51 protein-coding genes and 1 pseudogene (2 of these 52 only partly in view) are annotated in these 57,671 nt (G+C 45.7%); 37 read left to right on the plus strand and 15 right to left on the minus strand.

The annotated features are described in order from the left end of the window. Positions 1 to 268, plus strand: the 3' portion of a protein-coding gene (gene mgtE / locus CCZ37_RS01455) for a magnesium transporter (protein ID WP_017043361.1). It extends 1,109 nt beyond the left edge of the window; 268 of the gene's 1,377 nt are visible here — the last part of the coding sequence; its start codon lies beyond the left edge, outside the window; its stop codon occupies positions 266 to 268. A 114-nt stretch (positions 269 to 382) separates the two neighbouring features. Here the strand turns inward: mgtE and CCZ37_RS01460 are convergent, their stop codons facing one another. The 4 genes from CCZ37_RS01460 to CCZ37_RS01475 form a co-directional block, all read right to left on the minus strand. Next, the gene (locus CCZ37_RS01460) at positions 383 to 2,143 is read right to left on the minus strand and encodes a PglL family O-oligosaccharyltransferase (RefSeq protein WP_208613923.1); all 1,761 of its coding nucleotides are present in this window, start codon (positions 2,141 to 2,143) and stop codon (positions 383 to 385) included. Positions 2,144 to 2,210: 67 nt separating this feature from the next. Continuing rightward, entirely contained in the window at positions 2,211 to 5,033 is a 2,823-nt protein-coding gene (gene uvrA / locus CCZ37_RS01465) for an excinuclease ABC subunit UvrA (RefSeq protein ID WP_010320580.1), read from the minus strand. A 232-nt stretch (positions 5,034 to 5,265) separates the two neighbouring features. Further along, positions 5,266 to 6,135 carry a UTP--glucose-1-phosphate uridylyltransferase GalU gene (gene galU / locus CCZ37_RS01470; protein WP_010320581.1) on the minus strand — a complete coding sequence of 290 codons (870 nt, stop codon included), beginning with the start codon at positions 6,133 to 6,135 and terminating at the stop codon, positions 5,266 to 5,268. A 117-nt stretch (positions 6,136 to 6,252) separates the two neighbouring features. Then, a complete protein-coding gene (locus tag CCZ37_RS01475) occupies positions 6,253 to 6,900 on the minus strand; it encodes a LuxR C-terminal-related transcriptional regulator (protein ID WP_167372363.1) in 648 nt (215 codons plus the stop codon). A gap of 285 nt (positions 6,901 to 7,185) precedes the next feature. Between CCZ37_RS01475 and CCZ37_RS01480 the strand changes: the two genes are divergently transcribed. The 26 genes from CCZ37_RS01480 (at position 7,186) to tldD (ending at position 37,576) form a co-directional block, all read left to right on the plus strand. Then, positions 7,186 to 7,734: a single-stranded DNA-binding protein gene (locus CCZ37_RS01480; RefSeq protein WP_094499568.1), complete on the plus strand. Its 549-nt coding sequence runs from the start codon at positions 7,186 to 7,188 to the stop codon at positions 7,732 to 7,734. 153 nt (positions 7,735 to 7,887) lie between these two features. Further along, positions 7,888 to 9,876: an RNase E specificity factor CsrD gene (gene csrD, locus CCZ37_RS01485; RefSeq protein ID WP_167372364.1), complete on the plus strand. Its 1,989-nt coding sequence runs from the start codon at positions 7,888 to 7,890 to the stop codon at positions 9,874 to 9,876. A 12-nt stretch (positions 9,877 to 9,888) separates the two neighbouring features. Continuing rightward, positions 9,889 to 11,331, plus strand: coding sequence for an MSHA biogenesis protein MshI (locus CCZ37_RS01490; RefSeq protein ID WP_094499570.1), 1,443 nt, complete (start codon positions 9,889 to 9,891; stop codon positions 11,329 to 11,331). Then, complete coding sequence (gspM, locus tag CCZ37_RS01495; protein ID WP_094499571.1) at positions 11,328 to 11,972, plus strand: type II secretion system protein GspM; 645 nt, start codon at positions 11,328 to 11,330, stop codon at positions 11,970 to 11,972. The genes CCZ37_RS01490 and gspM overlap by 4 nt, the downstream gene beginning before the upstream one ends. After that, positions 11,962 to 12,288 carry an MSHA biogenesis protein MshK gene (locus CCZ37_RS01500; RefSeq protein ID WP_033197482.1) on the plus strand — a complete coding sequence of 109 codons (327 nt, stop codon included), beginning with the start codon at positions 11,962 to 11,964 and terminating at the stop codon, positions 12,286 to 12,288. Before gspM ends, CCZ37_RS01500 begins: the two co-directional genes overlap by 11 nt. Positions 12,289 to 12,302: 14 nt before the next feature. After that, entirely contained in the window at positions 12,303 to 13,931 is a 1,629-nt protein-coding gene (mshL, locus tag CCZ37_RS01505) for a pilus (MSHA type) biogenesis protein MshL (protein ID WP_094499572.1), read from the plus strand. 5 nt (positions 13,932 to 13,936) lie between these two features. Then, positions 13,937 to 14,782: an ExeA family protein gene (locus CCZ37_RS01510; RefSeq protein ID WP_167372365.1), complete on the plus strand. Its 846-nt coding sequence runs from the start codon at positions 13,937 to 13,939 to the stop codon at positions 14,780 to 14,782. Next, complete coding sequence (locus tag CCZ37_RS01515; protein WP_094499574.1) at positions 14,779 to 15,999, plus strand: tetratricopeptide repeat protein; 1,221 nt, start codon at positions 14,779 to 14,781, stop codon at positions 15,997 to 15,999. The genes CCZ37_RS01510 and CCZ37_RS01515 overlap by 4 nt, the downstream gene beginning before the upstream one ends. Continuing rightward, complete coding sequence (gene mshE / locus CCZ37_RS01520) at positions 15,989 to 17,713, plus strand: MSHA fimbrial ATPase MshE (protein WP_010320590.1); 1,725 nt, start codon at positions 15,989 to 15,991, stop codon at positions 17,711 to 17,713. The genes CCZ37_RS01515 and mshE overlap by 11 nt, the downstream gene beginning before the upstream one ends. Positions 17,714 to 17,725: 12 nt before the next feature. Next, positions 17,726 to 18,943, plus strand: coding sequence for a type II secretion system F family protein (locus CCZ37_RS01525; protein ID WP_094499575.1), 1,218 nt, complete (start codon positions 17,726 to 17,728; stop codon positions 18,941 to 18,943). Between the two features lie 18 nt (positions 18,944 to 18,961). Next, positions 18,962 to 19,423: an MSHA biogenesis protein MshF gene (locus tag CCZ37_RS01530; RefSeq protein ID WP_094499576.1), complete on the plus strand. Its 462-nt coding sequence runs from the start codon at positions 18,962 to 18,964 to the stop codon at positions 19,421 to 19,423. Between the two features lie 94 nt (positions 19,424 to 19,517). Then, positions 19,518 to 20,093 carry a prepilin-type N-terminal cleavage/methylation domain-containing protein gene (locus CCZ37_RS01535; protein WP_094499577.1) on the plus strand — a complete coding sequence of 192 codons (576 nt, stop codon included), beginning with the start codon at positions 19,518 to 19,520 and terminating at the stop codon, positions 20,091 to 20,093. Between the two features lie 37 nt (positions 20,094 to 20,130). Then, complete coding sequence (locus tag CCZ37_RS01540; protein WP_094499578.1) at positions 20,131 to 20,568, plus strand: prepilin-type N-terminal cleavage/methylation domain-containing protein; 438 nt, start codon at positions 20,131 to 20,133, stop codon at positions 20,566 to 20,568. Between the two features lie 139 nt (positions 20,569 to 20,707). Further along, on the plus strand, positions 20,708 to 21,205 hold the full coding sequence (locus CCZ37_RS01545) for a prepilin-type N-terminal cleavage/methylation domain-containing protein (RefSeq protein ID WP_047688145.1): 498 nt from the start codon (positions 20,708 to 20,710) through the stop codon (positions 21,203 to 21,205). After that, positions 21,195 to 21,752 carry a type II secretion system protein gene (locus CCZ37_RS01550; RefSeq protein WP_208613924.1) on the plus strand — a complete coding sequence of 186 codons (558 nt, stop codon included), beginning with the start codon at positions 21,195 to 21,197 and terminating at the stop codon, positions 21,750 to 21,752. The genes CCZ37_RS01545 and CCZ37_RS01550 overlap by 11 nt, the downstream gene beginning before the upstream one ends. Continuing rightward, positions 21,752 to 22,522 (plus strand): PilW family protein, encoded by a 771-nt coding sequence (locus CCZ37_RS01555; RefSeq protein WP_094499580.1) that lies wholly within the window; start codon positions 21,752 to 21,754, stop codon positions 22,520 to 22,522. The genes CCZ37_RS01550 and CCZ37_RS01555 overlap by 1 nt, the downstream gene beginning before the upstream one ends. Continuing rightward, positions 22,494 to 22,955 (plus strand): MSHA biogenesis protein MshP, encoded by a 462-nt coding sequence (locus tag CCZ37_RS01560; RefSeq protein WP_094499581.1) that lies wholly within the window; start codon positions 22,494 to 22,496, stop codon positions 22,953 to 22,955. Before CCZ37_RS01555 ends, CCZ37_RS01560 begins: the two co-directional genes overlap by 29 nt. Then, positions 22,948 to 26,709 carry a DUF6701 domain-containing protein gene (locus CCZ37_RS01565; protein ID WP_094499582.1) on the plus strand — a complete coding sequence of 1,254 codons (3,762 nt, stop codon included), beginning with the start codon at positions 22,948 to 22,950 and terminating at the stop codon, positions 26,707 to 26,709. The genes CCZ37_RS01560 and CCZ37_RS01565 overlap by 8 nt, the downstream gene beginning before the upstream one ends. A 170-nt stretch (positions 26,710 to 26,879) precedes the next feature. Next, positions 26,880 to 27,923, plus strand: a complete 1,044-nt coding sequence (locus CCZ37_RS01570; protein ID WP_013857874.1) for a rod shape-determining protein — start codon at positions 26,880 to 26,882, stop codon at positions 27,921 to 27,923. A gap of 51 nt (positions 27,924 to 27,974) precedes the next feature. Next, complete coding sequence (mreC, locus tag CCZ37_RS01575; RefSeq protein ID WP_094499583.1) at positions 27,975 to 28,862, plus strand: rod shape-determining protein MreC; 888 nt, start codon at positions 27,975 to 27,977, stop codon at positions 28,860 to 28,862. Next, a complete protein-coding gene (gene mreD / locus CCZ37_RS01580; protein WP_064624296.1) occupies positions 28,852 to 29,340 on the plus strand; it encodes a rod shape-determining protein MreD in 489 nt (162 codons plus the stop codon). Before mreC ends, mreD begins: the two co-directional genes overlap by 11 nt. Next, positions 29,337 to 29,903, plus strand: a complete 567-nt coding sequence (locus CCZ37_RS01585; RefSeq protein ID WP_094499584.1) for a Maf family protein — start codon at positions 29,337 to 29,339, stop codon at positions 29,901 to 29,903. The genes mreD and CCZ37_RS01585 overlap by 4 nt, the downstream gene beginning before the upstream one ends. A 22-nt stretch (positions 29,904 to 29,925) precedes the next feature. After that, a complete protein-coding gene (gene rng / locus CCZ37_RS01590; protein WP_010320604.1) occupies positions 29,926 to 31,395 on the plus strand; it encodes a ribonuclease G in 1,470 nt (489 codons plus the stop codon). Between the two features lie 10 nt (positions 31,396 to 31,405). Further along, positions 31,406 to 35,290 (plus strand): YhdP family protein, encoded by a 3,885-nt coding sequence (locus tag CCZ37_RS01595; RefSeq protein ID WP_094499585.1) that lies wholly within the window; start codon positions 31,406 to 31,408, stop codon positions 35,288 to 35,290. 10 nt (positions 35,291 to 35,300) lie between these two features. Then, positions 35,301 to 36,134: a carbon-nitrogen hydrolase family protein gene (locus tag CCZ37_RS01600; RefSeq protein WP_094499586.1), complete on the plus strand. Its 834-nt coding sequence runs from the start codon at positions 35,301 to 35,303 to the stop codon at positions 36,132 to 36,134. Continuing rightward, complete coding sequence (tldD, locus tag CCZ37_RS01605) at positions 36,131 to 37,576, plus strand: metalloprotease TldD (RefSeq protein ID WP_010320607.1); 1,446 nt, start codon at positions 36,131 to 36,133, stop codon at positions 37,574 to 37,576. Before CCZ37_RS01600 ends, tldD begins: the two co-directional genes overlap by 4 nt. Positions 37,577 to 37,693: 117 nt before the next feature. Here tldD and arcA read toward each other — a convergent pair whose 3' ends face one another. Next, positions 37,694 to 38,914: an arginine deiminase gene (gene arcA / locus CCZ37_RS01610; RefSeq protein WP_094499587.1), complete on the minus strand. Its 1,221-nt coding sequence runs from the start codon at positions 38,912 to 38,914 to the stop codon at positions 37,694 to 37,696. A gap of 691 nt (positions 38,915 to 39,605) precedes the next feature. On the opposite strand from arcA, the gene rraB reads away from it, so the two are divergent. After that, positions 39,606 to 40,031, plus strand: coding sequence for a ribonuclease E inhibitor RraB (gene rraB, locus CCZ37_RS01615; RefSeq protein WP_017046663.1), 426 nt, complete (start codon positions 39,606 to 39,608; stop codon positions 40,029 to 40,031). A gap of 165 nt (positions 40,032 to 40,196) precedes the next feature. Continuing rightward, positions 40,197 to 41,000 carry a glycosyl hydrolase 2 galactose-binding domain-containing protein gene (locus CCZ37_RS01620; protein ID WP_094499588.1) on the plus strand — a complete coding sequence of 268 codons (804 nt, stop codon included), beginning with the start codon at positions 40,197 to 40,199 and terminating at the stop codon, positions 40,998 to 41,000. Between the two features lie 11 nt (positions 41,001 to 41,011). Here the strand turns inward: CCZ37_RS01620 and CCZ37_RS01625 are convergent, their stop codons facing one another. From CCZ37_RS01625 to argR, 5 genes and pseudogenes are all read right to left on the minus strand, one after another. Continuing rightward, positions 41,012 to 41,404, minus strand: a complete 393-nt coding sequence (locus CCZ37_RS01625; protein WP_010320611.1) for a DUF2061 domain-containing protein — start codon at positions 41,402 to 41,404, stop codon at positions 41,012 to 41,014. Between the two features lie 167 nt (positions 41,405 to 41,571). Beyond that, positions 41,572 to 42,009 (minus strand): universal stress protein, encoded by a 438-nt coding sequence (locus CCZ37_RS01630; RefSeq protein WP_010320612.1) that lies wholly within the window; start codon positions 42,007 to 42,009, stop codon positions 41,572 to 41,574. Positions 42,010 to 42,080: 71 nt separating this feature from the next. Then, positions 42,081 to 44,666, minus strand: a pseudogene (locus CCZ37_RS01635) (TRAP transporter permease). Positions 44,667 to 44,963: 297 nt separating this feature from the next. Continuing rightward, positions 44,964 to 45,932 carry a TAXI family TRAP transporter solute-binding subunit gene (locus CCZ37_RS01645; protein WP_094499589.1) on the minus strand — a complete coding sequence of 323 codons (969 nt, stop codon included), beginning with the start codon at positions 45,930 to 45,932 and terminating at the stop codon, positions 44,964 to 44,966. Between the two features lie 466 nt (positions 45,933 to 46,398). After that, on the minus strand, positions 46,399 to 46,872 hold the full coding sequence (gene argR, locus CCZ37_RS01650; RefSeq protein ID WP_010320616.1) for a transcriptional regulator ArgR: 474 nt from the start codon (positions 46,870 to 46,872) through the stop codon (positions 46,399 to 46,401). Positions 46,873 to 47,197: 325 nt separating this feature from the next. Here argR and mdh point away from each other — a divergent pair, with 325 nt between their 5' ends. Further along, the gene (mdh, locus tag CCZ37_RS01655; RefSeq protein WP_094499590.1) at positions 47,198 to 48,133 is read left to right on the plus strand and encodes a malate dehydrogenase; all 936 of its coding nucleotides are present in this window, start codon (positions 47,198 to 47,200) and stop codon (positions 48,131 to 48,133) included. A 293-nt stretch (positions 48,134 to 48,426) separates the two neighbouring features. Continuing rightward, on the plus strand, positions 48,427 to 49,833 hold the full coding sequence (locus tag CCZ37_RS01660) for a basic amino acid/polyamine antiporter (protein WP_010320618.1): 1,407 nt from the start codon (positions 48,427 to 48,429) through the stop codon (positions 49,831 to 49,833). A gap of 97 nt (positions 49,834 to 49,930) precedes the next feature. Here CCZ37_RS01660 and ispB read toward each other — a convergent pair whose 3' ends face one another. Continuing rightward, positions 49,931 to 50,902: an octaprenyl diphosphate synthase gene (gene ispB, locus CCZ37_RS01665; protein ID WP_094499591.1), complete on the minus strand. Its 972-nt coding sequence runs from the start codon at positions 50,900 to 50,902 to the stop codon at positions 49,931 to 49,933. A gap of 272 nt (positions 50,903 to 51,174) precedes the next feature. On the opposite strand from ispB, the gene rplU reads away from it, so the two are divergent. From rplU to folA, 6 genes are all read left to right on the plus strand, one after another. Then, positions 51,175 to 51,486, plus strand: a complete 312-nt coding sequence (gene rplU, locus CCZ37_RS01675; RefSeq protein WP_010320620.1) for a 50S ribosomal protein L21 — start codon at positions 51,175 to 51,177, stop codon at positions 51,484 to 51,486. 21 nt (positions 51,487 to 51,507) lie between these two features. Next, positions 51,508 to 51,765 carry a 50S ribosomal protein L27 gene (gene rpmA / locus CCZ37_RS01680; protein WP_010320621.1) on the plus strand — a complete coding sequence of 86 codons (258 nt, stop codon included), beginning with the start codon at positions 51,508 to 51,510 and terminating at the stop codon, positions 51,763 to 51,765. A 221-nt stretch (positions 51,766 to 51,986) separates the two neighbouring features. Beyond that, positions 51,987 to 53,159 (plus strand): Obg family GTPase CgtA, encoded by a 1,173-nt coding sequence (gene cgtA, locus CCZ37_RS01685; RefSeq protein WP_010320622.1) that lies wholly within the window; start codon positions 51,987 to 51,989, stop codon positions 53,157 to 53,159. Positions 53,160 to 53,292: 133 nt separating this feature from the next. Beyond that, positions 53,293 to 54,054 carry a threonine/serine exporter family protein gene (locus CCZ37_RS01690; RefSeq protein WP_094499592.1) on the plus strand — a complete coding sequence of 254 codons (762 nt, stop codon included), beginning with the start codon at positions 53,293 to 53,295 and terminating at the stop codon, positions 54,052 to 54,054. Continuing rightward, a complete protein-coding gene (locus CCZ37_RS01695) occupies positions 54,042 to 54,530 on the plus strand; it encodes a threonine/serine exporter family protein (RefSeq protein WP_029627276.1) in 489 nt (162 codons plus the stop codon). Before CCZ37_RS01690 ends, CCZ37_RS01695 begins: the two co-directional genes overlap by 13 nt. A 43-nt stretch (positions 54,531 to 54,573) precedes the next feature. Then, on the plus strand, positions 54,574 to 55,056 hold the full coding sequence (gene folA, locus CCZ37_RS01700; protein WP_094499593.1) for a type 3 dihydrofolate reductase: 483 nt from the start codon (positions 54,574 to 54,576) through the stop codon (positions 55,054 to 55,056). A 46-nt stretch (positions 55,057 to 55,102) separates the two neighbouring features. On the opposite strand, the gene apaH is transcribed toward folA, so the two are convergent. The 4 genes in view from apaH to pdxA are tightly spaced (at most 60 nt apart) and all read right to left on the minus strand, a layout consistent with a single transcriptional unit that may run on beyond the window. Continuing rightward, positions 55,103 to 55,918, minus strand: coding sequence for a bis(5'-nucleosyl)-tetraphosphatase (symmetrical) ApaH (gene apaH, locus CCZ37_RS01705; RefSeq protein WP_094499594.1), 816 nt, complete (start codon positions 55,916 to 55,918; stop codon positions 55,103 to 55,105). Positions 55,919 to 55,928: 10 nt separating this feature from the next. After that, the gene (apaG, locus tag CCZ37_RS01710) at positions 55,929 to 56,309 is read right to left on the minus strand and encodes a Co2+/Mg2+ efflux protein ApaG (protein WP_094499595.1); all 381 of its coding nucleotides are present in this window, start codon (positions 56,307 to 56,309) and stop codon (positions 55,929 to 55,931) included. 60 nt (positions 56,310 to 56,369) lie between these two features. Continuing rightward, a complete protein-coding gene (rsmA, locus tag CCZ37_RS01715; protein WP_013857835.1) occupies positions 56,370 to 57,176 on the minus strand; it encodes a 16S rRNA (adenine(1518)-N(6)/adenine(1519)-N(6))-dimethyltransferase RsmA in 807 nt (268 codons plus the stop codon). 13 nt (positions 57,177 to 57,189) lie between these two features. Further along, positions 57,190 to 57,671 carry the final stretch of a 4-hydroxythreonine-4-phosphate dehydrogenase PdxA gene (pdxA, locus tag CCZ37_RS01720; RefSeq protein ID WP_094499596.1) on the minus strand. Its footprint extends 511 nt past the window's final position, so 482 of the gene's 993 nt are visible here — the last part of the coding sequence; its start codon lies beyond the right edge, outside the window; it ends in the stop codon at positions 57,190 to 57,192.

Raw genomic sequence — 57,671 nt, forward strand, 5'->3', positions numbered from 1 at the left:
ATTAGGGGCAACAATGGCTATCGCTGTCTCTTTATTGGGTTTTTGGCGAGGCGGTAGTGATATTGCTTTTGTTGTTGCGGTAACGATGCAAATTGTGGTGATTATTGGTTGTATCGTCGGAATGTTACTCCCATTCATTCTGAATAAGTTTAAGCTCGATCCTGCGTCAGCCAGTGCTCCGTTGATCACGACCATTGCTGATTCTATCGGGGTGATCATCTATTTCAGCGTTGCTACCATGGTGTTGGATTTTCCACCAGTGACGTAAGCCACCCATCCTGCCGTGAGATCTACTGGTTGGAGTGTGAAATAAGCCCAACGGTCAAAAGCTTTCTCTATTTTTGGGAAAGCTTTTTTTATGAATAAGGCTCATATGCTCGATTTAATTGGCAGACGAACGATCAGCCGAACTGGCTGGCGGGCTATACTGCACCTCACTGAAATCCATATTGGGGAACAAAAATGCGGCTTCGGAGCGAATTTGCTCGGCGCGGCTTTCGTCACCAATACCTTGGTAAGCCAAGATCAGATTATTGTAAAAAGCAGGACGCGGTTTATGTTTTATGATGGCCAATGACCAGTCGATGTACGGCGTAATCAATTTAGGATCTTGATTATACAGGCCAATGTTGAGGTAAGTGCTGTAGACATCCCAATCAAAGCGGTCTTGCCAAACTACGGGATTTGTCACCTTTTTCAGGATATCTGGATTCTTGGGTTGAGATTTTTCAAATTGGGTAAGCACATAGTTACTGTGCAGAGCACTGAGCATATAAAAGCTCGTTAAGATCGGTAGTACTAAACTCAACACTCGAAACAGGGATTTACTGATCATGCTAAAAGGAATTGAACGGTATTTAGCCACTCGCTGATCAACCCAAAAAAGAAGAATGATGAAGGTTACCCAGTGAATAGCCGAATGGTAAAACGGATATTCGAGCTGGCTATGTAACACGATAGGGATGAAAAGGGCGAACATCGCAAGCCTAGTCCCTTTCTTGGCCGAATACATCCGCATGAGCACGAAAAGCATAGCCAGTGCGATCCCCAACACAGGTAACAAACCGCCTTCCACTGCCCAGAATAGTAACTCATTATGAGGATGATCCATCGACGCCAACCCCGGTTGGTAGCTAGGGTTTAATTGGTGTTGCCTTGCGGTATAAAGCAAATATTCAGATTCAAACCTGCCATAGCCATAACCCGTGAAGGGTTTTTCTATGACCATATCGATGGTTTGAGGAAAGGTATAACGGCGAGGGCTCTCTAAATCAGCCTTATTCTCTAGAAAATCGCCCGTGCCTTGGGAATAGACAGCGACAAACCCTAAAGCAATACCCAATAGCGTCGCAGCGCTCCATCCCCAAAATCGTTTAGGCGTTGAAAATTTAGACAAGTAAGGCAGAACAAAAAGTGTTCCGAGTATCGCGCCAATCCAACCAGTGCGCGAGGCTAATATCACCAGCAACGGTGCACTGAGCAGTGGAGTGACATAAAGTAGGCTCACTTCGCTGAGATGCTGATTGTATTTCTTCGGTTGACGAGCCAGTAAATAGCCAGATATAACCAGCCCTGTCGCGAGAAAGCTCGCCATCACATTCGGTTGCTGAAAAATGCCGTAAGGGCGGTTGATAAGGGAGTCGTAGCCAAAAATATTCTCGGGTGAAAGCAAAAAGTATTGATACAGACCAAATAGGGCTTCAATCAATGCCGCGAGTACGATAAACCAGAGCAATCGCTGCTTATGTTTGTTGCTAAAACGAAATTGTTGCAGCAGTACAAAAAAAAGCAGCCCAGTCCATAACCCGAGCATTCGACTCAGCGATGCGTCAATTTGAGCATTCGTGTAAAGCAGCGGAACCGTCATGATGGTACAACTGATAAAAAGACCGATGGTCAGTTTGGAATAGCGTAACCTACGGTTAGATGCGAGTTGATACAGACCTAATGAGAGCGTAAAACTAAGGGCAAGCCAAGTGGTTGGATTAAAAGATAAAGCTAGACCTGAGCCGCCAGGGTTAGGCATAAAAAAATGCATTGCCAGTAAATAGAGAATGCCAATCGAAAGCAAAAAGGGTTTGTTTAAGGGGATGGCGGGTGTTTGTGCTTCAAGTTGTGTGCCGCTTAGATGCAATGTTGCCATAGGTCTCGCGTTCCAATTAAAAGAAACCAGCAACCAGTTGCTGGTTTCTCTACTTTACCGTTTTTTTCTATTTCAACATAGGCTTAAGAAAGCGTGCGGTGTGTGAACCTTCGATCTGCGCCACATCTTCGGGCGTTCCTTGAGCAATAATTTCGCCGCCGCCTTGTCCACCTTCTGGCCCTAGGTCGATCACCCAGTCTGCGGTTTTGATCACATCTAAGTTGTGTTCAATTACCACCACGGTATTGCCGTGGTCGCGCAAGCGATGCAGTACGGTCAAGAGCTGTTGGATGTCATGGAAGTGTAAGCCTGTCGTTGGCTCATCCAAAATGTACAAGGTTTTCCCTGTATCGCGTTTTGATAGTTCACGAGCCAGTTTGACGCGTTGAGCTTCGCCCCCTGACAAAGTCGTCGCCGCTTGTCCGAGGCGTATGTAGGATAAACCCACGTCAATCAAGGTCTTGAGTTTGCGAGCGATCATCGGTACGGGCTCAAAAAAAGCGTAAGCATCTTCGACGGTCATCTCCAACACTTCATCAATCGCTTTGCCTTTGTAGCGGACTTCCAATGTTTCACGATTATAGCGTTTACCCTTACACACATCGCATGGCACGTAAACATCGGGTAAAAAGTGCATCTCAACCTTAATCACACCATCACCTTGGCATGCTTCGCAGCGTCCACCACGTACGTTAAAGCTAAAACGACCCGGTTTATAGCCCCGAGAGCGAGACTCTTGAGTGCCCGAGAATAGCTCACGGATCGGTGTGAAAATGCCCGTATAGGTGGCCGGGTTTGAGCGGGGAGTTCGGCCTATCGGGCTCTGGTCAATGTCGATGACCTTATCAAAATGCTCTAACCCTTTGATTTTTTGATATGGAGCAGGCGTTGCTGTGGTGGCTCCATTTAAGGCCGTATGAGCAATTTTAAAAAAGGTATCATTAATTAAGGTTGATTTACCGGAGCCTGAAACCCCTGTTACGCAGCTAAATAAGCCAACAGGAATCGATAAATCAACCGTCTTGAGGTTGTTACCCGACGCACCGATAAGCTCCACCGTTTTCTTGGGATCTCTTGGGGTACGCACGGTAGGAATCGCAATTTTTTTCGCGCCGCTCAGGTACTGTCCTGTGAGCGAATTAGGGTTGGAAATTATGTCATTCACATTCCCTTCTGCGACGACCTGCCCACCATGCACACCAGCGCCGGGGCCAATATCAATTACATGATCGGCCATACGAATGGCGTCTTCGTCATGCTCTACAACCAATACCGTGTTGCCTAGATCGCGCAAATGCGTGAGCGTTTTTAATAGCCGTTCGTTATCACGCTGGTGGAGCCCAATCGATGGCTCATCTAAGACGTACATTACCCCAACGAGTCCAGCGCCAATTTGGCTCGCTAAGCGAATCCGTTGTGCTTCCCCTCCTGACAGGGTTTCAGCACTCCGAGAAAGGTTGAGATAATTCAACCCAACGTTGACGAGGAAATGCAAACGGTCATTGATCTCTTTCATTACTTTTTCAGCAATTTGTGCTCGTTGGCCTTCTAAATCAAGAGATTGGAAAAATTGCAAGGCATCGGCAATGCTCAGTTCCACCACTTCCGGTAGCGCGGTATCATTGATAAATACGTTGCGAGCTTCGATGCGTAAACGGGTGCCATTACAACAGGTACAAGGTTTGGTCGAGATGTATTTCACCAAATCTTCACGGACTGAGTTAGATTCCGTATCGCGATAACGCCTTTCAAGTGTATTGAGAATGCCTTCAAACGGATGGCGTTTAACCCGAATATCACCACGATCATTAATGTAGTTAAACTCAATCTCAGTTTTCCCCGAGCCTTTCAAGATGATTTCCTGAACCTTTTTGGGCAGTTTGTTAAATGGGGTATGTAAATCAAAATCATAATGCGCAGCGAGTGATGTGAGCATTTGGAAGTAGTAGTAATTTTTCTGATCCCAGCCACGAATCGCTCCTTGCGCAAGGCTGAGTTGGCTATCTTGGATAACGCGTTCAGGGTCAAAATATTGTTGTACGCCTAAACCATCACAGGTGTGGCATGCGCCCGCTGGGTTATTAAATGAGAACAGCCGAGGCTCTAACTCCTGCATGCTGTAGCCACAGTGTGGACAAGCAAAATTGGCTGAGAATACAATCTGTTCGCCTTCACCATCCATGTCAGTAACCACAGCAATACCGCCTGACAACTCGAGTGCTGTCTCAAAGGATTCGGCTAGGCGTTGCTGTAGGTCAGGACGAACTTTGAAGCGATCAACCACCACTTCAATGGTGTGCTTTTTGTGCAGTTCAAGGGTTGGTGGATCAGTCAGATCGCACGTTTCACCATCAATACGGGCGCGGATAAAACCTTGCGCGGCCAAGTTTTCCAGCGTTTTAACGTGTTCACCTTTGCGCTCTTTCACAATCGGTGCAAGCAGCATCAGTTTTGAACCTTCAGCTAATTCCAACACCTTATCAACCATTTGGCTGATGGTTTGAGCGCGAAGTGGAACTTTGTGCTCAGGACAGCGCGGCTCACCGACTCGCGCATAAAGCAGGCGCAAATAGTCATAAACTTCGGTAATGGTGCCAACCGTAGAACGAGGGTTATGCGAGGTTGATTTTTGTTCAATAGAGATAGCTGGTGAAAGACCTTCAATATGGTCAACATCCGGTTTTTCCATCAAAGATAAAAATTGGCGTGCATAGGCAGAGAGCGACTCAACATAGCGGCGTTGGCCCTCTGCGTAGAGTGTATCAAAGGCGAGAGATGACTTCCCCGAGCCTGATAGCCCTGTAATCACTGTTAATTTATCGCGTGGAATGGTCAGGTTGATATTTTTCAGGTTGTGGGTTCGAGCGCCCCTAACTTCAATTTTGTCCATCATCTAGGCTCTATGTAACACAAGTTAGGCAAGTATTGCATAGTGTGAGTTTTGTGCAAATAGACACTGGATAAAAAAACAGTAAATAAAAACCACGGAACTTGCCGTGGTTTTTATTGGGGAGGCGCTAGGTTACTGACGCACTAGGTTACTGACGCACTAGGTTACTGACGCACTAGGTTACTAACGCACTAGGTTACTAACGCACTAGGTGACTAACGCATTAGCTTACTTAAGCTTTATGAGTCGAATGTTTATCCAACGCGACTTTTTGTTCGTTCTTTTTGTACATGTTTTCAAAGCAGTAGTTAGTGGCTTCGATATAGCCTTCTACGCTACCGCAGTCAAAGCGTTGGCCTTTGAATTTATACGCCAATACACAGCCTGATTGCGCTTGTTTGAGTAGCGCATCGGTAATTTGAATTTCGCCACCTTTGCCCGGCTCTGTTTGCTCAATCAGATCAAAAATATCTGGGGTTAAAATGTAGCGACCAATGATGGCTAAATTGCTTGGTGCGGTGCCTGGTTCTGGTTTTTCAACCATGTCATCCACTCGGAACAGATCGTCTTTGATCATTTCACCGGAAATAACACCGTATTTATGTGTTTCCTTTTCAGGCACTTCTTGAACGGCAACAATAGAACAGCGGAACTGTTTATAGAGAGCGACCATTTGTGCCAAAACGCCTTTTTCTTGATTGACACATAAGTCATCGGCCAGCACCACCGCAAAAGGTTCATCGCCGACTAACTCTCGACCCGTTAAAATCGCATGGCCTAAACCTTTCATTTCACGTTGACGAATGTAGGTGAAGTTGGCGGTATCAATGATTTCGCGAATATCAACCAGCAGCTCTTCTTTGTTGGTGCCACTAATTTGATGCTCTAGCTCATAGTTTTTATCGAAGTGATCCATGATCGAGTGTTTTCCACGCCCAGTCACAATACACATCCCGGTCATTCCAGCTTGAATCGCCTCTTCAACACCATATTCGATCAAAGGTTTATTGACGACTGGCATCATCTCTTTGGGCATTGATTTTGTCGCTGGAAGAAAACGTGTACCGTAGCCAGCGGCTGGGAATAGGCATTTTTTGATCATGCTATAACCTTATTTTTATTTGAATTGTTAATTGATGGCGCAACCTTATCATGCTTTATGAAACGCTATCACCACTAAAGCGGCGAACTCAGTTAAATTCTGCGTGAAAGCACATAATTAAGACAGAATATTTTGATTGGCCCATGCAATCGCTTGGACCCTATTTTTGACCGATAGCTTTTTGAATATTTGGTAGAGATGTGATTTGACCGTGAATTCACTGATGAATAAATCTTCCGACATTTGGTTATTCGATGCGCCAGTTTGTAAGCAGCGGAGGATCTGTATTTCGCGGGCGGTTAAGTCTGTAATCACTTGAGCAGTATGGGATTCAAACGCGTAGCGATAGTAGTGCAGTAACTGGCTTACAGCGTGTCTGGGTAGCCAATTTTGTCCGTTAATGATTTCACCAAGCCCAAATGCAATTTTATCTAGGGTGTCATTTTTATAAAATAGCCCCTTTAAATGGCCAAAGGTTAATAAGTCATTCGTGGTTAATCTTTGCAACACATTGATAAGGATCGTTTCATGATGCTGACTGCTTAATGGGCAGTTTCCCAAGCGTTGCTGCAGTAGCGCATAATCGGCATGGTCAATCATCAATATTTTGTGTTTATCTGGACAATACGTTTGGCGCAGGATTTCAGGCTCAATTTTTGGAATGGGCAGTCCAAGCCGAACGGTTAAATGGTCAATATAAGGGTGTTCTTGCTCTTTATCTAAGCAAAGAAAGTAAATGGTGCGGGTATAGTTTGCTTTTCTCATGGTCACTTCCTGTTGACGAGAATGTTAGACAACGGCCTAGAAAATGACGGAAATTAGGTTATAAAGCCAACGAGATAAATAAAATTGCGCTTAGTTTCATATAGTAAGGTAACTGAGTGTTTTGTCATCCTTAAATTAGAGGTGGCGGTTCTAAAAAATAGGAAATTGAACAAGATTGTGAGATGAATTTTGACAACTATTTCTGTGAAGATTTGTGCCTCGCATAAAGCGTGGTATCCTAGTCAGCTATTTAAAGAACACTCATGATGGAAGACGGAGCAAAACATGGCAAGCCGTGGAGTAAATAAAGTTATTTTAGTGGGTAACCTAGGTAACGACCCAGAAATTCGTTATATGCCTGGTGGCGCTGCTGTGGCAAATATCACCATTGCAACGTCAGACTCATGGCGTGATAAAGCAACTGGCGAACAACGCGAAAAAACCGAATGGCACCGTGTTGCGCTGTTTGGCAAATTAGCTGAAGTGGCTGGTGAATACTTGCGTAAAGGTTCACAAGTATACATTGAAGGTCAGCTACAAACTCGTAAGTGGCAAGATCAAAGTGGACAAGATCGTTATACCACCGAAGTTGTCGTACAAGGCTTTAATGGTGTGATGCAAATGTTGGGTGGCCGTGCTCAAGGTGGTGCTCCAGCGCAAGGTGGAATGCCGCAACCACAACAGCAACAAGGTGGCGGATGGGGGCAACCTCAGCAGCCTGCGATGCAAAAGCAACCACAGCAACCACAGCAACAGCAGCAGTCAGCTCCTCAACAGGCTCAACCTCAGTATAATGAGCCACCAATGGATTTTGATGACGACATCCCGTTTTAGCAAAAGAATGCTGAAAAAAGCCGCGAAAACCGCGGCTTTTTTATATAGTTATCACTATTAGTAGCATTTAGTAGCATTTTTAGTAGCATTTTCTTATTTGTCAGCACAGCTTAGTGATCGACAAAATTTACGTTGAAAAGGAATTCAGCATTCATGCGGTATACACCAACACTGAAACTGAGTACTCGGTTAGTGGCTTTTGTTACGCTCATCGTAACCAGTGCAATGTTCATTTTGTTTGTTGGTGGAACTTTGTCTTTTCAACGGCTTGGACAAGAATATCTCAATCACTACCTAGCAGGAATTGTGGAGGTGGTCGATAAAGAAATAGAAGATCCTGATGCTGCTTACTCATTGCAACGTTGGATGCCAAAAATGTTGCAAGCCAGTAGCATTGTTGAAATGCAGCTCTCTTCACCCGCTGGCGTCATTTACCGTTTTAAAGATACCTCATCCAAAGTCGACCCCGCCCGTTTGTACCATATCGATATTATCCTTGAACGTAATCCTGACTACATCATTAGTTTTGAAGCCATTCCTCCCTATCTCAGTTATAACTATTCGTTTGGCGCTATGTGGTCCATCACATTAGCCGTTGGTTTGATCGTGTTTTGTTTGATTCGTGGAGTAAAGTGGCTTAAAGAGCAATTGCTGGGATCTGAATTGTTGGAGGAGCGAGGGCGAATGATTCTCGCCGGTCGAGTTGAGCAATATGCCAAAGGTGATCACCGCGAGTGGCCTTATACGGCGAGTGAGGCGCTCGATGTCCTGATTGATGAGCTACAAGATGCTCGTCAAGAGCGCAGCCGCTTTGATACTTTCATCCGGACCCAAACCTTCTTAGATAAATTGACGGGTACGGCCAACCGTGTCCTTTTCGATAGCAAATTGGAATCAGCCTTGTTAGAAAATGGCGCGCGTGGTGGCGTTTTGCTAGTGCGTATCGATGATTGGGATTCTCTGTGCGAAGAAAATGATAAAAAAGCGGCTGATGATCTCGTCGTGGAAGTCGGTGAGAACATCTCCAACGTCATACAGCGTTACCCAGATGTGATTTTATCGCGTTATTACGATACCGATTTTGCCATTTTTGTGCCACATCAAGGGGTGAAAGAGGTTGCTTCTATTGCCACACAATGCTTGAAGCTTTTAGCGCGCATATCGCCTCCTGAGCCGCTCGATAAAGAAAACTGGTGCCATATAGGTATCAGTATGTACAGCGAAGGCGAGCGGCGTGGCCGAGTGTTGGATGAGGCAGAAACGGCACTAAAAAGTGCTCAGTTACAGCGAGTGAATACATGGAGCCGCTTTAAAAAGAGTACTTTTTTCCAAGAGGAGCGGGGCAGTGTGCGTTGGCGAACTTTGTTTGATCAGGTGCTGACGCCTGAGAAAATAATTTTATTCCGTCAACCTTGCTATTTGCTTGAAAAGACGAATGATTTAGTATGGTTGCATGATGAGTTGTTTGCGCGTATTGATGATCCAGAACAAGGTGTTATAAAAACCTCTCGCTTTCATTCTGCCTTAGAAACGGTTGGTTATGAAATGGTGATGGATCGAGCCGTATTGCTTAAAGTCGTTCGTTTGCTTAAAAGCTCTGAAGTTAAGGCCAATGTGTCAGTGAACTTGCATGTGATTCCATTCGCCGATAAGCAGTATTTTAAGTGGTTCCGGCATGAATTGCTGCAACTGACCTCGAGTAGTAGATCGCAGCTCTCCTTTGAGTTTCCTGAAGGTCGGTTAGTACAGCATCTCGATTATATGCGCCCCGTTATTAAGATGATCTCCGGACTTGGTGCTAAGGTAGTAGTAGGGCAAGCAGGAAGAACCATTGTCAGCACTCACTATATCAAAGACCTTAAGATTGATTTCCTGAAATTGCACCGCAGCTTGATGAAGAAAATCGATCAACGGCATGAGAATCAACTGTTTGTTCGTAGCATGCTTGGTGCTTGTGGCGGTACTCAGACTCAAGTTATCGCGGTCGGTGTCGAAACAGAGCAAGAGTGGCAAACGCTAAAAAACCTAGGCATTCATGGTGGGCAAGGCCGACTGTTTGAAGAAGAACAGCCTTTGTTACCTGAGAAAATAATTAGCCCTAGCGTGACCTTAGGGCGAAGAAATCGTTGGCGTAAAAAATAAAAGCGAACCTATATGAATCTTCAGTCACTGATTGATAAATTAAAACCATCTAAAGCGACGTTGCGGCAATTGTTCGTTGTCGTAAGACCTGATGCGCTCTATTTCTCGGCTCTTGATGATGCGGTTTTGCCGACAGAGCTCCCGCTGAATGGAGAGACCTGGCAGCAAGTACTTTTTCATGCACTTGAGCCACTCAATATTAAAGGCACCATGGTTAACCTCGTCCTACATGCTCATTTTTATCAGACTTATCAAATAGAAAAACCGCAGTTACCCAAACAAGAGTGGTCAGTCGCTCTACCATTTTTATTGAAAGATCTGGTGACAGAGAAAATTACCGATATCATCGCTGATGCTTTCCCATTACCTACTGATAATAAAATTCAAGCTTATGTGGTTTCAAAACGTACGGTATTAGAAGTAGCTTCGCAGTTGAGTTCTATGGGGTTTCTGTTAGGCAAAGTGATTCCCGAAGATGAAGTATGGGCGAGAAGTGCTGGTGAGCTTGAGCATTTTTTGCTGCTACAGCGCAGTAAAAACAGCAGCTTTAAGTTTGACGCATTTGTGGACCGAAAATGCTGTTTTCAACGCACAATGAGAGGGGTTGTCTCTCCCATTACTGGCGTCGCGAGCTCGATTTTACAGCTCGATGGTCTAGCATTAGAACTGCAACGTTCGATTGATTACCTTTCCTCGCAGCTTAAAAGTGCCTCATTACATCAGCTAAAAGTGCTATGTGATGAAGAAGATCAGCAAGAGTTGGTCGATGCATTAAATGAGCGCCTAAGTGTCAAAGTTTCCTTGCTTGATGAGCGGTTACCGAGTTCGGCACATCTGCTGGTGGAGCAAGTGACTCGCATTGACGATTCAATGCTCAATTTATACCCGGCCCATCTGAAGCCGAAGAAAGAGTACTTTTCACTATCCATGGTTTGTGCGGTTTGGAGTGCTGTTGCTTTAGTGATGCTATTCACTTATGCCGGTTATCAATGGCGAAATAGTGAATTAAAACTGCAATTGCAAACCGAACAAGCGCAAAATAAAGCCCTTGCTGCTGAATTAGAAACGACCAAACAGAAAGTAGAGAAACACAAACCATCGCCTGAAAAAATCGCAGCGATTGAGCGTTTAAAAGATCAAATTAAGGCCAAACAAGCCACATTGGATTCAATTAATGAGTTTGACCAATCACAACAGGTCGGTTACTCCGGGGTGATGCGATCGCTAGCCACACTGAGCCGAGATGATATTTCCTTAACGACTATTACCATCCATCATGAGCAGCTCGATTTGCAAGGCTTGGCCAGAGAGGCGAAAGATATTCCAAACTGGTTAAGTCAGTTTAAAAGCGAACTTAACCTAGTGGGACGTAGTTTTGAAAAGTTAAAAATTGCGCGTAATGAGCAAGGCATTCTCATCTTTGAGCTCAAAACCAAAGCGGAGGATAGCCAATGAATTGGCAGAGCATCAGCAACAAATTCTTAGCCATCAGTTCGCGTGAAAAAATGTTGATCGCCTTGTGCGGTTTAGTAGTGATTGCGCTGCTCCTGTTTAGCTTGTTACTCGAACCTGCGATGAAATCGGTGGCGGCTAATCAGTTGCAGCTTCAGTCTGTTGAGCAGATAAACCAGCGCATGCAAGGTGAAATTCTGTTATTGACTGCTAAGCTTAATAAAGACCCGAATCAAGAGATTAACCTAGAATTTAAACAATTAATGGAACAGAGCCAAGCGCTCTCGCTTGAACTATCCGCCTTGGTTGATTCACTGATTACTCCTGCGAAGATGGCGCAATTGCTTGAAAGCGTTTTGGCAACCAGTCCGGATCTCACTTTGGTCTCCATGGAATCATTAGCAGCAGAGCCGATTGCAAATAACAATCAAGCTTCTGAATATTCAGGTTATTATGTTCATCCTGTGAGATTGGAGTTCACTGGTAATTACTTCGCAATATTGAATTATTTGGCCAACTTAGAAAGTTTACCGATGAAGTATTATTGGCGTCATTTCCAATACAAGGTAGAAAACTACCCTCAAGCCAGAGTCATTATGGAAGTGTACACATTAGGCATTAGACAGGAGTTTATTGGTGGTTAGATCCGTTTTTTCACTGCTGTTGATGTGTGTTGTATGCAGTAGTTGGGCAGCGCAAGATCCTACCGCGCCATTAGGTTGGGTAAGTGAGAGTGCATCACCTGCCAATAAGACAGAGAGCTACCCGTTACCAAGGTTGCAAAGTATTGTATGCCAACAAAACATACCTTGTGTGGCAGTACTTAACGATCAAGTCGTTGGCATCGGAGAGTCACTATTTGGCTACACAGTAGAAGCCATTGAACCACAGCAAGTGACTCTTTCTCGCAGAGGAAAAACGTGGAATTTAGGCCTCTTTTCTCTGGACATCAAGCAGTAAGGTATAGAAATCGTATGCGTAAAATCGTATTAGGCATAGTCATCGCATCATTAATGGGCTGTTCTATGGGGCATCGCGATCCAGTTGAGATGAAACAGTCTTTGAATCAGGCGATTAATGAAGCTAACAGCCGAAACCTAGCCGTGCTACCAGCGTCCGTAGAAGCGGACTTGATGCCTGAAATAGAGGGAATCACTACGCGTAGTCAAGAAACGGTCAAACGCTTTCGTATCCAAGCTGATAATGTGGATGCAAGGGTATTTTTTGCCAGTTTAGTGAAAGGAACTGAATTTAGTGCCGCCATCCACCCTGAAGTTACTGGAAATGTAACGGTAAATCTAACCGACGTGACTTTGGATGATGTATTGGCCGTCGTGCGCGACATGTATGGCTATGAAATTATCAAAAAGGGTAAAGTGATTCAGGTTTACCCGTCAGGCCTGCGTACGGTGACTATCCCGGTTGATTATCTACAACTTAAACGTACGGGCCGTTCTTTAACTTCCATCACCACCGGTACGATCACTAATACCGATACCGGTTCTAGTTCCTCGAGTAGTTCTAGCTCAAATTCTAGTTCTAATTCCAATTCGAGTAACTCATCCAGTAATTCTAAAGGTGGAACGGAAATTGAAACCACCAGTGAAAGTGATTTTTGGCCACAACTTGAAAATGCGGTAGCACATTTGATTGGTTCGGGTAGAGGGCAAGGCGTTGTTGTCACTCCACAAGCGAGCGTAATCACTGTGCGAGCCTACCCTGATGAAATACGTGAAGTGCGAGAGTTTCTAGGCATTTCCCAACAGCGTTTGCAGCGACAAGTGATCCTTGAGGCGAAAATTTTAGAAGTCACCTTGAGTGATGGCTACCAGCAAGGGATCAATTGGTCAAATATGTCGTTTGGCAATGGTGACGTCGTGATTAATAAGGTCGGTAGTGCCGCTTCGTTATTGCCGGGGATGGATGCGATTGGCACTCTGCTGCAAGGCCAAACCAATGTCACTATTTCAGATGGCAGTTTTGAAGCCGTGCTCAATTTCATGGGCACTCAGGGTGATTTAAATGTCCTGTCCAGCCCAAGAGTGACCGCGGCTAACAACCAAAAAGCAGTGATCAAAGTCGGTACCGATGAATATTACGTCACCGATGTGACAGGTGTAGTCGGAAATGGCGAGAACTCTAATGTCGCACCAGATGTTCAACTCACGCCATTTTTCTCGGGTATCTCGCTTGACGTGACGCCACAAATTGATGATCAAGGCAATGTGCTATTGCACGTGCACCCTGCTGTGATTGAGGTTGCAGAACAGAATAAACAGATTGACTATGGCGATACAAAGATCATTTTACCATTAGCGCGCAGTACCATCCGCGAATCAGACTCGGTGATCCGCGCGCAAGATGGTGACGTGGTGGTAATTGGCGGATTAATGAAATCCCACACCACTAACCGAGTCTCTAAAGTTCCCTTTTTGGGCGATTTACCTGGCTTGGGGCATCTGTTTCGTAACACCTCTGAGCTGACTGAGAAAACTGAATTAGTGATTTTGCTTAAGCCAACGGTTGTGGGTGTTAATACGTGGCAAAAAGAGCTCGAACGCTCGCGTGAACTACTACAGGAGTGGTTCCCAGACGAAGAATAAACATCATGTATCTTGAACACTTTGGTTTTGAACAACTGCCTTTTCATCTCACGCCTAATACGTCGCTGTTTTTAGGCTTAGCGCCACATTATGAGGCGATTCAGACCGTGAGTGCCGCCATTGATTTAGGCGAAGGGGTGATCAAGATAACCGGAGAAGTCGGAACAGGAAAAACCATGGTGTGCCGCATGTTGATCAATCATTTACATGATCATATGGCACTGATTTACTTACCCAACCCAGCGCTTAATGGTCGAGAACTTAGGCAAGCTGTTGCCAGCGAACTAGGCCTTAGTAAGCAAGATGATGCGGATATTGTTGATCGTATTCAGCAGCAATTGATAGTGCTAAAGCAGCAGGGGAAACGAGTAGTCGCCATTGTTGATGAAGCACAAGCGTTACCAGACGATGCATTAGAAGTGCTGCGTTTATTCGGCAATTTAGAAACAGAATATACAAAGTTGCTGCAACTGGTGTTGATCGGCCAACCAGAGCTCGACGAGCGCTTAGCGCAGCGCCATCTGCGTCAATTTCGCCAACGAATTACTTTTAGCGCTTATCTACGGCCGCTCTCTTTAGATGAAACAGTTGCTTATATCGAGAGCCGCTTGAGCAAAGCTGGAGGCGATGCACAACTATTTAATCTTGAACAGAAAAAAGTGTTGTGGCGAGCCAGTCATGGTATCCCTCGTTTGATTAACCAAGTGTGTCACAAAGCCCTGTTATTGGCTTTTACGCAAAATCGCAGCACGATTCTCAATCATCATCTATTTACAGCGATTCACGATACCTTTGATACCTGTAAACCTAAGTTTAAACGCCCTTTCATATGGGGATGGAGTCAATCATGAGTGCGATAAACGATGCACTATCAAAACTGGCACAAGCGCAAAGCCAGTCGGTGGTGAACTTGCAACCAGCGCAAGTTGCCAAAGTAAAACGCAGCCGCGCTTGGTTGTGGATGGTAGCCGGGTTTGCTGCCAGCTTAGCGGTCGGTGGATGGGCGGTGTCACAGCAGCAAGCTATGGTTAATCAAGCTGCGGTTGACCAAGCTGCGGTTGATCAAACGATGGTTAACCAAACTGCGGTTAACCAGACTGCGGTTAACCAAACTATGGCCAGCCAAACAGGGCCCAATCAAACTATGGTCAGCCAAACAGTAGTCAGTCAAACACTGGCCAATCAAGCGATAGTGAATGAACCTGAGAGCCTGTTGCTAGAGGTTGATGAGCGAAGCTCTTCGCCTGCGCTTGTTTCCCCAACCACCAAAATTGTCACGGAGCATCGCCCTGTTTATCAAACGGCTGCCGTTCCTGTGGCCAAAAAAACGGCAAGTTCAGCGACGCCCATAGTGACGGTTAAACGAGATTCTGCCTTAGCCAATCAACAGCCGCTGCGTTCTAACCGTGCGGTTGCGCTCGGTGCTGAAAGTGGCCAAGAAATCTCAAGTGTTTTAATTGAACAAGTGGATTTGACGCCAGAGCAATTGGCTGGAAAAGCAATGCGGCGCGCCGATAAAGCAGTGGACAGCAATGAGCTCAAAGAAGCGCTGGATGCCTACAGTGAAGTGCTACGCTTTACTCCAGATAATGAACTCGCCCGTCAAAAATTATCCGCGCTCTATTACGGTAAAGGTGATGCACGCAAAGCTTTTGAGATTTTACAAAGCGGTATCAAGCTCAATCATAACGGAGAAAGCTTGCGGATCGCGTTAGCCAAATTACTGATTAAAGAGAAGCAGAGTGAAGCGGCATTAACCCCTTTAGTTCATTTACCTGACAGTGCCTCGATTGACTACCTATCACTGAGAGCTGCATTGGCACAAAAAGCCAAGCAAGATGCAATGGCACTGGAAAGTTATCAACGCTTAGTCAAGCTTGATGCCGATAACGCACGCTGGTGGTTGGGGCTTGCGATAGCACAAGAGCGTAATATGGATTTTCAGGCGGCAAAATATACCTACCAACAAGCGCTTGCGAAAGTTGGCCTTTCGAGTCAGTCGCAACTGTTTATTCGTGATCGCCTAGTCGTACTAAGCAGTTTAGAGGAGAGTGCGAGTGCAAATTAAGCTACGAAAACGCTTAGGTGATCTGCTGGTTGAAGAAGGGATCATCACTGAAAATCAAGTGGAACAAGCGCTCGCTGCGCAAAAACGCAGTGGACGTAAACTAGGTGACACGCTGATCGAACTCGGCTTTTTGTCAGAGCAGCAGATGCTGAGCTTCTTATCACAGCAACTTTCGCTGCCGCTGATCGATCTCAGCCGAGCCAATGTCGATATTGATGCAGTGCAGATCCTCCCGGAGGTACATGCACGCCGTTTACGCGCCTTAATCATTGGCAAAAATGGCGACACGCTGCGCATCGCAATGAGTGATCCGGCGGATCTGTTTGCTCAAGAATCTCTGCTCACTCAATTACCCCAATACAGTTTTGAATTTGTTATTGCTCCAGAAAAACAATTGGTTGAAGGGTTTGATCGTTACTATCGCCGCACCAAAGAGATTGCGTCTTTTGCCGAGCAGCTACAACTGGAACACCAAGGCAATACCGCTTTTGATTTCGATATCGGTGATGATGATAGCGATGAAGTGACCGTTGTTAAGCTCATCAACTCTCTATTTGAAGATGCGATTCAGGTTGGGGCGTCTGATATTCATATCGAACCTGATGCTAACGTATTGCGTTTGCGCCAGCGGATTGATGGGGTATTACACGAAACCCTACTCAATGAAACCAACATCGCTTCGGCTTTAGTGCTGCGTTTAAAATTGATGGCCAATCTCGATATCTCTGAAAAACGCCTCCCACAAGATGGCCGTTTTAATATCCGAGCCAAAGGCCAATCGGTCGATATTCGTATGTCGACCATGCCAGTACAGTACGGTGAGTCGGTGGTGATGCGTTTGCTCAACCAATCATCCGGGGTTCGTAAACTGGAAGAGTCAGGTATTCCTACCGATATTTTACGGCGTTTGCGCCACCAGCTTAAGCGCCCTCACGGCATGATCTTAGTCACTGGTCCAACAGGCTCAGGGAAAACGACGACGCTGTACGGCGCGTTATCAGAGCTCAATGTTCCCGGTAAAAAAATCATTACCGCCGAAGATCCGGTTGAATATCGATTGCCACGCATCAGCCAAGTGCAGATCAACCCTAAAATTAACCTTGATTTCTCAACTGTGCTGAGAACCTTTTTGCGTCAAGACCCGGACATTATTCTAGTCGGCGAGATGCGTGACCAAGAAACGGTTGAAATTGGTTTGCGCGCGGCCTTAACCGGCCACTTAGTGTTGAGCACCTTACACACCAATGATGCTGTTGATAGCGCCTTGCGCATGATGGACATGGGCGCGCCGGGTTATTTAGTGGCCAGCGCTGTGCGGGCGGTGGTTGCCCAACGTTTAGTGCGTAAAGTTTGCCCCGATTGCAAAGCAGCGGATGAGGTTGATGAAGCGCGAAAACAGTGGCTGACGGTGCGTTTCCCTAATCAAATTGAAGCGTCTTTTACGCGTGGGCGTGGTTGCCAACACTGCAATTTGACGGGGTACCGTGGACGAATTGGGGTTTTTGAAATGCTCGAGCTTGAACATGAGATGATGGATGCGCTACGCGCCAACGATGCGGTTAGTTTTGCGCAAGCCGCTCGTCAGTCGAAGCAGTACAAACCGCTGCTAGCTTCGGCGATGGAGTTGGCGCTACAAGGGGTTGTCAGCTTAGATGAAGTGATGAGCTTAGGTGAAGGTGATTCATCCGGCATCATTCAAGCCATCTATTTATAGTTAAGGTTAATCATGCCAACGTATCGTTATCAGGGTCGAAATTTAGACGGTAGCAAAACCTCGGGGCAGGTTGATGCGCCGACGGAAGAGCTCGCGGCAGAAGCGTTATTTAACAAGGGCGTTATTCCGACCTTAATTTCGTCAGACCAAGGGGCTGATTTCTCGATTGATTGGAAATCGCTGTTTACCCCAACGGTGCCACTTGAGGTGCTGGTAATCTTCTGTCGTCAGCTTTACAGCTTGACCAAAGCGGGTGTGCCACTGCTGCGTTCGATGAAAGGACTTATCCAAAATTGTGCTAATAAACAGCTTAAAGAAGCATTGGAAGCGGTCAGTAATGAGCTAACCAACGGGCGCAGTTTATCGAGCTCAATGCAGATGTACCCTAAAGTCTTTAGCCCGTTGTTTGTGTCGATGATCCACGTCGGTGAGAACACAGGGCGGCTTGATGAAGCCTTACTGCAATTGTCTCATTACTACGAGCAAGAAGTCGAAACTCGTAAACGGATCAAAACGGCGATGCGTTATCCGAGCTTTGTCATCAGTTTTATTTTAGTGGCAATGTTTGTACTTAACGTCAAAGTGATCCCACAATTTACTAGCATGTTTAGCCGCTTCGGTGTTGATTTACCGCTGCCAACTCGCATTTTAATGGGTATGTCAGATTTCTTTGTCAACTACTGGCCAGTGATGATAGCAATATTGGTCGGCGGTTTGTTTGCTTTCAGAGCTTGGTTTAGCACAGCCGCAGGGCGTCAAAAATGGGATAAGTTTCGCTTACGCATGCCGATTGTCGGCGGCATAGTGAACCGAGCGCAATTGGCGCGTTTTTCTCGAACATTTGCCTTGATGCTGAAAGCGGGGGTGCCGTTAAACCAATCGATAGCATTATCTGCCGAAGCGTTGGATAACAAATTTCTAGAATCGCGCTTGCTAGAGATGAAAGCAGCCATTGAAGCGGGAACAAGCGTATCCACCACCGCGGTAAACGCCAATATTTTTACTCCATTAGTTATTCAGATGATTTCGGTGGGGGAAGAGACAGGGCGCATTGATGAGTTGCTACTTGAAGTCGCGGACTTCTATGATAGAGAGGTGGATTACGATCTCAAAACCCTCACCGCGCGCATAGAGCCGATTTTATTGGTGATTGTCGCTGCGATGGTGTTGGTGCTGGCACTTGGCATCTTTTTGCCAATGTGGGGAATGCTCGACGCGATCAAAGGATAAAAGGATAAAGGTTGTCAGATGAAAACGGCGATAGAGCGTTCTCAGTTCGCAATTTGGGGGTTGATTGTCTTTGTTCTTTTGATGGCTTTGCTATCAGCATGGAAGTCGATAGAAAAAGAAGCCAATCAAACCGCATTAGCGATGGCGAGCAGTAAAATCGTAGAAAGTGCCAATTTTTATAAGCAAGATTGGTTATTAAAGGGGCGGCCCTCAACTTTAATCGCGAATGGTCGATTACTCAATATGAGTGCAACAGGCTGGGTATTACCATTGGCTGCGAATGAATCAAGTATAAATTGTCGTTATTGGTTAAGCCTGCTATACCCAGATGAACAACTGCTTGAGAGCAAAGTGATTTCAATTGAATCGGCCCATCAAGCGAACCTGTATCAATGTCGCTATGTTTACAGCCAAAAACAGGTGATAACCATTGAGCTTTTAAGGGATAAGTTTACAGTAAGCGTCGATTTTTCAGCATGAGTTTTCGACATAAGCAGTGAAATGGGCACTCGCTCGTAGCGATGCGAGAACAAATGCGTATAATACACGGTAATAACAAAGAGATAGGTAGAGCATGGATAACAAACAAACGGGCTTTTCCTTAGTTGAATTAGTCGTAGTGATTGTGGTTGTCGGCTTATTAGCCGTTGCAGCGCTACCCCGCTTTCTAGATGTCACCGATGAAGCGAAAAAAGCCAGCATCGAAGGGGTTGCCGGTGGTTTTGCTACAGGTGTTCTATCGGCGCGTGCTCAGTGGGAAGCTCAGGCAAGAACCTCTGTGACTTTGGGCTCGGAAAAACAAAACACCGTCAACTATGATGGTGTCAATTTCTGGCTGACTCGCTCTACAGCTAGCAGCGGGGCCACGACAGGTTTTAGGGACGGTTATCCGTTGGCGCTCAATACCGATAATACCAGTTATCCAGCGGCGATTACGGATCAGTCATGTATTGATTTAATGGATAATTTGCTGCAAAACCCACCAAAAGTTGACACAGTCGCTAATGCAGCCAATAACGCTAATGTAAAATATTCAGCACAAGCCGATGACGGTCAAGCCACTTGCACTTATGTGCAAAAAGAGGGCGGAACCGCGCACCAGTTTGTGTATGAGATAAAAACTGGTCGTGTGACCGTCACTTTGCAGTAAGTCTGCGCATTGATTAAAACATAGAGAGAAAGTAACTATGAAAAGACAAAACGGTTTCACCCTAATCGAACTTGTGGTTGTGATTGTCATTCTCGGCATTCTCGCCGTCACCGCCGCACCACGTTTTTTGAATTTTCAGGGAGATGCACGTAAAGCTTCCTTGCAGGGTTTAAAAGGTGCAATTGATGGGGCCGCGGGTATTGTTTATGGTAAAGCAGCATTGGCAGGTCTGGAAAAATCGGCTTCGGGAGCTGTAGATAATGTTCAGATTATTCATGGTTATCCTAAAGCTAGCAGTGATGGAATTGGTAATGCAGTAGTTGGTCTTAATTCAGACTGGAACGTAGCTACCAGTGGCGCCACTTCAATTACATATGGTTTTAAATCAAACACAAGTACAACATGTGCTGTTACTTATAATCAAGCTACTAGCAGTGCGGTGTATTCTACAGCAGTGACTGATGATGGCTGCTAATACTAAAGGCCAGCGTTGCTGGCCTTTACTTTATCTATAACGAGAGTTATTTCTCATCCACAAAAGTCAGTAAAACTTAAGCCCACTACGGGAATTTCTTATATACTTTAAGCACTTGTTTTTTCGCTAGAGGTATAAAATGCAGCAACATTTGGCAGCGCGGCGTGGTTTTACGTTGATCGAACTGGTCGTGGTGATTGTGCTGCTGGGCATTGTTGCTGTGTACGCAGCAAGCCGTTATACCGGTATCTCCTCCTTTTCAAGCGTGACTACACAAAGCGAAGTGTTGGCCTCACTGCGTTTGACCCAAAACCGCGCCATGCAGCGCACCGACCTCTGTAATCGCTGGTTGGTCAGCAATAATCAAGCGCAGCAAGTATCTCCTTCCGTTTCTGCTGGTGCTTGCACCACTTCACTACCAAGTACGCTTGCAGACAGCAGTTTTGTCGATGCTGCGGCGAACGATATCACCCTGACGTTAACCAATAATGATGGTAGCCATTTTTTAGATTTTGATAGTTTAGGTCGCGCCGCGCAGTGCTTAACCGCAAACTGCACCGTTACCTTAAATAATCTGCAATCGGGTGAATCTCGCCAAGTGTGCATCAATAGCGAGGGGTACATTTATGCGTGTTAACGCGCCGCGCGGGTTTACTCTCATTGAGATGATCATCGTTATCACGGTAACGGCAATAGCCATGACAGGCATCACGGCCGCGCTTTATCCTCGCTCGCAACAAAGCGCTGAACAGGTGCTAGCAGTAAAAGCCGCCGAGTTAGGCCGCGCGGTTATGGATGAAGTGATGGGCCGAGCCTTTGACCAAAACTCCGGCCCTAATGGTGGATTGCCTGAGTGTTTACTTAGCGGAGCTGTAGAGGAAATGTGCACTGCCCACGACGATCTGGGTAAGGATGGCGAAGCGAGCATTAACCAATACAACGATGTCGATGATTTTATCACGGCTCAGCCAAGGCCAATTGAAGATGTGCTCGGCACACTGTTAGATACGAGCAGTTATCGAGGTTTTACTGTGACGATTGCGGCGTTTTATGAGCAGGACAGTGGTGGGCAACTCAGCGGAGTGAACGCTAATCAACGGACTCACTATAAGCGGGTTTCTGTGGTGATCATTGACCCGAAGGGTAATCGCTACCCATTTGCGGCGATTAAGGGCAATTTCTGATGCGTGGTTTTACCCTGATTGAAATGGTGATTACGATTATTCTGTTGTCGGTAGTCGGGTTATTTTTAGGCTCTGTGATCCGCCAAAGTATGGGTATTTATGTTGATACCACCGCCCGCGAAGCTTTGATCCAACAAGGGCGCTTTGTTACTGAGCGGCTGAGCCGAGAACTGCGTGAAGCGGTGCCAAACAGCGTGTTGGTGGAAAATGGTTGCATTGAGTTTTTGCCGATCACTGACAGCGCGATCTACAGCGAGCTGCCAACCGTGCAATCGCCTTCGGCTGCGGTGCGTTTACTGCCGATCGACAAAAAGGTACTCAATGGCGATCGTCTGGTCGTGTTTCCAACCAACGCCGCTTCGCTACGCCAAACGCCAAGTGCAAGCGGGCAAACAGCGCAAGTAAACGCAGATGTTGATTTTACGCCACCCAACGACGCGATCATGGTTGATGTAGCCTTGACACAACCGACTGGGTTTGTAATTCAATCGCCAGCTAAGCGAGTCTATTTTTATCGCACGCCAGTGGCTTTTTGTTATCAGAACAGTCGTATTTATCGTTACGTGGATTACGCGCTTAATCGCAGTGCGCTCAGCCCTGAGCAGCTTGGCACTCCAGTATTGATGGCTGAAAACATTAGCCAAGCCAACTTTCACGTCACGCAGCCAGAGCTACAACGCAACGGCTTAGTGAAAATTGAACTGACATTTTCCGACCGCGGCGAGGAGGTAAAGTTTGACCATGATGCGCTTATCTACAACACGCCGTAAACAGCAAGGCAGCGGCTTAGTATTGGTCATCTTTATCATTGTGGTGGTCGGCTTTGTTGCATCGGTCGCTAACCGTAATCAACAGCGCAATAGCCAGCAGTTGGTTTCGATGGTGTTAGGGACAAGAGCTGAAATGGCGGCGCGATCGGCAGCTAACATTGCTATTAGTCGCTACTACCAAAATGACGCCAATAGTAGCTGTCGCGGGGTTGAGCAAAATGTTCAGCTTGTTCCACCGGATTACACACCGGTAACAAGGAACTTCGTTTTTCAAGGCGATGGGTTGGACCAATGTAGCGTGACGCTTAGCTGCCTATTTATTGGTAAAGTGGATGATGCTGGCGCTGTCTATCAACTGACTTCAACCGGGCGTTGTCAGGCTGGCGATTGGACGTTGCAGCGAGTCATCGAAGTGGGGGTGAAAAGTGAATAGATCGTTAGTTAAAACGCTCGTGGGGTGTTTGGTACTGCTGCCTGCTTGCGCTTGGTCGTTTCAGAATATCGATCAAACCATTTATTTCCCGAGCGTAGCTCAAGGGCATGGTAGTTGTAGCTTTGCACCAAATCCTCAGTTTATTCAAAACGATAGTGCAAGAATTAGCGGGACGAATGATTCGATTGTCGATTTCTGTTCCATCAATTCCACGTCAGAACGTATCAATGCACGCTGTGATAATAATCTTTGTCAGGTTTCTGGTAATACCGTCCCCTCACTGACACTTAGCGGTATTAATCAATTCAAACCTTCCTCGAATACGAGTACGCAAATTAACGGATGTCAGAGCGGGCAGAGTTTACAAGTCACGCAATCCAATCATGGGCGTATCGAGTTATATCAGGCCTGTACTTTAACTTTTAGCAATCAGACCGAATATAAAGTGAAATCACTCACTGCGGGAGGTGGAGCTACGGTTGTTCTTCCTTCGGCGGATTATTGGATTGAGTCTCTAGAATTAAACCAAGGTAGTCAGATAATTGTTGATGGCGACGTACGTCTTTTTATCCAAAATAGTTCCGACTGGACTGGTGCTCAGATTAATGTGTCTGGTTCAGGAAGCTTGACGATTGTTGGTTATAACAACATAACGCTGAATGAAGCAAATCAAGTGAATGCCTATCTTTATGTCGGTGGCACCTTGACGCTCCATAAAACATCGATAGTCAATGGCCGTACGACAAGCCGTCGATTAATGATGGAGGGGAATACTCAGATCAATCAAAATGAGCAGCAAGGCTATGCTTGTTTTGAGGATGATTTTAACCGCTCCTCGCTTGGTCAGAATTGGATCCCTTATACTAGTACTGGTAGCTTTACGCCGAGTTTGATCAGTAATCGCTTACGTTTAACTGAGGATCGAAATAACCAAGCAACCGCAGTGACTTACCAACGAATTTTCCCAGCGGCTGGCAATTTAGTTACTGTTGAGTTTGATTACTATGCGTGGGCTAATTTAACTGGTAATGGTGCTGATGGGGTGTCGGTTATTTTTTCGGATGCCGAGATTATTCCCAGAACAGGTGGTTTTGGCGGCTCTTTAGGGTATGCACCCACCACAAGTTCCAATCCAATTAAGCCGGGTTTTGCTGGAGGTTGGCTTGGGGTTGGTTTGGATGAATGGGGAAATTATTCCAACCCAACAGAGGGGAGAATCGGGGGGCCTGGTTTTCGTCGCCAAGCCGTTGCTATTCGAGGCTCTGAAGCCGCAAGTTACCGCTATCTAGTAGGAACTGCCGCTAATTTGAACCCCAAGCTGGATGTACGTCGTACTTGTCAATGGTGGGGCTGTTCTTTCCCGGGGCCAGGTCCTGGGCATCGCTATTTCATCACCATCGATTCACGAAATAATAACGCGGTTTATGTTCGTGTGGATCGTCTGGTGAATGGCAATATGCAGACAGTTATCGATTGGTTTAATGTGTTATCGAATCCTAATCAAGGTGCGACACCCGAAGAGTTCTTACTTTCTCTTGCAGGCTCAACGGGTGGATCAGTTAATAACCATGAGATTGAAAACTTTAAGGTTTGTGCCTTGAAGTCTCGTGACGTCGGGGAGCAGGTTGATCATTTTCGTTTTACTTTACCATCGTCAGATGGGCTAACTTGTAACGCCGCTGATGTACAAATACAAGCTTGTGCAAATAGCAGTTGTAGTGAGCTTTACCTGCAGCCGGTCACCGCGACTTTACTACCGAATTCATTACCTTCTGCGAGCGGTGGATGGCAAGGTGGCTCCCAAGTTAATATGACGAATGGTATTGCCAACCTGAAGCTTCGTAAAAATAGCGCAGGAAATGTAACTGTGGGGCTTCAGAGCTCAGTACCTAGTGCGAAACCTTTTTCGACCAATCTTTGTCGATATGGTAGTGGTGGATATTCTGCCCAAAATTGTACACTCAATTTCGTTGACAGTGGTTTCATTTTGGATGTACCCAATTCCTACGCCAATCAATCGGTAACTGGGACCATTAAAGCGGTACGAAAAGATAACGCTTCACAACTGTGTTTGCCTAGTTTTCAAAATGTACAAAAACCCGTTTCCTTTTGGAGTGATTACTTGAGCCCTAATGGGGGGCAAGGTTTTAGCGCTTTATCGGTTGGTGTGAATAGTGTGGCGGTAGGGCAGTCATCCAATACTGCGACGCCAGTGGTGCTCAATTTCAACCAAAACGGTGAGGCGAGCATTAACGTCTCCTATCGTGAGGCTGGTCGCCTTGCTTTGAATGCTCGTTTAACGGGAAGTGGTGATGAGCAGGATTTGCTTTTAGAAGGGCAAGGCATTTTTACCCGAGTTCCTCGTGCTTTAGTGCTTAGCGCCAATCACTCTTATAACTTAGCTCATCCAGATGGAAAGTGCTCTGCTGCTGACTTAAGCTGTTTGGTTTTTGCAAGGGCTGGGGAAGGATTTAATCTTAATATCAAAGCGGTGGCGGCTGAGCCCAATGAAGATAATGATTTTACCAATAATTTGAGTTTAACTAATTACCAACAGCAATCAATAACTCTGGATCATGTACTGAGAGAGCCAGCGAGTGGTTCTGCTGGTTCTATTGGTACACTAAATTACGATCATGAGCTGGGAGAGGTGACAACCGTTCAACAGAGTGTGACTGAAGTCGGGGTGTTTGATTTTTTATTAGCCTCGCCCACATCCTACCTTGGCTTAGATTTAACTGCGGCTAATTTGCCGATCTCGGTCGCCTCAACGGGGTATATTGGCCGCTTTACTCCCTATTATTTACACCTAGAGGGTAATACCCCTAGTTTTTCTCAAGCATGTAGTACTTTCACTTATTTAGGGCAGGCAATGAAATTTGATCGGTTACCTGAAATTTCGGTAGCAGGACGATTTTATGATGAATTGGGTACTAATGGCGAAGGTGAGACGGAGAATTATAAGATTGGTAGCTGGTGGCGATACAGTAATCCTTGGCTCTATCGAAATTTTTCAGCGCAAAGTTCAGGTTTTAATATCACTGATACACAAACACCGGGATTATTAAACCCGCAAGAGGGATTTGCTTGGCCGGGAAGTGTGGTGATTGATGCAAGTAACTTTATTGCTCGGCTTGAAAATGCTCAAATTCGCTATGACAAGCCTTACGCTCCGGTAGAGCCTATCGCTGAGGGAGTGATTTTACACCTCTCAATTGATGATACGAAAGATTTAGACGATGTGTGTTATCAAACCAGCGCTGGTTCGGGGTGTATTGGCTATCATTTTCCATCTTCAGAGAGTCAGAATCAGCGCTGGGGAAAACTGGTGATCCACGACACTTATGGCCCAGAAACGAGTGGCTTAAGTCAAGCGGTTACCAGTGAATACTTCACCTCAAATAGCTTTGTTTTAAATAAAGCTGACAGTTGTACCAGTCTCCCCACAATTGATGATTTTGTTTTCAATTCCTCTGATTTTACTGTGCTGAAAAATGGCACACCGATACCGCCAGAAGTAAAAGTGACATTGGCTGGTGATTTAAGTTCTGGAGAGAGCAGTGTGGATTATACTCCGCCAGGTTCGGCGAATACTGGTGTTGTCGTGAACAGCTACAATCTTTCAACTTTGTTACCTTGGTTACGTGTTGATGCTGATTCTAATGATAGCTTTGAAGACAGTATCTCAGGCCGAGTACAATTTGGATTGTACCGAGGCAGCGACCGGGTAATCTGGTGGCGTGAAAAAAATTAACCGGATAATTCACACAAATTCATGGAGATTTTTCTACCTAAGTTAGGAATCTGTTAGAAATTGCGTGTTTCAGTCCATGTTTATGCGTCAACGCCTTGCTGTGATCGCAAGGCATTGGTACATTTAGTGCAATTTTCTATCTTCTAATTCTTGCAGGACGAGCGAAGAATATGTTCAAAAAACTGCGTGGCATGTTTTCCAACGATCTATCGATCGATTTAGGTACCGCCAATACTCTTATATACGTTAAAGGACAAGGTATTGTCCTCGACGAGCCTTCCGTTGTTGCTATTCGCCAAGATAAAGGTCGTGGTGGAAAAAGCGTTGCTGCTGTCGGTCATGCCGCTAAGCAGATGCTTGGTCGTACGCCGGGGAATATTTCTGCAATTCGTCCGATGAAAGACGGCGTGATTGCGGATTTCTACGTGACCGAAAAAATGTTGCAACACTTCATTAAGCAGGTGCATGACAACAGTGTCCTCAAACCAAGCCCTCGCGTTCTGGTGTGTGTGCCTTGCGGCTCCACCCAAGTTGAACGCCGTGCGATTCGTGAATCAGCACTCGGTGCTGGCGCGCGTGAAGTCTATTTGATTGATGAGCCTATGGCGGCGGCCATCGGTGCTGGTCTGCGTGTTTCTGAACCAACGGGTTCAATGGTGGTCGATATCGGTGGTGGTACGACTGAAGTTGCCGTTATTTCCTTGAACGGTGTGGTTTACTCTTCCTCTGTGCGTATCGGCGGTGACCGTTTTGATGAAGCGATCATCAATTATGTGCGTCGTAACTACGGCAGCTTAATCGGTGAAGCGACCGCAGAGAAAATCAAACATGAGATTGGCTCGGCTTACCCCGGCGATGAAGTGATGGAGATTGAAGTTCGTGGTCGTAACCTTGCTGAAGGGGTTCCTCGTAGCTTTACTCTTAACTCCAATGAAATCTTAGAAGCACTGCAAGAACCGCTTTCCGGTATTGTTTCTGCGGTGATGGTTGCGCTTGAACAGTGCCCGCCAGAGCTTGCTTCTGATATCTCAGAAAATGGTATGGTATTAACCGGTGGCGGAGCGCTGCTTAAAGATATTGATCGCCTCTTGACCGAAGAAACGGGAATACCAGTTGTGGTTGCCGATAATCCTCTAACCTGTGTTGCCCTTGGTGGTGGTAAAGCGTTGGAAATGATCGATATGCACGGTGGCGACCTATTTAGCGAAGAATAATGGCTTTGGGAGCCGTAAAGCTCCCATTATGACATCTAGGATTTTTATAGAATGAAGCCAATATTTGGTCGAGGACCATCTCTTCAGCTACGTCTCTTTTTTGCCGTGATTTTATCAGCCAGTCTTATGCTGGCTGATAGTCGTTTAGGTGCTTTTTCCAACGTTCGTTTTTTTCTTAATAGCTTAGTCGCTCCCATCCAATACATGGCGGATTTACCGCGCAGTATGTTTGATGATCTGTATGAGCGATTAGCCACTCATCAAAAACTGATTGAATTGAATCAACGTTTGAAACGAGAAGCCTTGACGTTAAAAAGTGATTTGATCTTGTTTGATCAATACCGTGAAGAGAACCAACGCTTACGCAAGTTGCTTGGATCTTCTTTTGTTCGTGATGAAAAGAAGGTTGTCACTGAGGTGATGGCGGTCGATACCTCACCTTATCGTCATCAAGTTGTGATTGATAAAGGACGAGCGGACGGCGTTTACGAAGGGCAACCCGTTATTAACGACAAAGGTATTGTTGGCCAAGTGACTTTTGTGGCGGCGCATAACAGCCGGGTGTTGTTGCTGACTGACACCAATAGTGCGATTCCAGTGCAAATTATTCGTAATGATATCCGAGTGATCGCCTCTGGTAATGGTCAGATTGACCGCATTCAGTTAGAGCACATTCCCACCAGCACCGATATTGAAGTGGGTGACTTGCTCGTCACATCAGGTTTAGGGGGCGTATATCCTGAAGGTTATCCCGTCGCACACGTTTCGGTGGTCGACAAAGATACCCAGCGTGAATTTGCGTCGATCACTGCCGATCCCGTGGTGGATTTTGATCGTCTACGCTATTTGCTGTTGATCTGGCCTAACGAAGATAGGCAGCAAAAAGTATTGCAAGTGACACCAGAGAAAATGTTAGAGGAAGCAACCGATGGCCAATAGCATGGTGAAAAGTAAATTAGTGATTGGCACATCATTTCTTTTTGCTCTGGTTTTACAAACGATCCCTTGGCCGGGTGAGCTGGATCTGCTGCGTCCATCGTGGTTACTGCTGGTGACATGCTATTGGGTTTTAGCGTTGCCGCATCGAGTCAATGTAGGGTCGGCTTTGATCCTCGGTTTGTTATGGGATCTACTGCTTGGTTCAACATTGGGCATTCGTGGCATGATGATGGCCATTGTTGTCTACTTAGTGGCGATTAACTTCTTAGTGCTGCGTAATATGGCGTTATGGCAACAAGCCGTAATCATTGGCGTGTTATCTATGTTGCTCGAAGTGCTGATCTTCTGCGGCGAATATTTAATTCAAGATGTGACATTCAACCCGCTCTCGCTATGGGTTGGTATGATCAATTGCATATTATGGCCTTGGATGTTCCTACTGCTTCGTCGTGTGCGACGCCACTGGCACCTTAGATGATGAATAAAAAAATTGTATTAGCTTCTGGCTCGCCAAGAAGACGAGAGTTACTGACTCAACTGGGTTATCAGTTTGATATTGTGGTACCCAACGTTGAAGAATGCCGTAATGAGCATGAAGCCCCAGCAGTGTATGTTGAACGTTTGTCACGTGATAAGGCACTGGCTGGTGTTGCTTTATCCAACCCTGCTTCGATAGTTATTGGGTCTGATACCATAGTCGTGCAAGGTGAAACAGTACTTGAAAAACCCGCTGATTTTGCTCAAGCACAACAGATGTTACGCCGCTTATCTGGTACAAAACATCAAGTGATGACGGCGGTAACCATAGCAACACATGATCATTCTAAATCCGTCGTGGTAACGACGGAGGTATGGTTTAAACCTTTGTCAGATGAAGAAATAGAACAATATTGGCAATCGGGTGAACCTTGCGATAAAGCTGGCAGTTATGGCATTCAAGGATTGGGTGGACGATTTGTAACGAAGATCGAAGGCAGCTATTACGCTGTTGTAGGATTACCATTATTCGAAACTGACCAGCTCTTGCACGAATTTATATAATTAAAAACATTGAGGTGTACTCATGAGTGCAGAGTTGCTACTAAACGTCACCCCGAGTGAAACTCGTGTGGCGATGATTGAAGGCGGAGTTCTTCAAGAGGTCCACATTGAACGAGAAGCGAAACGCGGCATTGTGGGCAATATTTACAAAGGAAAAGTCAGCCGAGTTCTTCCCGGAATGCAGGCCGCCTTTGTCGATATTGGTTTAGACAAGGCCGCTTTTCTTCACGCTTCTGACATTGTTCCTCATACTGAATGTGTGGCTGAGAACGAAAAGCAGCAGTTTCAAGTTCGTGATATTTCAGAGCTAGTTCGTCAAGGCCAAGATATTGTGGTGCAAGTGGTCAAAGATCCATTAGGCACTAAAGGCGCCCGTTTAACGACAGATATTACCCTACCTTCGCGCTATCTCGTTTTTATGCCCGGCGCAAGTCATGTTGGTGTCTCACAACGCATTGAAAGTGAATCAGAGCGTGATCGTCTCAAAAAAGTCGTGTCTCATTATTGTGATGAGCACGGTGGGTTCATTATTCGTACCGCCGCTGAAGGGGCTGATGAGAAAGAGCTTGCACAAGATGCCGCCTTTCTTAAACGGCTATGGCTGAAAGTGTTGGAGCGTCGAGTTAAATACAAAACACGCTCGACACTGTATGGCGAATTGGGTTTAGCTCAGCGTATTTTACGAGATTTTGTCGGCACTGATTTGACACGGATCTTAGTCGATTCACGCCTTGAATTTGAGAACCTCAAAGAGTTCACCTCAGAGTTTGTGCCTGAGTTAACCGACAAGCTTGAACTGTATGAAGGTGACAAGCCTATTTTTGATATGTACGACACCGAAAACGAGGTTCAGCGTTCTCTCGAGCGTAAAGTGGAGCTCAAGTCTGGTGGATACCTTATCATCGACCAAACCGAAGCCATGACCACAATTGATATCAATACTGGCGCGTTTGTTGGCCGTCGTAACCTCGAAGAAACCATTTTTAATACTAATGTGGAAGCGACCCAAGCCATTGCCCGTCAGTTACGTTTGCGCAACTTAGGGGGCATCATCATTATTGATTTTATCGATATGATGTCTGAAGAGCACCGTAAGCGAGTGCTCAACTCGTTAGATGCCGCTCTGGTTAAAGATCGCGTCAAAACGAATATTAATGGTTTTACGCAGTTAGGCTTGGTCGAGATGACGCGTAAGCGCACCCGTGAAAGTATTGAACACGTGTTATGTTCGAGTTGTCCAACCTGTGAAGGCCGCGGCAGTGTGAAAACCGTTGAAACCGTCTGTTTCGAAATCTTACGTGAAATCACGCGTGTCAACCGCGCTTACGATGCGGATAAATTTGTGGTTTACGCATCCCCTGCGGTGGCAGAAACCTTGCAAGGTGATGAGTCTCATGCTCTTGCTGAGTTGGAAGTGTTTATTGGAAAAGAAGTGCGTATCCAAGCGGAGCCACTTTATATTCAAGAACAATTTGACGTTGTGATGATGTAGTAGGGCCTTTGTGATCTCAACTTTTACGCGCCTTTGGCGAATAGTATTGTGCTTTATCGTTAGCGTACTAGTGGTGCTGGCTGTTGCTGTCACCACCTTGCGTGTGTTTTTGCCACAAATGAATCGTTTCCAAGGCGAAATACAAACCTTGATCAACCAAAATTCAGGTTTTGAATTTGAATTAAGTGAGGTCACTGGTTTTTGGCGTAATACTCACCCGTCAATTGCACTTAAGGGGCTAAAAGCAAAGCTACCTGATGGATCGCAAATTCACTTTTCTGCGCAACAAATCGATGTTGAATTTGACCTCATTCAGTCAATACTGCAAATGCAACCTGTGGTCGCGGATCTCAGTGTTCATCAACTCAAATTGGATATTCGCTCGGTAAACTGGCTTGAGCTACAGGCGGAAGATAACCAACAGAGCCGCACACAAGGCAATGTCATTGAGCGTTTAGACAACCTACTGTTGCGGCAATTGGATGATTTTGCGCTACTCGACTCGACGGTTTTCTATCAATCTGTCGCGGGGGAGATTCGCCAGTTAGATATTGAACGCCTTCGGTGGAAAAATAACGCTCAGCAGCATAAAGCGGAAGGCGTGGTGAGCATCGCTGATACCAGCATAAACTCTTTGTTAGTGAGCGCTAACTTTGAAGATCATGGTTCACTACGCGATATTTCAGGTCACTTCTATGTTAGCGCTGACAATATCAAAATAAACCCGTGGTTGACTCGTTATCTCAAAGATGAAACCGGCATTAAGAAAGGACAGGTGAGTTTTAATGCCTGGCTGACGTTAGAGCATAACCAACCCAAAGATGGTTATGTTGAACTTAAGCCATCGGAGCTGATTTGGGATGAAAAACGCCAGCATGAACTGCTGTTAGAGTCAGGGATCATTAAACTCTCACCAATCGAAAAAGGATGGCAAGTTAATGCTTACTCACTTCGGCTCCGCACGGATGACGAAGTGTGGCCTGAACTTGATGTTGCGTTTGAATGGCAACCGACGCAATGGCGTTTGAACTTGTCGCAGTTGGACATAAAAACTTTGCTTCCCTTTGTGAAAATGATGCCCGATTCCAGCCAAACGAACGAGCTTTTGCAGCAATTGGATTTGGGGGGCACCTTAGAAGATATTCGGCTCAGCAAAGGAGATAGCCTGCAATCGCTTCGTTATTCTGCTGAACTCAGTGATGGCGCCATGGCGCAATGGGAACTATTGCCGCAAGTACACCATCTCAAAGCCTCAATTGAAGGTAGCATGGAGAGTGCTCGCGCCAAAGTAACGCTGATTGATGACGTGTTACCTTATGGTGAAGTTTTCCAAGCACCATTGAATATTCGTCAAGGTGAAGCCGATGTGGTATGGCAAAAGCAAACTGATGGCTGGTCATTGTGGGCCAGTAAAGTGACAGCCGCGACACCTGATTTGCAAGTGCTCGGAGCATTTCGTCTCGATTTTCCTGAAAAACGCAGTCCTTTACTTTCGTTTTATGCGGAAGCTGATTTATACAATGCGGGTGAAACTTGGCGTTATTTGCCTACCTTGGCTTTAGGCCATGACTTGACGGATTATCTCTCTACTGCGATACAAGGCGGTAAAGCCAATACGGCTAAATTGCTTTGGTATGGAGAGCTTGGCGATTTCCCCTACCAACAAAATAATGGCGTATTCCAAGCTTGGGTTGGGTTAAAAGAGGCAAAGTTCAGTTTTGATACGGCGTGGCCGCCGATAACCAATTTGCAACTCGATCTGCTGTTTGAAAACGATGCAATGTATCTTGATTCACACTCTGCGACCTTAATGGATGTCACTGCCCAGAGGATTACGGGGCGAATACCTGAGCTAGCCGAAGGTGGACACATCGAAATCGAAGCCAGTGCAACAGCCCAAGGCAATGCCGTGCGTGACTACATGACCTCAACGCCTTTAGTCGACTCAGTAGGGGCGGCGTTAACGGCGATTCAAGTCAGTGGCGACGTGCAATCTGAATTTCAGCTTCATATTCCTTTTGATAGTGAGCAGGAACCCCGAGCATGGGGTTGGGCGAATTTAAACAATAACCACGTGGAAATGGATGCACCACCAATGGTGCTTGAGGGTGTCTCTGGCAAAATTGAATTTGATAATGATGTCGTGACGGCAGCCGGTTTGTCGGCCGATCTGCTGACCCAAGCGATCGCGATTGATTTTAAAGGTGAAAATGCCAGCCAAGGTTACGCAGTCAATATTGATGTGCTAGGAGACTGGGATATTAAACCCCTGACACCTTTTGTTGGAGAACGTTGGCTTGGTCGTTTAAAAGGCCATGCTCCTTGGCAAATGGGCGTTGATATTCAGCTCAATGATGTTGGTTTTACTTATCAAATCGACACCTTAGCCGATCTAAAAATGGTAGAAAGTGATTATCCTTACCCGCTAAAAAAAGCATTCAAGGTAGCAGGTAAGGCCCAACTGCAAGCCTCGGGTAACCAAGAGTCGATCACCGCTCGCCTACAATTACCACAAGCGAAATACCAAGCTGAAATCGATATCACATCGAAAAAACCACGTCTGACGGCCACCAATCTCATAGTAGGGATCGGCAATTTTAAAATCAGCCCAGTGGTTGGCCACCATGCGCAGATCCGCAGTGATACCTTTAATTTGGATGAATGGTTTAGTTTGGCCAATGAGCCTCAGCCGAAGAAAAAATCAGCTCTAGCGGAGATGAATACTCCCGAAATCCCATCACCAGAGAGAGTGGACATCAACGTCAAAGCACTTCTACTGGCGGGAATTGAGTGGCACGATGTTGATTTTAATGCCAGACGTAAAAATCTCGGTTGGTACGCACAGCTCGAGAGCCAAGAAGCGAAAGGCCAAGCAACTTATATTGAACCTTATGATTTGTCCGTCTCGCTTGAACGTTTGCACGTTTACATTCCCGACCTTGATGAAAGCGCCAAAAAGTCCCTATTAGTCGATCAAGCTCGCCAGTCTGAGCCGCTTATTGCTGATTTTGACCGACAGTTTCATCGATTAGTGCCAAACTTAACTTTGGCCATTGATGATCTTTGGTTGCAGGGTTACAAGGTGGGCGAGATGAATATGGACTTCGAGCGGCAAGGTGATACTTTGCAATGGAAGAAGATTGACATCAGTAGTGGTTCAAACCAAGTCAATATCAATGGTGCTTGGACGTTGGATAAAGACGCACAAGGTGATGAGCGTAGCCATACCCAACTGAATCTCACCATGAAAGGTGATAATAATAGCGATTTGATGGAGCGTTTTGGTATTAGCTCGGGGATCCAACGAGCGCCATTTGAAATATCGAGTCAAACCGAGTGGGATGGCGCGCCTTGGTCAATGAAGATCGACAGCTTAGAAGGCAAGATAGAGACTACTATGGGGAAAGGTGTCGTTTCTGATGTCAGAGGTGCCGCTCGTTTGCTCGGATTGTTCAGTTTAGATTCCATTATTCGCAAAATGCAGCTCGATTTTAGCGACGTGTTTGATAAAGGGATGGCCTTTAACTCAATTACGGGTAGTGGTGAAATTTCTCAAGGGATTTTTGTTACCAACAACATCAAAATGGATGCCGTGGCCGGTGAAATGACTATCAAAGGCTTAGCGGATCTCAATGACCGCACTGTTGATGCTGAGGTGAATTTTGTACCAGATATCACATCAGGAATTCCCGTCTTAACGGCTTTTGCGGTGACGCCGCAAACAGCGTTGTATGTCCTCGCTATTACGACTGTGATTGCACCTGTGGTTGAGGTCTTTACCCAAGTCAATTATGAGGTCAAAGGGCCAATTAATTCACCGGCGGTTAAAGAGCTTTCGCGTAGTCGAGGCGAGTTTAAATTGCCAGAAAAGTTGAGAAAATTGACTGAAAAATAGGGAAGTAGGCATGGATCGCGTTGGACTTATTCAAATGACGTCAAGCTCTGAACCTGCGCAGAATTTGGCCTATATCGAACAGCAAGTGTCACTACTTGTGGCGCAAGGTACGAAGTGGATTGTCACGCCGGAAAATGCACTGGTGTTTGGCGCGCGACAACAGTACCACCAACATGCCGAGCCATTGGGGCAGGGGCCCTTGCAGAGCCAATTGGCTGCTATGGCTCGCTTTCATCGAGTGTGGCTGTTGGTGGGCAGCATGCCTATCCGTCGTGAGGTTGGGGTAACGACCAGCTCCTTGCTGTTTGACGCCAGTGGCGATCTTGTCGCGCACTACGACAAGCTACACATGTTTGATGTCGATGTCGCTGACGGCCACCAGCGCTATCGAGAATCGGAAACTTTTACCTGCGGCACAAAGCTGAGTGTTGCGTCGACGCCATTTGGTCAAATTGGCCTTTCCATCTGCTATGATGTGCGTTTTTCGCACCTCTATTCTCAATTAAGAGTGCAGGGTGCTCAGATATTAGTGGTTCCTGCGGCCTTTACGGCGGTGACCGGAAAGGCACATTGGGAAGTCTTGTTAAGAGCCCGAGCGATAGAGAATCAGTGTTGGGTTGTTGCGGTTGGGCAAGCTGGGCTTCATCCATGTGGGCGCGAGACATGGGGTCATTCGATGGTCATCAGCCCTTGGGGTGAAGTTATTGCAAGCTTAAACCAGCAAGTGGGGAATTTAGTTGTCGATATTGACTTGGCTTACGTTGATCAAGTTCGACAAAAAATGCCCATTGCTGCACACACCCGATTCACCAATCAGTTTATAGATAATAAGAGCACACTATGAGTATTAACCGCATTGAAGATGCACTATTAAAACCGGCAGGATTAACCGAGCAAGATATTGCAGATACACTAGCGACAATTGCCACTCGTCAAATTGATTATGCCGATATCTATTTTCAGTCGAGCTGGCACGAGTCTTTAGTGCTCGAAGACAGCATCATTAAAGACGGTTCATTTAATATCGATTGCGGTGTTGGTGTGCGCGCCGTCACGGGTGAAAAAACCGGTTTTGCCTATTCAGATCAAATCCAATTAGAAGGTTTGAAACAGAGTGCAATAGCCGCACGAGGCATTGCGCAGCAAGGCAAAAGTGGTTGTGTTCAAGCCTTTAAACGTAGCGATAATCAAGCCTATTATGCGGCGGATAACCCGCTAGCCAGTTGGGAAAAAAAGCAAAAAACAGAATTACTGCAAGAGCTGGATGCTTACATTCGCACCAAAGAGCCTTTGATCCAAGAAGTCTCGGTGAGCTTAAGTGGTGTGCATGAACAGATGTTAGTTGCTGCAACCGATGGGACTTACGCAGGCGATATCCGCCCTTTGGTCCGTTTGTCGATCAGCGTGTTAGCACAAAAAGGTGATCGCCGCGAGCGAGGCAGCTCTGGTGGTGGTGGTCGTTTTGGTTATGACTTTTTCCTCACCGAACAAGATGGCCGTAAAGTTGCGTTTCAGTTTGCCGATGAAGCTATCCGACAAGCCTTAGTCAACCTTGAAGCTGTCGCAGCTCCTGCGGGTGCGATGCCAGTTGTGCTTGGTTCTGGTTGGCCGGGTGTCTTGCTTCACGAAGCGGTAGGGCATGGCTTAGAAGGTGATTTTAACCGCAAGGGATCTTCTGTCTTCTCCGGTAAAATTGGCCAGAAAGTAACCTCAACGCTTTGTACGATTGTTGACGATGGCACGTTGAAAGATCTGCGTGGCTCGCTCAATGTCGACGATGAAGGTGTCAATGGTCAATACAACACCTTAATTGAAAATGGCGTGTTGAAAGGCTACATACAAGACAAACTCAACGCACGTTTGATGGGGGTGAACCCCACGGGTAATGGGCGTCGTGAATCGTACGCACATTTACCGATGCCGCGCATGACCAACACTTACATGTTGCCGGGTGAACATACGCCAGAAGAGATCATTTCAACAGTGAAGAAAGGCGTTTATGCGCCCAACTTTGGCGGTGGCCAAGTGGATATCACCTCGGGTAAATTTGTGTTCTCTGCCTCTGAAGCCTATATGATTGAAAACGGCAAAATTACTTATCCAATCAAAGGTGCAACCTTGATCGGTTCTGGCATTGAGGCAATGCAACAAGTCTCAATGGTGGGTAACGATTTGAGCCTTGATCGCGGCGTTGGAGTGTGCGGTAAAGCAGGACAAAGTGTGCCTGTTGGAGTAGGACAACCTACGCTTAAGCTAGATTCGCTCACTGTTGGTGGCACCGAATAACGTTGTTACTCGCTCAGAGCTGACGTGGTTTGTATCGCGCAGCGTAAGCAAATAAAAAGCGGCGTTTTGATGCGCCGCTTTTTTATCTCTTTTATTTATCACGTTGAATTAAAAAGGTTAAATATCATCTCGCTCGATCGGGCAGCTCATGCAGCGCGCGCCGCCTCGGCCTCGACCGAGTTCATTGCCGGGGATGGTTAATACTTTGATGCCCGCCTTATCGTATTTCTCGTTAGTGTAGACATTGCGTTCGTAGCCAATCACAACTCCGGGTTTAACCGTTAGCACGTTGTTGGCGTCATTCCATTGCTCACGCTCAGCCTCATAGCTATCACCACCAGTGGTGATGATTTTGAGTTTGTCCAAACCTAACGCGCGTTCAATCGCATTAACGTAACTTGGCATTGAATCGACGTTCATCCGGCCATCGCCTTTCGGCGTTAAACGCCATGTTTCTAAATCATGACGCATAATTTCGGGGTAAACAGAAAAGGTGTCGACATCCATATGTGTCATCACCGTATCTAAGTGCATACAGGAGCGGTGTTTAGGCAGGTTAACGGCAATCACCTCTTTGGCCTGCCTATGTTTAAATAAACTCGCAGCAAAATTTTCTACCCCTTGCACTGTCGTGCGTTCGGAAATACCAATCAACACTGCACCTTTACCGATCACCAGTACGTCGCCCCCTTCAATATTGGCATTATCGTAGTGCAGATCTTCATCACCGAAATATTTGATAAAATCCTCGCCTGCAAATACAGGATGCCAACGGTAAATGGCGCGTAAGTGGTTGGTTTCACGTTGGCGTGCTGGTTTCATCATCGGATTAAGCGATACGCCGCCATACACCCAGCACGAGGTATCGCGAGTAAAGAGATGATTGGGCAACGGTTCAATCACAAAATCTAACGGACGATGCATTTTAGGTAGCATCGAAGAGGAGTGGATAGGCAGTTCGGAATAAGCAAGACCACCGAGTAGCAGAGTGGCGAGGTGTTCATTATCCATGTCAGCTAAATAGCAGCGCAGATCGCGCGCCAAAGTGGGACCGTAGCGAAAATCAGAAATTTGCGTATCGAGCAACCACGCTTTGGCATCGGCAACGGCCAAGGTTTCGACTAAGAGATCATGCAGCAACAGCACTTCCACATTTTGATCCTTCAACGTGTTGGCAAAGGCATCATGCTCTTTTCCTGCATCTTCTACGGCAAGCACATCATCAAATAACAGTTCATGACAGTTCGACGGTGTAAGATGAGTTAAGGCACGCTCTGGCCGATTGAGTAATACTCGGCGCAGTTGCCCAACTTCAGATCCAACGTACAGCTTATTCATTTTGTATCCCTACTCTTATTTCTCATGTTCTTTATGACAAGCTTAAGCGAACGATGCAAGTCTACTTGGTGGTGATGTTCGCTGTTATTTTGTGAGATTATGGTTATGTATGCTTTAGAATGTGCGATTATTAAAAAATAACTCCAAAACTAGCCAAATAAGCCTAATAACGACAAAGTGCTTTGTTATGCGTTTTTGGCTCAGAGGAGGGTGAATTAAGCATGAAGAATAAGTGATTTTTTATGCGATTATTTACATAAAAAGTGCATAATGCTGGCAGATTTAGCCAAAGCGACCTTTTTCGCTATGCATGAATGTTTGATAAACAGGCAGTTTAATGCGGTGAAAGAGCAAATCATCAGGCAGATAATCTACTGAATTAGCAAAATGAAAATAAATTGTTAAATTAAAGTGTTTTTTCTTTGATCTGTACTTGATTGAGCAGTGATCCTTTAGAAAGATAAAGATCGCGGTACGTTGTTGGTGGCAATTTTAGGCGAACCATGCCATATTTCGTCGAAATTCATTTATACCCTTCCGACTTGAAGCTGCAGCGGTATTTGATACGTTCGCTTACTCCAATCACATCGTTTATCTATGTAATTGGCGAGGGGATGAACTCATTTTCCGCCTAACTGAAACGTCAAGCTGTTTGTGTATAGTTTACATTTAGCCAAATCTGGAGCACCTTATGTCTCAACCTCAGCAAGATGATTATGTATCCGTTGAAGAGTTAATTGAAATTCAAAAAGAAGATACTCGCGACATCATTCAAGCACTGCTCGAAGATGGCAGTGATCCAGATGCGTTATATGAGATAGAGCACCACCTATTTGCTGAAGATTTTGACACGCTAGAAAAAGCGGTTGTTGAAGCCTTTAAAATGGGCTTTGAAGTGCTTGAAGCAGAAGAAACAGAAGATGAAGACGGCAATAAACTGTTGTGCTGCGACGCGACGATGCAATCGGTACTGAAGGCCGAAGCGATCGATGAACAGGCAGAGAAGCTTATTCAACTTGCTGAAAAATATGACATTATTTACGACGGCTGGGGCACTTACTACGAAGGTGAAGATGCGCTATACGACGATGAAGAAGATGAAGACGACCAAGAGTGATTAGGCGTTGTTTACCTTGATGTGAGATACCAGCCTTTTGGCTGGTATTTTTTTAGCTATGCAAAGCTAACGGGGGGCACTTTAATGACGAATCATTATTTTTGTCAGCACATCTTTATTTATTTTGTATATAATCGTTCAACATTGATCTAGCTCAAGTTTATTATGCGAATTTCTCTTGCTGGCTTTTGGCAGCTTTCACCGTTGACTGATTTATCGATCCCGCAAGAGGATCTTTGTTTTCCTGCGCCTCTTAGCCAAGTATTACCTCACGATATGACAGAAGCACAAATTGCCGAGCAAGAGTGGCATTTGATGCATGATGTTGAGGTAGATGAAGCGATGCTTAGCTTCGCTGCAATTGATCTTGTGCTTGAGGGCATCGATTTTTATGCGGAAATACGTTTAAACGGTGTGGCACTATTCGATTGTGATGGCAGCCAAGCGGTGTATAAAAAAGACATTCGGCCTTTGCTACAACTCGGTCGCAACCGGTTCGAAATTTTGTTTGTTGAGCAAGAAGAAGAGTGGTTGCTTGATGAGCCAGATTTGCCGCAATTATGCCCGCTAGGGCACCACGCGGTGAAGAAATACGATGAGCGAATGGGGATTTGGCAAGAGCCTTATCTACAATGCATTCGTCATGTTCGTCTAGAGCATGTTACCGCTGAGCAAATCTGGCACTATGGCGGCGGCTGTGAGTTTTTGGTTCACTTACATTATCAAACCTACGCACCAGGATTAGTTTCCGCGGTAGTAAAATTTAATGGTATGAGCTATCAGTTGCCTATTGATGTGCGCCATCAGCATGCCAGTGCTTTATTTCAAGTGGAAGCGCCGAAGTACGCAGATCTTACACAGCTTAACTCGAATGATTTGTATACCTTATCGGTGCAACTTGATGGTCAGCAGCAATCCTTCCATATCGCGTTAAGCGAACACCTCTGTGTTACTCATTTCCCTATTTGATTGAGCTGATGTTAATGAGAGCACTTCATTGCTGACCAATCTTGTGGATGCCTCTTTTGCCAGAATTTCTCGTAGAAGTAGTAAGCACAAGTATTAATGCTCGGTTCGATCATAGCTAACACACCACCAATGATAAAACTTCCGGTCATGATATATGCCACGCTAAATGCAACACTAAAGTGTACTACAGCAAAGCTACCTGTTTTAATTTTAGCTGATTGTGAGTAGCGGCGCAGCGGGGCGTAGTGTGCCCATACTTTTTCATGAAAGTAAAAAGCAACGGTATTGACCATCGGCTCAAGCATGGCAATCAGACTACCAAGAATAATGTCGCCCGTAAGTAGGTAAACGACAGTAAACGCGATACTGAAGTGGATGGCGGCAAAGCTGAGCGTTTTTTTCATAATGTTCACCTAAACGGTTATCGGGTTGATGTAAACATTATTGATAATTATTCTCAACAAGTAAAGATGATTGAACCTATTAGTTTGATAGCCAATTCCTAACTGAGGCGCTTATCGTTGGCATAAAAAAAGCGCCTCATGCGCTTTTTTATGACGATGCAGGGTTTCTATCCTTGCGGCTTGACGACCAGTACATTGATTGGCGAATTTTGCACTACTTTACTGGCCACCGATCCCAGCATCACTTTATCGATCTTCGAGCGTTTATGGCTTGGCATGATAATCAAATCAGCTCCGAGCTTCTCTGCGTAATCTAAAATGGTGGTGTAGGCTTTACCTTCCGCTACATGCAGTTTGTAGATTACTTCGTCAGCGATATGTTGATCAGCAAACTGTTTTAGCTGTTGCTTGACGTCTTCTTTCATTTTCGCCGCGGCATCTTTCGGGAAGTATGTGGCGACCATCGACATGTGGATACCAGGTAATACATTTAAAAGATGAATTTCAGCATTGGAATGTGTCGCGTGCCAAACAGCAAGTTCAACGGCTTTGTCAGAAAAGCCTTTTTCATTAAGGTCTACTGGAACAAGAATGTGTTTATACATTATGGATTATCTCATCTACGATAGGGTGCTTTAGAGCACCTTGTTTCCGTAAAGTATATGCCTAGCTCGTGCTAGGCATATTGATTAAGCGCGTATTTCTTGTGTTCTCATACGGCGTTTCTGATTCCAAGCCAGGGTCAATACCAGTAATAATGCAGGTAAGAAAACCCACTCTTTCATCGGACGTTGGCTTTCCACTACAATTGAGCGGATTTCCCAATCAAAATCTATACCTGCTGCCTCTGCTGGGCTGCCGAACTCAATCATATCCACCAGCATACGATTGCTGGTTTCTTTCAAGGTTAGTCCCATTGATTGAATACGCTGCTCTGCCGTTGCGGCTTGATCCTCAAAAGGCAGTTGTACGGTTTTTGATGTGAAATTCCCATCGATTTTCTCACCAGCAACAATCAGTTTGATAGGTTGACCTACGGGGAGTTTTTCAACCACTTGATTAATAGAAGTACCAGGATGCAGCTCTGTTGCAGGATAAATCATATCCCACCAAAAACCGGGCCTGAAGAATGAGAATGTTAACACCAACAGCAAGACGGTTTCCCACCACTTATTGCGAGTTAGCCACCAACCTTGAGTCGCAGCAGAAAACAGCAGCATTGCGGTAATGGCCGAGAAAATGGTTAACGCTAAGTGCCACCATGTATCAATTCCCATTAGCAGTAGTTGAGTGTTGAATACAAACATAAAGGGCAAAATGGCGGTACGAATATCGTAAGCAAACCCTTGAATACCTGTACGAATAGGGTCTGATTTAGCGATAGCGGCTGCGGCAAATGCCGCCAAGCCAACGGGGGGGTGTCATCGGCCAAAATGCCGAAATAGAACACAAATAAGTGTACGGCAATCAATGGGATGATAAGACCATGAGCGGCTCCCAGTGTCACAATGACGGGAGCCATTAAGGTTGATACGACGATGTAGTTGGCGGTGGTCGGTAAGCCCATACCAAGAATGAGGCTGATCACGGCGGTAAAAATCAGCATCAGTATGACGCTGCCACCGGATATAAACTCAACAAAATCGGTCATCACTAAGCCGATGCCAGTCAAGGTGACGACACCAACGACGGTTCCTGCGGCTGCGGTTGCCACGCCAATGCCAATCATATTTCGCGCGCCCGAAACCAAGCTTTCGGCAAGATCAACAAACCCAGCCTTCACTTGCGTGTTCAAATCGTTGCTTTTATTAAGTAACGATATGAGTGGCCGCTGAGTGATCAAAATGAAGACCATAAATATCGTGGCCCAAAAAGCGGATAACCCGGGTGAGAAGCGCTCAACCGTCAAACACCACACTAGCACCACAATAGGTAGCAGGTAATGAAGCCCTGATTTTACCGTCGGCCCAGGGTCGGGTACTTCTTGGATATCCATGTCCATTGTACTTTCTGAGGCGTAGCGAGATGAGATTCTAATCAGAGCGACATAAGTCAGTAAAAGCGCGACCGTAACAATGGGAGTAGCAGCGTCACCAAACACCTCTTTGGTCCAACCAATGCCGTAGTAAACAACAGCGCTGAGAACGCAAAGCCCTAAAATAGTACCCGTAAATGAAAGTAAGCTTTGCACCCACGTCGGTGTATGACGGCGAGGTAGACCTTTCATTCCCGCTTTACAGGCTTCCAAATGGACAATATAAATTAAAGCAATGTAAGAGATAAGTGCTGGCAGTAGCGCAGCACGGATCACTTCAACATAGGAAATACCGACATATTCCACCATTAAAAATGCGGCAGCACCCATGATCGGCGGTGTTAATTGGCCATTGGTGGAAGCGGCAACTTCAACCGCGCCAGCTTTCGTTCCGGAAAAGCCAACGCGTTTCATCAATGGAATGGTAAAAGTGCCGGTGGTAACTACGTTTGCAATCGATGAGCCAGACACTAGCCCTGATAAGCCTGAGGCCACAACCGCTGCTTTCGCTGGGCCGCCTCGCATATGGCCCAACAGTGAAAAGGCCACCTTGATAAAATAGGCACCTGCGCCAGCTCGTTCAAGCATTGCACCAAATAGAACAAACAAGAACACAAAAGAGGTGGAAACCCCAAGAGCCACACCAAAAACTCCTTCAGTGGTCAGCCACAAATGAGACATCGCTTTGTTTAGGCTTGCTCCTTTATGAGCAATCACATCTGGCATGTGTGGGCCGCCAAAGGTGTAGAGCAAGAATAGTGCAGCGACCAACATCAGTGGTGGTCCTAACGCTCGGCGTGTTGCTTCAAGTAATAGCACCATTCCTGTGACGGAGACCGCTATATCAATCAAGGTTGGTGCGCCAGAACGACCAGCCAACTCGTTGTAAAATAAATAGATATAAGCGGCAGAGAAGCTACCGGCTAAGGCAAGGAGCCAGTCAATCAGTGGAATACGATCGCGCGGTGAGCTCTTTAATGCTGGATAGGCGGTAAAGGCTAGAAAAATGGCAAACGTAAGGTGAACCGCTCGTGCCTGTGTATCGTTTAAGATGGCAAAGTTAAAAATAAAAGGCAGCGGTGAAGCATACCAAAGTTGGAATAGGGACCAACATAGTGGGACAAACCACAAAATGCGCCCTGGCAAACCGTGAGGATTTCTTGCACCAGTATCGGATTGCGCTACCATTTCCTGCACATCAGTCGACGGAGTGAGTGTCTTCGTCATGTACGTTATCCTTATTATTGACTGCCTACATCTCGGTTGACCACAGGGTCAATTCCCGGCTACTGAGAAGCTGGCTATTGCGGAACAGAACAAAAGGTGGGTCGTTAAATCATTTAAGACCCAAAGGTGCCCAGTGAGTCGTTGTGAACGTAAGACGGTGGGCGATCATCGCCGCCACTGCTTGAACATCACGCAAAGGGATCAAGGGCATATCACCTGTAATTGAACGGGCAATCAAAGGAGACAGTAAGTCCCCTTTGACTCGGTATTGTTATTGTCAGTGTTCGCGATGCGAAATTATTTTAGCAAACCGATTTCTTTGTAGTATTTTTCAGCACCTGGATGAAGGGGAATAGAGATCCCGGCTTTAACCATGTCTTCTTTTTTCAAATTAGCAAAAGCAGGGTGAAGACGTTTAAAGGTATCAAAATCTTCAAATACCGCTTTGACTAGGTTGTAGGCGACTTCATCAGACACATCGGTGCTTGATACCAATGTCGCTGCCACACCAAAGCTGGTTACATCTTTATCTGTTCCACGATACATGCCAGCAGGAATGGTGCTGTAAGCGTAGTAAGGGTTATTGGCAACAATTTTTTCAATTTCAGGGCCAGTGGCAGAGACGAGTTTTGCATCGCATGAGGTTGTTGCTTCTTTGATTGAACCATTTGGATGGCCAACCATGTAAATGAAGGCGTCTATTTTATTGTCGCATAACGCTTGAGAGCGTTCAGAGCCTTTGAGTTCAGAAGCTAGCTTGAAGCTGTCATTGGTCCAACCAAATGCATCCATCACCACTGCCATCGTGGCTCTGTCACCCGAACCAGGGTTACCAATGTTGACACGTTTACCTTTCAAGTCTGCCACGTTTTCAATGCCAGAATCGGCGCGAGCAATGATGTTAAAAGGTTCGGTATGAAGAGAGAATACTGCGCGCAGTTTTTTATTCGGGCCTTGTTCGCTAAATTCGCTAGTGCCGTTATAACCATGGTACTGCCAGTCAGATTGAACGATACCAAAATCAAGCTCATTCGAACGAATGGTATTCACGTTGTAGATAGACCCGCCGGTTGATTCGACTGAGCAGCGAATGTTGTGGTCTTTACGCCCTTTGTTAACCAGCTTACAAATAGCACCACCTGTTGGGTAGTAAACACCAGTGACGGATCCCGTACCAATAGTAATAAATTCTTGTGCACTGACCGTTCCTGCCCCCATGACGGCTGCTGCAATTACTCCAACTTTAATCAATTTATTCAACGCCATGAATTTCCCTTCCTTATTCATTATTAATCCCATAGATAATTGTTGTTACACCCTTCTCAGTTGAAGTTGCTGTGGTGTTGGCTACGTTGGTTTACCCCAATCACAGAATCTTATCCATGCTATATGACAACTGACTCATTTGTCGTCTATCCGCCACTTCAAGATGTTTGGGGATCGGGGGAGTTTCCTCATCTGGAAACGGCATCTTTTTCAATCTGAGTATTGAAAAAGCGGCTAAATAATACCAAAAAATCGGCACATAATTACAGAAATGTTAAAAAATGTAGCGAAATTTGCTATTAATAAGCGTCACTATCAGAGTCAAAATATGGCAATAGCTTGCCTATCAAGGAGTTATTTCTCTTTCTGTTGTGACAACTTATTGCTGAAGATGTGAAGAGAATCACGCCGACTTGACGCAGTGTGATTCTACTAGAGAGTGAGATGAAATACGTTTAGGGACACATTACCCTGCGTAATCAAATAGATCACAGACTGAATCAAACAATTGCTTTGTCGTTACGTTCAGTGTCGGTGTGATAAAAATGGTATCGTCACCGGCCACCACACCCAAGATGCCTTCCGATTTGCCCAGAGAATCAAGTAACCGAGCAATAAGCTGTGCCGCCCCTGGTCCGGTATGAATCACTACCAGCGCGGCATTGTGATCTATGTCTAGCACTAACTCACGCAGTGAACTTGATACGGTTGGTACACCGAGCTCAGCAGGAAGGCAGTAGACCATTTCCATTTTTGCGTTGCGTGTGCGCACCGCACCAAATTTAGTCAGCATGCGAGATACTTTGGATTGGTTGATACTATCAAACCCTTCATTACGCAGGGCATCGACAATGTCACCTTGAGATCCAAAACGCTCTTCTTTTAATAGATTTTTAAAAGCACGAACCAGATTATCTTGCTTATCATTATTGTTGCGCATAGTTATCGTCTTCGATTAGCCATTTATTGCTGCATATTCTCGCATAGCTATGCAGTTATCGCCAAATTATCGTCCAAAAGTGTCTAAAAGGTCACTGTAAACATTTGTGTAAAACTTTGGTCGAATGGCAACTTAACTCTTTGTCGCTAAAGATAAACAAGGTCATAATTGCCATCGCTGCTGTAGCTCGATTTTAGCGAATTGCGCGAGGTCGCAAAGCTAGCGTTAATTGATTGTAATCATATTGTGATTACTATAGTTTTCTAGCTTAAAAATACCCTACACGAAAACATTTATAAGAGATTTATTCTCAAGGAGAACTACGATGAAAGTAGCTGTTATTGGTGCCGCTGGTGGCATCGGTCAAGCCCTAGCACTTCTACTTAAAAACCATCTTCCTGCTGGCTCCGATCTGGCGCTGTATGACATCGCACCGGTGACTCCGGGCGTTGCTGCCGATCTAAGCCACATTCCTACCCCTGTATCGATCAAAGGCTATGCTGGCGAAGATCCAACACCTGCGCTTGAAGGTGCGGATGTCGTTCTTGTTTCTGCTGGTGTCGCTCGTAAGCCGGGTATGGATCGCGCGGATCTGTTTAATGTTAACGCTGGCATTGTGAAAGCGTTGGCTGAAAAGATTGCAGTTGTCTGTCCGAAAGCCTGTGTGGGCATTATCACCAACCCTGTCAATACAACAGTACCTATTGCAGCGGAAGTCTTGAAAAAAGCAGGCGTTTACGACAAGCGTAAGCTATTTGGTGTGACAACGTTGGATGTGATCCGCTCAGAAACGTTTGTCGCGGCGCTAAAAGATAAAAACCCTAGCGAGATTATTGTGCCTGTGATTGGCGGCCACTCAGGCGTAACTATCCTTCCTTTGCTTTCACAAATTGAAGGGGTGGAGTTCACGGCCGAAGAAGTGGAAGCCCTTACTAAGCGCATTCAAAACGCAGGCACCGAAGTGGTGGAAGCGAAGGCGGGTGGCGGCAGTGCAACACTGTCAATGGGTCAAGCGGCTTGCCGTTTTGGCTTATCATTAGTCAAAGCACTGCAAGGTGAACCAGGTGTTGTGGAATGTGCCTACGTTGACGGTGGTAGTGAGCATGCCTCATTCTTTGCACAACCGATTAAACTCGGTAAAGAGGGTGTCGAAGAAGTGTTGAGCTATGGTGTATTGAGTGCCTATGAACAAGCTGCGTTAGATGGAATGCTGACAACACTGAAAGGTGATATTCAACTGGGTGTTGATTTCGCCAAATAAAGAGTAACCTTATCTTATACAAAAATGCCGCTTGCTCATCCAAGCGGCATTTTTTATGGTTTTTACCGATATTTTTGTATGATGATGCTTTGAACTGTGTAATATGCGGTTTTTTTTACTGAGCAGTGCACTATTTTCGTCGTGAACTTATAAACTCTTTGATCCCTAGCAATGAATTTGACTATTGACTCACTATCTCAGTGACCGCGATCACATAGGGATTGATGTCTGGTAAATATGTTCTCTAAAATAGCGCCTTCCTCTAATGTGTCGATACTCACTGGATAGTTCCCATGGATAATAAGCTTGGTTTGGGCTCACTGACAGCACTGGTCATTGGTTCAATGATTGGCGCTGGTGTTTTTAGCCTGCCACAAAACATGGCCTCAGTCGCCAGCCCTTTGGCGGTCATGATCGGTTGGGGGATCACCGGCGTTGGTATGATCTTTCTCGCGCTCTCTTTTCAACAACTTGCCATCCATAAACCTCATATCAATAGTGGTGTATTTGGTTTTGCTCGAGAAGGATTTGGTGACTTTGCGGGTTTTTGTTCCGCATGGGGCTACTGGTTTAGCGCCATGGTGGCTAATGTCTCCTATCTGGTGATTGTTTTTAGTACCTTAGGCATGTTGTTTGATACACCAGATAACGTGATGTTTGGTGCGGGTAATACGTGGCTTTCCATTGTGAGTGCATCAGTCTTACTTTGGTTAGTGCATGCGTTGGTCAAAAAAGGAGTACAAACGGCCGCATTTATTAATCTGATTACCACCTTTGCGAAAATGATCCCTCTAGTGTTGTTCATCATTTGTGCCGCTTTTGCTTTTTCTTGGGACAAATTCACATTGGATTTTACAGGCTTGCACTTCGGTGCTGGCCATGATCTGCTGGATCAAATAAAAAGCACCATGTTGATCACGGTATGGGTGTTCATCGGAATAGAGGGAGCGGTTGTTGTGTCAAGCCGCGCTCGCCACCGTGCTGATATCGGTAAAGCGACTATTCTCGGTTTGCTTACGGCGTTGACCATTTATGTATTGGTCACCTTATTGTCGATGGGCGTGATTAAACCCGTTGAATTGGCGCAATATCAGAATCCTTCAATGGCCAAAGTGCTGATGACTATTCTTGGTCCTTGGGGTGAGTACATCATAGGTGTTGGATTAATTATTTCGGTGTGCGGTGCTTTTCTTAGCTGGACGGTCCTAGCCTCTGAAGCGCCATTTTTATGTGCCAGAGATAAGATGTTTCCTGCCATCTACGCCGAGCAAAACGAAGCGGGGAGCCCAGTAAAAGCCTTAACTCTAACCAATGTCTGCATTCAGGTCTCACTGATTCTGGTGATGTACGCAGGCAGCACCTACGATACGCTGCTGATCTTCGCTTCAGAAATGATCCTTGTTCCCTATTTTTTGATCGGCGCCTTTACGTTAAAGATCGCGATTGAACAGAAGAATAAAGGCAAACTTTTGGTAATAGGTTCTTGTGCCACCATTTATGGAATTTGGCTTTTGTATGCCTCTGGTTTGCACTATTTGATGCTCTCCGCGCTACTCTACTTACCTGGGCTCTATTTCTACATGAAAGCCAAACGAGAGCAGGGCATTGATCCTTTTCAAGGCAAAGAAAAGTTAGGAGCTTGTGCTTTAACGATCGTGGCTGTTTTTGCATTTGGCATGATTTGGCAAGGCGGGTTTTAAATAACGCTTAGAATCAAAAAGAGCCTCAACTGAGGCTCTTTTTGTAGCGGTGCATTTCTAGGCAAAGATCGATTCTTCGTCCAAGCTAGCGGCTGTTCTACTTTGTTCTATTCACAGCCATATGAGCTAGAGCTATCAGTGCTTGTTTATATTCACTTTCTGGCAGGATAGACAGCTCATTGATCGCTTTATCGGCTTCTTCGAGCGCTTTGTTGGTTGTGTATTCAAGCGAGCCTGTTTGTATCATTGCCGCTAGAATCGCATCAAGCTGTTCTATGCCATTGGCTTTCTCGATGGCCTCACGGATCATCTCTTTTTGCTCGGGTGTACCATGCTGCATTGCGTACAATAGAGGAAGTGTTGGTTTGCCTTCTGCTAAATCATCGCCCACATTTTTGCCCATTTCACTGCCATCAGAGGTGTAATCCATCACGTCATCAATGAGCTGGAAGGCTGTGCCAAGGTACTTACCATAGTTCTGTAGTGCCGTTTCAATTTCAGGAGAAGCGTTACTTAATATCGCACCAATCTGGGTCGCAGCTTCAAACAAACGCGCTGTTTTCGAGTAGATCACTTGTAGGTAATTTTCTTCGGTAGTGTTTGGATCATTACAGTTCATCAATTGCTGCACTTCGCCTTCAGCGATAACGTTCACCGCATCGCTCATCAGCTCAAGGATCCTTAACGATCCTAGTGTAGTCATCATTTGGAAGGAACGCGTGTAGATAAAATCCCCCACTAACACGCTCGCTGCATTACCAAATGCCGCGTTCGCTGTTGCTTTGCCACGGCGCATATCCGATTCATCGACAACGTCGTCATGCAGCAAGGTTGCCGTGTGGAGGAATTCAATAAATGCCGCGGCAGTCGTGTGCGCTTCACCTTGATAACCAAGGGCTCGAGCCGACAAAATAGCCAGCAAAGGACGCAGACGTTTCCCACCTCCGCTGACGATGTAGAATCCTAATTGATTGATTAAAGATACATCAGAGTTGAGCTGAGCTTGAATCGTTTCATTCACTTTTGCCATGTCATTGGCAGTAAGCGTTTGGATAGCTTTAAAATCCATGGTTAATCCGGCTGAAGTTAGAACCTATAAGGTGTTGTGTTCTTCTATAATTCTCGAATAATACACTAAAAAACGTTGATTAATACAAGGCTTAAAGGCATGATTGCGCCACTTTTCATTGGCGATTAGCTTTTCGCCAATTTTTTCAAAATATGGCTTGTCTTGGGGTACTCATTCGCGTAGAATCTGCGCCCTATTGATGATTAGTTTAGCGCACACCCAAATTGCTCAAATAAAAAGCATACGGCTGTGCGGAAAGAGCGGAGTAAAATATGTACGCTGTTTTCCAATCTGGTGGTAAACAACACCGTGTAAGCGAAGGTCAAACTCTTCGTTTAGAGAAATTAGACGTTGAAACTGGTGCAACTGTTGAATTTGATAAAGTTCTACTAGTTGCTAACGGTGAGCAAATCACTGTTGGGGCACCTCTTGTTGAAGGCGGTAAAATTACTGCTGAAGTAGTACAACACGGTCGTGGCGATAAAGTTAAAATCGTTAAGTTCCGTCGTCGTAAACACTCTCGTAAACAACAAGGCCACCGTCAGTGGTTCACTGAAGTGAAAATCACTGGCATCAACGCTTAAGTAATTTAGGAGAGTTTAACAATGGCACACAAAAAAGCTGGCGGTTCTACTCGTAACGGCCGCGATTCAGAAAGCAAACGTCTTGGTGTTAAGCGTTTCGGTGGTGAATCTGTTCTTGCAGGTAACATCATCGTTCGTCAACGTGGTACTAAGTTCCACGCAGGCACTAACGTTGGTATCGGTAAAGACCATACTCTTTTCGCTCTTACTGAAGGTAAAGTGAAATTTGAAGTTAAAGGTCCTAAAAACCGTAAATTTGTTAGCATCGACGCTGAATAAATTTATACCTAACTGAACTCAAAAGCCCTGCCGTTACGGTGGGGTTTTTTATTTATCAGCCGAACAGAAAAGAAGACACTCTAATCACTAGAGTTTCTCCTTATGTGTTCCAATTGTGGATAAAACGAAGGATGATCACGGTCGATCCTGAATGTGTATCTGCTAGAATTTATATCATTGTGTGACAATGATATCGCAACGCAAAGAGCGTGGAGTAACAAATGAAATTCGTTGATGAAGCGATAATTAAAGTCGAAGCGGGTGATGGCGGTAACGGTGTCGTGAGCTTTTGGCGTGAAAAATTCGTGACGAAAGGCGGCCCTGATGGCGGCGATGGCGGCGATGGCGGCGACGTTTATATCCAAGCCGATGAAAACTTAAATACCTTGGTTGATTACCGATTCCAACGCTTTTACGCTGCTGAGCGTGGCCAAAATGGTGGCGGTGCTAACTGTACAGGTAAGCGCGGTAAAGACATTACTTTGAAGGTGCCTGTTGGGACTCGAGCGGTTGACATTCACACCAATGAAGTGGTGGGTGAAGTTGCAGAGCATGGCAAAAAAGTGATGGTCGCTAAAGGTGGCTGGCATGGTTTAGGTAATGCTCGCTTTAAGTCATCCGTTAACCGCGCACCACGCCAAAAAACCATGGGTAAAAAAGGTGAGGTGCGCGAATTGCGCCTTGAGCTTTTACTGTTAGCTGACGTGGGTATGCTTGGCTTGCCGAATGCGGGTAAATCAACCTTTATTCGTTCTGTTTCAGCAGCGAAGCCAAAAGTCGCTGATTACCCCTTCACTACGCTGATCCCAAGTTTGGGTGTCGTGAGTGTGGTTCCTGAGAAAAGTTTCGTGATCGCTGATATTCCGGGCTTGATTGAAGGCGCGGCCGATGGTGCTGGTTTAGGTATTCGCTTCTTAAAGCACTTAGAACGTTGCCGAGTGTTGCTGCATATGATCGACATTCTTCCTATTGATCAAAGTGATCCTGCGCAAAATGCGCTGACCATCTTTGATGAGCTAGAGCAATACAGCGAAAAAGTGTCACAAAAACCTTGTTGGTTGGTGTTCAACAAAGTTGATCTGATGCTTGAAGAAGAAGCTGATGAAAAGATCCAAGAGATCTTAGATGCGCTAGCTTGGGAAGGGCGATACTTCAAAATTTCGGCAGTAAACCAACAAGGTACGGCTGATTTGTGCCGTGAGTTGGCTGACTATATGGAAACGCTACCTCGTGAGCAGGAAGAGCTCAGTGAAGCTCAGAAAGTCGATTTCATGTGGGATGATTACCATAAAGATGAGATGAACAGCCAAAATGTGATCACTGAAGATGGTGATGACTGGGATGATTGGGACGACGAAGAAGATGACGGTCACGTTATCTATGTTCGTGATTAATTTTCGTTCGTGATTAATTTTCCAGAATTGATTGAGCCGCAATGATTATTGCGGCTTTTTTATAGCTAAATCATATTTAAAGCACCCAATTTCGGGCACACTATTGGGCTTTTAGGACGTTCGGAAAGGAATCATGACATCCAAACAGAGACCAGTTTCTCGATTGATCGCTCAAGCAGGGCAAATGTTGTTGGCTCATGGTGCGGAAAGTACACTGGTGGGCGATATTATGCGTCGCATGGGAGCGGCGTGTGGCATGAGTGAAGTGGAAGTATCGCTCTCGGCGAGTTCACTTGTGCTAACCACGGTTTACGATGGCCATTGCATTACGACTGCGCGCCGTTGTCCTGATCGTGGGATCAATATGCGGGTAGTGACGCAAGTCCAGCGCATCTGCATCATGATGGAAAAAGGGATTTTAGATTATTCTTTTGCTCAAAAAAAACTCAATAAAATCAGTCCTGAACGTTATAACCGTTGGTTGGTTGTGGTAATGATTGGCCTCTCTTGCGCAGCTTTTGCCCGTTTAGCTGGCGGAGATTGGATGGTCTTTATGATGACGTTTTTTGCGTCCGCCGTCGGTATGATCGTCCGCCAAGAGATTGGGCATCGACAATTTAATCCGCTCGTCAACTTTACGGTGACTTCGTTTGTCACTTCGATCATTTCAGCGCAGGCCATCATCTATCAATTAGGTAATAAACCAACCATTGTGATGGCTTCTTCGGTGTTGATGTTGGTGCCCGGTTTTCCTTTAATTAATGCCGTCGCGGATATGCTTAAAGGTTATATCAACATGGGTATTGCCCGTTTTGTGATGGCAAGTTTGCTGACGTTGGCAACGAGTTTGGGCATCGTTGCGGCGATGAGTGTGACGGGTGTATGGGGTTGGTAGCGATGGATTGGATGAATTTATTACTCGGTCTAGCCAATGACATGTTTTTTGCTGCAATCCCGGCCGTTGGTTTTGCTTTGGTGTTCAATGTTCCTGTACCAGCACTAAAATATTGTGCGTTAGGTGGCGCGATCGGTCATGGCTCACGTTACCTAATGATGCAATTTGGTATTCCCATTGAGTGGGCGAGCTTTTTTGCTGCAACTATCGTTGGAATGATTGGCGTGCGTTGGTCGCGTAAATTTTTAGCTCACCCTAAAGTATTTACGGTAGCGGCATTGATCCCAATGGTTCCCGGCGTTTTTGCCTTTAAAGCGATGATTGCAATGGTCGAAATTAATCATCTAGGCTTTACGCCTGAGTTGCTGGCGATCCTAATGGCTAACTTTTTAAAAGCGATGTTTATTATCGCAGGTTTAGCGGTTGGCCTTGCGGTGCCGGGTTTGTTATTCTATCGGCGCAAACCCATAGTGTAAGGGCATGGGCTATTTTTCGTGATGACACTTTAGGATCTTATTTATGATCATCAGCATGATTGCTGCGATGGCAGACAACCGGATTATTGGTAAAGACAATCAAATGCCATGGTATTTACCGGCAGATTTTGCATGGTTTAAACGCTGTACGTTGGGTAAACCTGTGATCATGGGGCGCAAAACTTATGAGTCTATTGGTCGCCCGTTACCCGGCCGTCATAATATCGTGATCAGCCGTGATGCTTCATTGGTGATTGAAGGAGTGAGTATTGTGCCTTCGATTGAAGAAGCCATCGAGGTTGCAGGCAATGTTGATGAGGTGATGATCATTGGTGGCGGCTCTGTCTATCAAGCCTGTATGTCACAAGCTAATAAACTATACCTCACCTTTATTGATTTAAATATTGAGGGAGATACTCAATTTCCTGAGTGGGGGAGTGAGTGGCAAGAAGTTCATCGTGAAATGTATCAAGCGGATGACAAAAATGCTCACAACATGCAGTTTGTGGTTTTTGATAAGCAATAGAGGATTTCGGATCGATATTAAGCAACGATCCGGATCTTTTTATTGGTTAGCCTTTATGGGTTAATGCTGGTTGAGTGAAGTAGTGCTTATCTTCCCAGCGTAGCATGGTCAAACATCCTCCCCACACACAGCCAGTGTCAAGCCCTATCACTTCCTTGCTGCGGTAACCTTTTAAAGCGGCCCAGTGGCCAAAGAGAGCGGTTTTATCGAGCTTAATGCGTTTAGGCAGGGCAAACCACGGTAACAATTCTTCATCTTTTATTTCTTGAGGGGGAAGTTTGCACGCCATATCAAGACGCCCATCAGCAAAGCAAAAACGCATCCGAGTATAGGCATTGATGGTATAGCGATAGCGATCAATCCCTTCTAGCTTCGAGCTCCACATATCAGGTGTGTTGCTGTACATCTGCTCGATAAGCCAACACCAACGATCGCTTTGCAAAATACTTTCGACTTCTTTTGCTGCTTGGCGCGCTGTTTCAAGATCCCACAGAGGAGAGATCCCCGCATGGCACATGACAAAGTCAGCATGTTCAGCGAGGAGCGGTTGATGGCGCAACCAAGTGAGCAGCTCTGCTGCATCGTTCGCTTGTAATATGGGTAAGGTTTTATCACGAGGTTTACATGGGTGGATGCCCTGTGAGACGGCCAGTAGGTGAAGATCGTGATTGCCTAGAACGATACGCGCCGCACTACCTAATTGTTTGATAAAACGTAGTGTTTCTAGAGATTTAGGGCCTCTTGCAACTAAGTCGCCAGCGACCCACAGTGTGTCTTGCTGTGGTTGGAATTGCACTTGAGCCAGTAAGCACTGCAGCTCATCAAAACAGCCTTGAATGTCGCCGACAATATAGTTCGCCACGGCTACCTCTTTAATTTAAAACATTGGGAACCGCGAGACGAAATGGTTCTATTTCAACAGTAAATTCAGCGCCCATTTCATCTAACATAATATAGTGGCCTTGCATGACACCGACTGGCGTTTCCAACGCGGTACCACTGTTATAGCGGTACTCATCATTGGGCAAGATAATCGGTTGTTCCCCGACTACTCCATCACCTTCCACAGACATCTGTTTGCCATTTGCATCGGTAATTAACCAACGGCGGCTCATCAGCTGTACCTGCTGGTTGCTGAGGTTACGGATGGTGATCACATAGGCAAAGATATAGCGGTGTAAATCGGGATTGGACTGCTCGGGGAGATACTGGGTATGGACTTGGATTTTGATACAAGGTTCAGAGATATCCATGTTAACTCCTTGTTTTTATAGATGAGCGATAGACATTGGCCGTTTATCGCTCAATCGTTATTAGGCGTGATGAGCGTCTAACCAGTTTGCCATAGCAACAAACTGTTCAAGTGTTAGGTTTTCCGGGCGCATGCCAGGGTTGACCCCAAGTTCTTCTAGTGTTTCCACCTCAATCAAACCTTTGTAGCAGTTGCGTACGGTTTTACGACGTTGGTTAAAACCATCTCGGCAGACACGCTCTAACCATTTCATATTTGTCGTTGGATGCGGCAGTACTTCATAAGGCACCAAACGCACCACGGCTGAATCAACTTTCGGTGGCGGCACAAAAGCCGTTGGCGGAACTTCTAACACAGGAACCACTTTGCAGAAATACTGCGTCATAACCGTTAAGCGCCCGTAAGCTTTACTGCCGGGACCAGCAGCTAAACGGTTGACCACTTCTTTTTGCAGCATGAAGTGCATATCTTGAATATCTTTATGAAATTCAAATAAGTGGAACATTAATGGCGTTGAAATGTTGTATGGCAAGTTGCCGAAAATGCGCAGTTTATTATTCGGCTTCACCAACTGCGTGAAGTCAAAGCGCATCGCATCGCCTTCGTGAATCGTCAATTTACTCGATAATTCTGGGTGGTTGCGTAGGCGCTCAGCTAAGTCACGGTCTAGCTCAATAACAGTGAATTTATCCACTTCGCGGCCGACTGGCTCAGTTATCGCCCCTAGACCTGGGCCGATCTCAACCAAATTTTGCCCCGGACGAGGGTTAATCGCAGAGACGATGCCATCAATAATGTATGGATCGTTTAGGAAGTTTTGACCAAAACGTTTACGCGCTTTGTGTCCTAAGTGGACATCATTTCTCATAGTTTTCTCGAAATTAATTAGGTTTCTTTTCTACCAAGTCAATCGCGTAGGCGAGTGCTGTTCTAAAGCTCCCTGTATCCGCAAGCCCTTTCCCTGCCAATTCGAGTGCGGTGCCATGATCGACCGATGTTCTTATAAAGGGTAGACCAAGAGTAATATTTACTGAACGACCAAAGCCTTTGTACTTTAATACGGGCAGGACTTGATCGTGATACATACCTAAAACAGCATCGGCATCTTGCAAGTATTTGTCATTGAAGATGGTGTCGGCTGGTAGTGGGCCAATCAAATTAATGCCATCTTGTTGACGAATTTTTTCTAATGTTGGAGTGATGGTTTCTATCTCTTCACGGCCTAGGCAGCCATCTTCTCCCGCGTGCGGGTTTAAACCACATACATAAATTTTGGGTTGCACAATGGCAAATTTTTCCACCAAATCTTTATGTAAAATGGTGATGATCTTTTCTAACCGCTCAACCGTTACCGCATTTGAGA

The sequence above is a fragment of the Vibrio qinghaiensis genome, from assembly GCF_002257545.1.
GTDB lineage: Bacteria > Pseudomonadota > Gammaproteobacteria > Enterobacterales > Vibrionaceae > Vibrio > Vibrio ordalii.

Excerpts from the sequence above, each read along its gene's own strand:
- ispB (WP_094499591.1), bottom strand. The coding sequence starts at position 50,902 with ATGGATTTTAAAGCTATCCAAACGCTTACTGCCAATGACATGGCAAAA.
- rng (WP_010320604.1), top strand. The coding sequence starts at position 29,926 with ATGAGTGCAGAGTTGCTACTAAACGTCACCCCGAGTGAAACTCGTGTG.
- rplU (WP_010320620.1), top strand. The coding sequence starts at position 51,175 with ATGTACGCTGTTTTCCAATCTGGTGGTAAACAACACCGTGTAAGCGAA.
- rraB (WP_017046663.1), top strand. The coding sequence starts at position 39,606 with ATGTCTCAACCTCAGCAAGATGATTATGTATCCGTTGAAGAGTTAATT.
- mshL (WP_094499572.1), top strand. The coding sequence starts at position 12,303 with ATGCGTAAAATCGTATTAGGCATAGTCATCGCATCATTAATGGGCTGT.
- gspM (WP_094499571.1), top strand. The coding sequence starts at position 11,328 with ATGAATTGGCAGAGCATCAGCAACAAATTCTTAGCCATCAGTTCGCGT.
- CCZ37_RS01620 (WP_094499588.1), top strand. The coding sequence starts at position 40,197 with ATGCGAATTTCTCTTGCTGGCTTTTGGCAGCTTTCACCGTTGACTGAT.
- CCZ37_RS01540 (WP_094499578.1), top strand. The coding sequence starts at position 20,131 with ATGAAAAGACAAAACGGTTTCACCCTAATCGAACTTGTGGTTGTGATT.
- CCZ37_RS01545 (WP_047688145.1), top strand. The coding sequence starts at position 20,708 with ATGCAGCAACATTTGGCAGCGCGGCGTGGTTTTACGTTGATCGAACTG.
- CCZ37_RS01490 (WP_094499570.1), top strand. The coding sequence starts at position 9,889 with ATGAATCTTCAGTCACTGATTGATAAATTAAAACCATCTAAAGCGACG.
- CCZ37_RS01600 (WP_094499586.1), top strand. The coding sequence starts at position 35,301 with ATGGATCGCGTTGGACTTATTCAAATGACGTCAAGCTCTGAACCTGCG.
- CCZ37_RS01690 (WP_094499592.1), top strand. The coding sequence starts at position 53,293 with ATGACATCCAAACAGAGACCAGTTTCTCGATTGATCGCTCAAGCAGGG.
- CCZ37_RS01645 (WP_094499589.1), bottom strand. The coding sequence starts at position 45,932 with ATGGCGTTGAATAAATTGATTAAAGTTGGAGTAATTGCAGCAGCCGTC.
- CCZ37_RS01515 (WP_094499574.1), top strand. The coding sequence starts at position 14,779 with ATGAGTGCGATAAACGATGCACTATCAAAACTGGCACAAGCGCAAAGC.
- CCZ37_RS01550 (WP_208613924.1), top strand. The coding sequence starts at position 21,195 with ATGCGTGTTAACGCGCCGCGCGGGTTTACTCTCATTGAGATGATCATC.
- uvrA (WP_010320580.1), bottom strand. The coding sequence starts at position 5,033 with ATGGACAAAATTGAAGTTAGGGGCGCTCGAACCCACAACCTGAAAAAT.
- CCZ37_RS01560 (WP_094499581.1), top strand. The coding sequence starts at position 22,494 with ATGATGCGCTTATCTACAACACGCCGTAAACAGCAAGGCAGCGGCTTA.
- CCZ37_RS01555 (WP_094499580.1), top strand. The coding sequence starts at position 21,752 with ATGCGTGGTTTTACCCTGATTGAAATGGTGATTACGATTATTCTGTTG.
- arcA (WP_094499587.1), bottom strand. The coding sequence starts at position 38,914 with ATGAATAAGCTGTACGTTGGATCTGAAGTTGGGCAACTGCGCCGAGTA.
- CCZ37_RS01525 (WP_094499575.1), top strand. The coding sequence starts at position 17,726 with ATGCCAACGTATCGTTATCAGGGTCGAAATTTAGACGGTAGCAAAACC.
- CCZ37_RS01570 (WP_013857874.1), top strand. The coding sequence starts at position 26,880 with ATGTTCAAAAAACTGCGTGGCATGTTTTCCAACGATCTATCGATCGAT.
- CCZ37_RS01475 (WP_167372363.1), bottom strand. The coding sequence starts at position 6,900 with ATGAGAAAAGCAAACTATACCCGCACCATTTACTTTCTTTGCTTAGAT.
- CCZ37_RS01535 (WP_094499577.1), top strand. The coding sequence starts at position 19,518 with ATGGATAACAAACAAACGGGCTTTTCCTTAGTTGAATTAGTCGTAGTG.
- CCZ37_RS01625 (WP_010320611.1), bottom strand. The coding sequence starts at position 41,404 with ATGAAAAAAACGCTCAGCTTTGCCGCCATCCACTTCAGTATCGCGTTT.
- mdh (WP_094499590.1), top strand. The coding sequence starts at position 47,198 with ATGAAAGTAGCTGTTATTGGTGCCGCTGGTGGCATCGGTCAAGCCCTA.
- mreC (WP_094499583.1), top strand. The coding sequence starts at position 27,975 with ATGAAGCCAATATTTGGTCGAGGACCATCTCTTCAGCTACGTCTCTTT.
- folA (WP_094499593.1), top strand. The coding sequence starts at position 54,574 with ATGATCATCAGCATGATTGCTGCGATGGCAGACAACCGGATTATTGGT.
- CCZ37_RS01480 (WP_094499568.1), top strand. The coding sequence starts at position 7,186 with ATGGCAAGCCGTGGAGTAAATAAAGTTATTTTAGTGGGTAACCTAGGT.
- CCZ37_RS01510 (WP_167372365.1), top strand. The coding sequence starts at position 13,937 with ATGTATCTTGAACACTTTGGTTTTGAACAACTGCCTTTTCATCTCACG.
- CCZ37_RS01460 (WP_208613923.1), bottom strand. The coding sequence starts at position 2,143 with ATGGCAACATTGCATCTAAGCGGCACACAACTTGAAGCACAAACACCC.
- galU (WP_010320581.1), bottom strand. The coding sequence starts at position 6,135 with ATGATCAAAAAATGCCTATTCCCAGCCGCTGGCTACGGTACACGTTTT.
- rsmA (WP_013857835.1), bottom strand. The coding sequence starts at position 57,176 with ATGAGAAATGATGTCCACTTAGGACACAAAGCGCGTAAACGTTTTGGT.
- tldD (WP_010320607.1), top strand. The coding sequence starts at position 36,131 with ATGAGTATTAACCGCATTGAAGATGCACTATTAAAACCGGCAGGATTA.
- CCZ37_RS01630 (WP_010320612.1), bottom strand. The coding sequence starts at position 42,009 with ATGTATAAACACATTCTTGTTCCAGTAGACCTTAATGAAAAAGGCTTT.
- CCZ37_RS01695 (WP_029627276.1), top strand. The coding sequence starts at position 54,042 with ATGGGGTTGGTAGCGATGGATTGGATGAATTTATTACTCGGTCTAGCC.
- rpmA (WP_010320621.1), top strand. The coding sequence starts at position 51,508 with ATGGCACACAAAAAAGCTGGCGGTTCTACTCGTAACGGCCGCGATTCA.
- CCZ37_RS01530 (WP_094499576.1), top strand. The coding sequence starts at position 18,962 with ATGAAAACGGCGATAGAGCGTTCTCAGTTCGCAATTTGGGGGTTGATT.
- CCZ37_RS01660 (WP_010320618.1), top strand. The coding sequence starts at position 48,427 with ATGGATAATAAGCTTGGTTTGGGCTCACTGACAGCACTGGTCATTGGT.
- csrD (WP_167372364.1), top strand. The coding sequence starts at position 7,888 with ATGCGGTATACACCAACACTGAAACTGAGTACTCGGTTAGTGGCTTTT.
- CCZ37_RS01585 (WP_094499584.1), top strand. The coding sequence starts at position 29,337 with ATGATGAATAAAAAAATTGTATTAGCTTCTGGCTCGCCAAGAAGACGA.
- mreD (WP_064624296.1), top strand. The coding sequence starts at position 28,852 with ATGGCCAATAGCATGGTGAAAAGTAAATTAGTGATTGGCACATCATTT.
- argR (WP_010320616.1), bottom strand. The coding sequence starts at position 46,872 with ATGCGCAACAATAATGATAAGCAAGATAATCTGGTTCGTGCTTTTAAA.
- cgtA (WP_010320622.1), top strand. The coding sequence starts at position 51,987 with ATGAAATTCGTTGATGAAGCGATAATTAAAGTCGAAGCGGGTGATGGC.
- apaG (WP_094499595.1), bottom strand. The coding sequence starts at position 56,309 with ATGGATATCTCTGAACCTTGTATCAAAATCCAAGTCCATACCCAGTAT.